We start from the raw sequence: 57,102 nt of genomic DNA on the forward strand, positions 1-57,102 counted from the left end.
GACGCACGACTTCCGACGTCTCGTCCGTGGATCCATTATCCACGAAGACGAGTTCAAGTCTCAGATAGTCTGCCTGGCGGGTGGCAACAGAAACGGCATCCAGGCAGTTCGTCAGTCCATAGGCTCGATTTCTCGACGAGATGATCAGGCTGATGTCCACGGGTCGAGGAGGCATTCAATTTCCCCTTCTGCGATCGATGTCGAAGCGAGGATAGGGCTGGGACCCCGCTTCGGCAAGGAGCATTTTGCGCTGCAGCAAAATAGAACAGATGGAGCAGTTCGCAGACGAATGTGGTAATTTCTTGCCGTCTGTAGAGAATAAGATAATCTAAATATAGATGTAAAAGATAAATCTTAAAATCTGTGGATATTGCAAGTCGCAATAATTCTCAAAAACTCATAATTGTATGAAAAATAATATACATAGGGTGAAAATAGAGTTTTGTTATGTAATTGAAGCGACGGTTATTGTATAAAATTCTTAGTTTGATTTAAAAAATACTTTTGCAATATGTGTCTGCAATAGATGATGCGAGCGGCTCTAGATCCCCGGAGAAACGAGCGTCAGATTTTTCCTGAATTAGAAATAACCGAAATGCGCCGGTGCGCCGGGATCACTGTTCAAACGCGGCACGAAGCAGAAGAGTGCAACCGCCGGGAACCAGAGATATTTGTTCGCTATCGTTCAGCGAGAATTGACGGAGGCTTGCTCGCGCTTTCTTTCAGTCGTTGCTTCCGGACAATGCGAGAGGGCGGAATTGCCGGCGGTTCCGCGCGCGACGTACCTGAGGAAAGGGCTCGCTGCGCCTGAGACGGCGTGCCGGCGCTGCGAGCCCGTCCATGTTAGTTGCTCTGCTGTGACAGCCATTTCTGGATGATCGGAATGTCTGCGTCGCCGAGGTCGTGTCCGCCGGAGATGACGTCCGAATCGACGGTCGCTCCCGATTGCTTCAGTCGCGCTTCGAGCTCGCTGGCATACTTGCCGTAAGCATCCGTCTTGCCGCTGATGACCAGAAGATCCGTACCCTTGAGATCGGCGTGTGGAAACGTCTTCAGGACCGGCATGGAGCGCAACAGAACCGCTTTGTGTACCAGATTCGGATGCAGATAGAGAAGCGAGTTGAGCAAGTTCGCACCATTGGAATAGCCGACATAGACGATCTTCTTCGGATCCAGGCCATATGATGACACGGCGCCCTCGATGAAGGTGGCGAAGGCTTCGGCTTCGCTCTTGATGTCGTCCTGGTCGAAGGAGAACGGCGTGATGCGCTTATACCAGCGCGGAATGCCCTCCTCGGTCGCCCGTCCGCGCACGCCAAGCAGTGTGGCTCGCGGGGCCGCCTCGTGCAGCAGGGGCATCAGTGTCGTCTCGTTGCCGCCCGAGCCGTGCAACAGGACGAAGACACTGCCGTCGGGGTCTGGCGGCGTATAGAAGCGGTGGACGAAGGGCAGATCGCGATAATTGATACGGGGCTCGCCGGGCATCGAAAACTGCGGAAGCACGACCTTCAGATCCTTGAGATCGGTGATCGGGTCCTTGGGAACGAAAAGCTTGGTGCCAAGCGTGGCCTGCGGCTCGTCAACCGTCATGCCGGGCTTGTCGGTCGCCAGTTCGATCAGCGTTCCGCCCGGCTCGCGGGCATAGAGCGATTCGAAGTATTTGCGATCGTGCAGGTTCGTCGCCGACGCGCCGCTCTCCTTCAACGCATCATGCACTTTGTGAAGTTGCTCTTCGCTGGTGGCACGGAACGCGACGTGGTCGGCAGTCCCAGGACCCGGAGCGCCGGACCAGAAGCCCTGCGCATTGCGGATGTCGACGATATCGCCCGATTCTGACACAAGCCGATCGATGTTGCCGCGGTTGGCCTGGAAACGGTAGCCGAAATGGCGCTCCACGAAGTCGCGGCTTTCGGCCGGCGTTTCCGTCAGCATGGTAACGCCGCGCACGCGCTGAACGGCGTGCTCCACCGGCACGCCCGCGCCATCCCAAACGGCCGAAGATTTCAGATCGCGGGCTCCTGCGAGCTTGACGATGATGTTGTCGGGATCCTTCAGGCGCAGGACCGGTTCACCAAACTCATCGGCCGGACCTTCCGAGCGAAGCCCGAAACTCATACAGCGGGTCAGCCAATAACCGATGCTGGCTGGGTCGATGGCAAGCGACAGTTCACCGATCTGGCTGTGGCCGACGCGCCCGGGTGATCCGTCTTCCCATACCAGGAAGGTCACCAGGGAACCGGGGCTGCCTTTGGCGTCTCCGTAAAAGAGATGAAGTTGTGTGGCGTCTTCGAAACCGGCTGTCTGCTTGACCAGCCGCATGCCGAGAAATCCCGCGTAGAAATCCACGTTTGCCTGGACCTTTCGGGTGATAAGGGTCACGTGATGAATGCCTGATACCATTGAGCACAGTCCGGATGGCTTGGAGGGCGATGTAAACGCCAGAATCAGTGCGATTATAAACGTCATGGCGTCATAATTGGAGTTTGCCTTGAAGGTTCCGCCTAAAGAATTAGGCTATCTCCACGCGGCTGCAAATCCAAACTGTCCAGTGCGTCCAGAACCTCGGGGAATCGCTGGAGGGTCGGCGGCTTGTTCATGTAGGCGCTTGCACCGAGACTCTTGGCGCGCTGAGGGCGCCGGCTTTGCAACCGGCGCCCTCATTTCGTTTCACTTCAGCACGGTATTTAGCCAACGGTCTTGCGCGGCTGGCCTTCTTCCGGGGGGATGATCTCCGCCGCGGTGTCTGTCGCAGCGACAGCCTTGCCGTGGCGACGGCGCCAGTCGCCGAGGAAAAGCAGGATCGGCGCTGCGATGAAGACCGACGAAGCACCGGCAACAAGAATGCCGAAGACCATCGGAACAGCGAAGCTTTCGACCGCGCTGCCGCCCCAGATCGCCATCGGCAGCAGGGCCAGGAACGCCGTCGCGTTGGTGTAGAGGCTTCGTGCCAGCGTCTCATTGATCGACCGGTCGATCAGCTCGCGCAGCGGCATCGACTTGTAGAGCCGCATGTTTTCGCGCATGCGGTCATAGACGACGACCTTGTCGTTCACCGAATAGCCAACCAGCGTCAGGATGGCGGCGATAGCGGTCAGGTTGAAGTCGAGGCCGGTCAGCGCAAAGAAGCCGATCGCCTTGGTCACGTCGAGGATCAGCGTGACGATGGCGCCCACAGCGAATGGCCACTCGAAGCGCCACCAGATGTAGAACAGCATCGCCAGGCTGGCGATGACGACCGACAGGATGCCGGCCCAGGCCAGCTCGCCGCTGACCTTCGGACCGATGACGTCTGTGCCGGTCACGGTTGCCGACGGGTCGATCTTGATGATCTCCGCCTTCAGCTTCTCGACGGCTGCTGTCTGGGCTTCTTCACCGCCATCCTGCCTCTGCGCGCGCACCGCCATGGTGTTGTTGTCGCCGTAGGATTGGAGCGAGACTTCGCCGAGGCCGAGGCTGTTCAAGCCCTCGCGGAAGCGACCGAGATCACTGGCCTCCTGCGTCTTCACAGACATCTGGATGCCGCCGCGGAAGTCGACGCCGTAGTTGAGGCCGGGATGGATGAAGAGAATGACCGAGGCAATCGACAGAAGCGCCGAGACCGTCACGCCGAAAAAGCGAGCCTTCATGAACTGGATGTGGCGGCCGTAAGGGTTGAACATCATCGGTATCAGGGGCCTGATGTTCAGAACCTTCAGCTTATGACGGCGCGTGATCTCGATCATCGTCACCCGAACGAACGCGACTGACGTGAACATCGAGATGATGAGGCCAAGCGCCATGGTCACGGCAAAGCCGCGGACCGGACCAGTGCCGAACCAGAACAGGATCGCCGCTGCGATCAGCGCCGTCATGTTGCCGTCGATAATAGTCGAATAGGCGCGGCGGAAGCCGGTGTCGATCGCGGCGAAGGCGCTCTTGCCCTTGCGCGTTTCTTCGCGGATGCGCTCGTTGATGAGAACGTTCGCGTCAACCGCAAGACCGATACCGAGGACGACACCGGCGATACCGGGCAGCGTCAACGTCGCTCCGACAAGCGTGAGCGCAGAGAAGGTTAAGATGGTGTGGATGAGCAGCGCGAAGTTCGCGAGGAAGCCCCAGGTGCCATACAGGATGAAGATGAAGGCTGCGACCAGCGCAAAGCCGACGATGCCGGAGTAGATACCCATGCGGATAGCGTCCGCACCAAGGTCGGCACCGACGGTGCGTTCCTCGATGACGGTGAGTTTGGCAGGCAGGGCACCGGCGCGAAGCATGGCGGCAAGCGTGGTTGCGCTGTCAGCCGAGAAGTTGCCGGAGATTTGACCGGAGCCGCCGGTGATCGGTTCACGGATGACAGGTGCGCTCAGAACCTTGTCGTCGAGAACGATGGCGAAGGGATTGCCGACGTTCTGGCGGGTGATGTCTGCGAAGCGGGTTGCGCCGGCGCTGTCGAAGCGGAAGCTGACGACCGGCTCATGCGTGTTTGGATCGAAGCTGACGCGGGCATCCGAGAGGCGGTCGCCGGAGATCTCGACGCGATCGAGAACTGGATAGCTGTTGCCCTCCTCGTCCTTCAGCATCGTCACGCCCGGTCCAGGCTGGTTGTTCGGGGCGAGCATGTGGAAGGACATCTTCGCCGTCGAGCCGAGAAGCTGGCGAAGACGGGACGGATCCTGTGCGCCAGGAAGCTGCACCAGCACGCGGTTTCCGCCGATACGCTGGATTGTCGGTTCTGCAACGCCCACTTGGTCGACGCGCTGCCGAATGACTTCAAGGCTCTGCTGGACCGCAGAATCGACGTTGCTGGCGATGCCGGCCGGCGAGAAGGCGACGATGATGTTACCGCCATTTGTTGTCACCGAGAGATCGGACTGGCCGGCGCTGAGGCCGGTGGCAATCGCGTTGCCGAGGGTCTTCAGCTGCGTGACGGCTTCGTCGCTCTGCGCCGGATCGGTCAACGTGACGACGATCTGGTTCTGGTTGCGAACGATCGACTTCGTCTGGATATTCTTCTCACGAAGCACGCGACGGGCGTCCTGCAGGAGCGATTGCAGACGCTCACGGGTCAGGTCCGCTTCGTCGACTTCGAGAACAAGGTGCGAGCCACCGCGAAGGTCGAGACCGAGCGAAACTCGGTTGTGTGGCAACCACGAAGGCAAGCGGTCGAGCGTCGACTGCGGCAGTGCGTTCGGCAAAGCGATGAGAATGCCGAGGAAAATGATCACCGAATAGGTGAACACCAGCCATGGTGAATTACGCATGTTGTTGTTTATCCTTGATAACGCTTGAGCCTGCGCTCCTCGCGCAGGTGGCGTGTCTTAAAAGCAATGGAAAGCGCCGGATTGGCGTGCATTTATGCCGCGGCCGCTGGCGGGCCGTGCGAATCGTAAGCCTTGCCGTCGGCAGCACGAAGCTGCGGGTGGAAGGCGACGGGATATGTGGGCTCCCCGGTTGAGAGGAGCGCGATTCCAGGCGCTGCGCTTACCGCCGCGTTGCCGGAGTCAAAAGGAATATATTTGGGGGCCGCCTTGCGCTCGGCGGTTAAGATGCCGCGAACAACGTCTCGCGCACTTACCTGTGGCGGCTGGCTGTCCTTGCTGGACGAAGAAACTGAATTCGGGCCGCGCGTCGAACCGATGACGAGGTTGCCGCCGAGCAGCAGACCGAGATAGGCGAAAATGGCAACGACAAGAGAAATTGCAACGCGGCTGCTTATGCGGCGCGCGTCGAGCCTCATCTCGTGATCGTTGGGATTTTCAACCTCGTACCGGCTCAACGGCGCAAAAGTCTCTCATTCTTTATCTGGAGAAGGCGCTTCCTCAGCTACAATTGTAGCAGTCTCGGCTTCGTCTTCATAGCGCACACTGTCATGATGCACTTGGGCGAGCCGGTCAACCATGCCCATGGCGATTTCCCGTTCGCCCATGATGACGGTGTCTGCACCATATTCCTTCAGCTCGTCGACCTCGGCGTCCGAATGCGCGCGTGCGACGATCAGGATGGAAGGGTTGATGGCGCGGCCCTGCTCGGCGATGCCGCAGGCTTCGAAGGCATTGGGGATGGCGATGACGAGACTGCGGGCGCCGGCGATATTGGCAAGGTCGAGCACCTCACGCGACACCGCATTGCCGCTGATTGCTTCCATTCCCTGGTCCCGCAGTTCACCGATGCGCTTGTCGGAGTCCTCGATCACGAGGAAAGGCGTCCCGGACGATTTCAGGTTTTGGCCAACGATACTGCCCACACGGCCATAGCCGACAAGGATCGCATGCCCCCGAAGCGCCGTCGGGTGCATCTCGTCCTCCTCTGCAGCGGTCTCGTCAGCCGGTTCTGGTAGCTTCTCTGCCGTCTGTTCGGCGACAGGCTCTTCGCGCCTTCGCTCCAGCATGGGACGCAGACGGTCGCAGCCGTAGAAGAGCAGTGGATTGAGGATGATCGAGATGATCGCGCCTGCGAGGATGAGGTCGCGTCCCTCCTCGGGCAGCAGGCCAAGGGAAACGCCCAGCGTTGCCAAGATGAAGGAGAATTCGCCGATCTGCCCGAGACTCGCCGAAATCGTCAGCGCCGTGCCGACGGGCTTGCGGAACAGCAGGACGATCAGGAAGGCGGCGATCGATTTGCCGATGACGATGATGAAGACGGTGGCAAGTAGCGGCAGCGGCTTCTCGATTAGGATGTTTGGATCGAACAACATACCGACCGAGACGAAGAAGAGAACCGCGAAGGCGTCGCGAAGTGGCAGGCTTTCCTGCGCGGCGCGATGGCTAAGCTCGCTTTCGGCCAGAACCATGCCTGCAAAAAAGGCGCCAAGAGCCAGCGATACGCCGAACATCTTGGAGGCGCCGAAGGCAACGCCAAGAGCGATCGCAAGGACGCCAAGGCGGAAGAGTTCACGGGATCCGGTGTGCGCGATGCGGTGCATCGTCCAGGGAATGACACGCCGTCCGAAAACCAGCATCAGCCCGACAAACAGCGCGACTTTGACCAGGGTCATGACAATGATGCCGCCGATGCCGAAATCGAGGCCGAAGAGCCGGCTGAGCGCGGCGGAAAGAGGCTCGACCGTCGCGTGCTCCCCGCCGCCGATACTGGCAGCCGCCGGAATAAGGACGAGCGCCAGAACCATTGCGAGGTCCTCGACGATCAGCCAACCGACCGCGATCTTACCGCGATCGGTCTCGACCAGCCGTCGCTCCTGCAGCGCCTTCAAGAGGACGACTGTCGAAGCGACGGAAAGCGCCAGCCCGAAGACGAGACTCCCTCCCGTCGGCCATCCCATAAGTGCGCCCAGTCCCCAGCCGAGCAGCGTGGCAAATCCAATCTGCACGATGGCGCCGGGAACCGCGATGCCGCGAACGGAGAGGAGATCCTTGAGGGAGAAGTGCAGCCCGACGCCGAACATGAGCAGGATGACGCCAATCTCGGCGAGTTCAGGCGCAAGGCTCTGATCGGCAACGTAACCGGGCGTATGCGGACCGACGAGCACGCCGGCGACGAGGTATCCGACCAAGGGGGGCATGCGGAGTCTGTTGGCAAGCGCGCCGAGGATGAACGCAAGCACGAGGCCTCCGACGATCGTCGAAATCAAAGGCGTATCGTGCAGCATCACTTTCTCCCGAACTGGAAATCCCGTCTAAAACATGACATATATGACCAATATCAACCAATATGGGTGGTTTGGCAGTATGGGTCAAGGCGCAAAGGAAACAATTCTGACCCCGGCATTGTGTCGGGCCGCTCGCGGATTGCTTGACTGGACGCAGCTCGACCTCGCGGAGCATGCGGCCGTGTCGCGCAGTACCATCCGTGACTATGAAGGAAAACACCACGAAATTCATCGTGCAACCGAGGCGCAGCTGCGTCTCGCGTTCGAAAAAGGCGGCGTCGTGTTTGTGGAGGTCGAGGGGATGGGAACCTGTCTTGGCCTGCTGTCCGCCCCGAGATGACGGTCTACTTGCCGGCGAGGCAGGTCGGCGAAATCCCGTAAGCGAAGATCGTTTTCCCGCGATAGTAGCCTTCCACCGGCAGCCAGCTCTGGATTAGTTCGGGCGTTTGCGCGCAGTCTACCGGATGCGTGGTCACGAAGAGGACGCCGTCCGCAACATCGCCCGGCAGGGCAAAGGCCTGCTCGTAATAGTTGTCGGGTGCGCCGGCAGGCGGCTTGGCGTAGATGCGAACGGGATCGTTTCGCAGCGTATGGAACATGTCTGCAAGGAGATCGCGGTTATCGCTGACGATGATTGGGATGGCTGACTGCCGCGCCAGCTCACCAGCCTCGCGGCTGATCGCGCTGCGACCGAGATAGCGCTTCATGATCTCGTTTCCGTTCGGCAGAACGAGCTGGTGTGCAAAGACCGCAGCCAGAGGAAACAGGAAGCTGGCCGCACCATTTATCGCAAGCGAAAGGCGTAAGCCTTTCGGCCAGAGGCGGTCAAGCAACCACACGGCAAGGATCGTTCCCGCGATGTAGGCTGTGACGCCCCAATTGGCATAGGCCTTGGCCACCAGCGCCTGAAGCGTGATCAGCAGAACGACGGGGATTGACAGCCAGATCAGCAGCGCTTCTCGCTCATTGTTCTTGCCCCTGAAGGCGCGCGCGACGGCCCAGAGCATCGCGAAGAAAACGATTGGCCCGACGACGCCGAATTGCGCCGCGAAGAATTCGAGGCCGCCGGCGACATCGATACCAAGCTTGCTCCAATGTGCGATGTTCGTGGTGTGACGGACGGTCGTGCCGTCGTGGGCAAGATTCCACCAGAGGTTCGGCGTAGCGACCGCAAGCGCAACGATGACGGACAAGAAAAAATCACGCCAGGCTATGCGCGCGCTTGGAAGCAGAATGAGCGCGATTAGCCCGCCGGGAACGACAAAGAGGATCGCATATTTCGATAGGAAGGCGCAGCCGAATGCAAATCCCATGAGAAGGGCGAGGCCTACGGAGCGCTTCTCGGTCAGGCCGAAATAGGCCCATAGCGCGGCGGTCAGGAAGAAGAGAAGCACAACATCGGTGGAAAAGAACACCGACGACAGCGCAACGCCCGGCAGAGTGATGAAGGTGGCGCCGGTCCAGCCTTCGATCTTAGGGCTGACAAAGCGCTTGGCTGTCTTCATCAGCATAATCGCGGTCGCCATATGGATCAGCGGTCCGCTCACCCTGATCCAATAGATCGCGGTCGATCCCACGAGCTCCGTCATCGCTCGAATGACCCAGGCGATCATCGGCGGCTTAGAATAGTAGCCGAAATCGAGATGCTGCGACCAGAACCAGTATTGCGCCTCATCGACGAACAGATCGGTTGTGTCGAAATGAAGGGTGATTACTCGCCAGAGCGTCACGCCAAGAATGATAAAGAGGCCAAGTCTGGCAGACATGAACGGAAGTTCCGCTGAACGCAAACACAATGGTAGAGGCGAAGTTTAGCGCGCCGGCGTGCCGGGCGCGTGACTGGTCTTTACTGGCTGGTTATGGAAATTCAAAGGACGCGCAGGGCAACCTGGCCGCGGCTCGCTTCGATCTGGTCAAGCAGCGCAACGGCTACGAGAACAGCAAGTGCGAGGAAGCACGACCCCAATCCGAGAACAATCATTGCCCAATCCTTCTGACGTCATGTCACGGTTATTTCTGGGCGTATAACACAAAGCTTGCGTCGAACTTGTAGCAGCGATGCAACGCAAGCCCAGTAATTCGTAGATGGTTATTAGGGCCTGCTGGAAAGTCGACATTCATAAAATACGCATTAACCTTCAGGCAAGGAATTAACCATAAACATTGCATGACACGTCGGAATGGGAAAACTCACTCGTTCCCACCAGGCATGACGCCGCACCGCCGTACCGGTCGATCCGGAATCCATCTCATCAAGCAGCTCCGAAGCAGAATCTACTGATCGGGAGGCTTCAGGCCGCCGGCAGCCCGCCGGAGGCAAGCCACCAATCAGCAGTGCTGCCGCCGGAGCGACAGATTAATGACGGGCTCGCGCCCGCCATGTGGTTGGGGACAGGCGTTGGGGCAGGAAATGCCATCAGATCAGGCTAGGGGCGCGCAGGCAGGCAGCTTGCGTGACCGACTGCGCTTTGCCGGTCTCGATGCCGAGCATTGCGATTTGGTTCGGCGCCATCGCGTCGATCTTCAGCAACACCTGACCGCCGGCCTGCGTGATCTTTTCCAGCGGTTTCAGTCCTTTCCCGACGCCGCACGCAATTTTGAAAGTGAGCGCCAGGTCGAGCGGCTCCACGACCTGCAGTCCTCGCATTGGGATGTTTTGACGGATGCACGCTTCGACAGTCTCTATGCCGAGCGCGTGAAGGTTCTGTCCGATTCCGAAAGCAAGATGGGCCTCGACCCGCGCTGGCATGTCGCAGGCCACGGCGTCGTTCTCGAGCACGTCATCGGTGGCCTTGCGACCGAGCTGGCCGGCCGTTCCTTCCTGCCGAGCAGCCGTCGCCGGGCCAAGGAAATTTCCGACCTTATGTCGGCAATCATTCGCCTCGTGATCGTAGACGTCGAGATTGCTGTATCCCTGCGCTTCAATGCCCTGCGGGCGAGCCAGCAACGCGCGCTCGCCGATCAGCGCAACAGTGACAAAGCCGAAATCACTCGCGTTTTCGCCGATGTGATCAATGGCCTTGCCGCCCGTGACCTCACGGTTCGAGCAACCGTCGAGGAAGACGGCACCCACCAGGACATCGCGCTGGCGCTCAACGGCGCGCTCGATGCCGTCCAGTCCGAGTTTCAGGCGATCGCCGAAAAGACCGCGGTTGCTGGAACATCCGTGCAGACGCTCGGCGATGCGTCGAAGCAATTCGCCGGCAATGCGTCGGCTCATGCCCAGCAATTGCTCTTCTCTGCCGCCGCGCTTGCCGATCTCTCGGAAAGCGTCCGCCACGGTGCCGCAGGCAGTCGCGCTGCCGAGCAGGCTTCGGCTTCGACACGCGCGGCAGCCGAGGAAAGCGGCCAAGTCGTCGGACGCGCAATTGCTGCGATGGCGGATATCGAACAGTCCGCCGAGAGAATCGGCCAGATTATCGGTGCAATCGACGAAATCGCCTTCCAGACCAATCTCCTGGCGCTCAATGCCGGCATTGAAGCTGCCCGTGCAGGCGACTCTGGGCGTGGCTTTGCTGTCGTGGCCCAAGAAGTGCGCGCGTTGGCGCAGCGTTCGGCGGACGCCGCGCGCGAGATCAAGACCCTTGTGAGCACAACCAAATCGCAGGTGGATGCCGGCGTCCAGATGGTCGGACGGACTCAAGATTCGATCGGTAGCATCGTTCGTCAGGTCAGTGAGATCAACACGGCGATTGCGGCGGTCGCAAATCAGGCAAGCGAGCACGCCGCTGGCCTCGATGTCGTGACGGATAACGTGAAGGGCCTTGGCGTGCAGATGACCGACAACGCGGCTTCCGCAACGCGTTCCGCTGAAGGTGCGGACTACCTGCACACCGTCATCGTCGAACTTGGCCAGACGATCCGCGAATTTCGCATTGCCCGGCAGAATGCCGAGCCCGCGCGCCCGGCACCGCTGTTATCCCCGGCCGTCGATGTCAGGCGCTCTGCCGATGTCGTGGCTGACGACGAGGACTTCGGATTTGTGCAGCCCGTCGCCTCGGTCGGAGGGCGGATTGTTTACTAACAGACCGGTATATGAGCCCTGCTCGCATTCGTTGAGCGGGAACCAGGAGACAAGGAAGAGCTGATGGCGGCAAGGAAAACTGGGAAGACGCTGAACCTGTCAGCGGTGCTTGATCTAAACGAAGCGACCTCGCTTCGTGACAAGCTTGCTTCGTTGCGCGGCAACGAGCTGGCCATCGATGCCTCTGCAGTCGAACGCGTCGGTGCATTGAGCGCGCAGGTCCTGATGGCCGCGGCAAAGACCTGGGACCAGGACAAGCTCGCCTTCACATTCAGCAAGGTTTCGGACGCATTTCAGAAAACCATGCAGCTGATTGGTGTCGATATCCACCATCTGCTCGCCAAGGAGATCCGGCAATGAAGAAAAAAGTGCTTACCGTGGATGATTCACGGACCATTCGGAACATGCTTCTCGTGACCCTCAACAATGCGGGCTTCGAGACGATCCAGGCCGAAGACGGCGTCGAGGGCCTCGAGGTCCTGGAAGAATCCAATCCTGATGTCATCGTCACCGACATCAACATGCCGCGCCTTGACGGTTTCGGCTTCATCGAGGGCGTACGCCGCAACGACAAGTATCGTGCGATCCCAATTCTGGTCCTGACGACCGAAAGCGATGCGGAAAAGAAGAACCGCGCGCGCCAGGCCGGTGCCACCGGCTGGATCGTCAAGCCTTTCGACCCTGCCAAGCTGATCGACGCCATTGAGCGCGTAACCGCTTAAACCCAGGATTTTCGCCTATGGATATGAACGAAATCAAAGAGATCTTTTTCCAGGAGTGCGAGGAACAGCTCGCCGAACTGGAATCCGGTCTTCTGAAAATGAATGATGGCGATCGCGATCCGGAAACCGTCAACGCGGTGTTCCGTGCTGTCCATTCGATCAAGGGCGGCGCTGGCGCCTTTGGTCTGGATGATCTCGTCGCCTTCGCGCATGTCTTCGAGACCACACTTGATTGCGTTCGTTCCAACAAGCTTGAGCCGACACAGGATGTCCTGAAGGTCATGCTGAAGTCGGCAGACGTCTTGGCCGATCTGACCAACGCTGCCCGCGACGGCGGCAGCGTCGATGAGAGCCGCAGCCGCGGCCTGGTGAAGGAACTGGAAGCGCTCGCCAACGGCGAGCTGCCGTCGCCGTCTGCTGCCGTGGAAGCCCCGGCTGCGAAGCTGGCGCCCGTCGCCGCACCTGTTGCCGCTGCCCCGGCGCCGAAGCCGACCGATGATAGCGGCTTCCAGCCGATTCCCTTCTCTTTCGATGATTTTGGCGGCGAGGAAGAAGCCGGCTCCCATCTGCCTGCCTACGAAATCACCTTCAAGCCGCGTTCGGACCTCTATTCCAAAGGCAATGACGCGACCTTGCTGCTGCGTGACCTCTCCCGTCTCGGCGAGATGAGCTGCTACTGCAACATGGATGCGCTGCCCGGTCTCGATGATCTCGATCCGGAAGCGGCCTATTTCTACTGGAACGTGACGCTCAAGACGGAAAAGGGCGAAGACGCGATCCGTACCGTCTTCGAATTCGCCGAGTGGGATTGCGATCTGCAGATCACACCTGTCGAGGCAAAGGCCGCCGCCGCCGAGGTCGAAGAATTGCCGATGATCCCGGTTCCCTTCGACCTCTCCATCCTCGATGACGGTGCTGCCGAAGTGCCGACCGCACAGCCGAAATCCGATACCGCCGCTGCCGTTGCTGCCGCCCAGACGGCTACCAACGTCACGCAGATGGCTGCCGCCGCTGCCCGTGTCGAGAAGAAGGAATCTGCTGCCGCCGCCGCTGCAAGCGCGGCTGCCGCCGCCCAGAACAACAATGCCGCTGCAGCAAGCGCCGGCCAGACGATCCGCGTCGATCTCGACCGCGTCGACCGCCTCATCAACCTCGTCGGCGAGCTCGTCATCAATCAGGCGATGCTCTCACAGAGCGTCATCGAAAACGATACGACCGGGACGTCCTCGATCAACATGGGCCTCGAAGAGCTGCAGCAGCTCACCCGCGAGATCCAGGACTCCGTCATGGCGATCCGCGCGCAACCGGTAAAGCCGGTCTTCCAGCGCATGTCGCGTATCGTCCGCGAAATCGCCGACATGACCGGCAAGACGATCCGCCTGATCACCGAAGGCGAGAACACCGAAGTTGACAAGACGGTCATCGACAAGCTGGCCGAGCCGCTGACGCACATGATCCGCAACGCCGTCGACCACGGCATTGAGACGCCGGAGAAGCGGGCCGCCAACGGCAAGAATGTCGAGGGTACGGTTCGCCTAACGGCAAAGCACCGCTCGGGTCGCATCCTTATCGAGCTTGCCGACGATGGCGCAGGCATCAATCGCGAGAAGGTGAAGCAGAAGGCGATCGCCAACGAGCTGATTCCGGCCGATGCCAACCTAACGGACGAGGAAATCGACAACCTTATCTTCCTGCCGGGCTTCTCCACGGCAGACAAGATCTCCGACATTTCCGGCCGCGGCGTCGGCATGGACGTCGTCAAGCGCTCGATCCAGGCGCTCGGCGGCCGCATCAACATCACCTCTAGGCCGGGGCAGGGCTCCGTCTTCACCATGAGCTTGCCGCTGACGCTCGCGGTTCTCGACGGCATGGTCGTCACCGTTGCTGGCCAGACGCTGGTCGTGCCGCTGACGGCGATCGTCGAAACGCTGCAGCCGGAAGCCTCCGCGATCCACTCCTTCGGCGCCAGCCACCGCCTGATCTCGATCCGCAACAGCTTCTGCCCACTGGTCGATGTCGGTCGCATTCTGAACTTCCGTGCTACCCAGGCCAATCCGGTGGAAGGCGTTGCGCTTCTCGTCGAATCCGAAGGCGGCGGTCAGCGCGCCCTCATGGTCGATGCCATCCAGGGCCAGCGCCAGGTCGTCATCAAGAGCCTCGAAGCGAACTACACGCACGTTCCGGGCATCGCTGCTGCAACCATCCTCGGTGACGGCCGTGTCGCGCTCATCCTGGACGTCGATGCCGTCGTGGGTGCATCCCGCGGCCAGGCATTGAAGCAAGAAGTATCGCTGGCAGCGGTGGGATAAGGTTATGTCGTACGCCGTGAAAAATCTGCACGAGGGGGACCGCGAATTGATCGCGTTCCGCGTCGGGGATCAGGAGTTTTGCGTGAATATCATGTCGGTTCGCGAGATTCGCGGTTGGACGCCGGCAACGGCGATGCCGCACTCGCCATCCTACATGAGGGGCGTGATCAACCTGCGCGGTGCGGTGTTGCCGATCATCGACCTATCCGCCCGTCTCGGCATGAAGCCGGCGGTGCCCACGCAACGCCACGTCATCATCGTTGCGCAGGTTCACCGGAAGGTCGTCGGCCTGCTGGTCGATGCTGTGTCCGACATTCTGACCGTTACCGAAGACAACGTGCAGCCGACACCGGAGATCGCATCGGAACTGCAGCGCCAGTTCGCCCGCGGCGTCCTGGCGATCGACAAGCGCATGATCTGCCTGCTCGAACTAGAAGCCATTTTCCCCGAGACGGAAAGCGAAGCTGCATGAATGTCCTGAGTGCAAGAGACACGCGGCAGGGAAGCCCCGACGAGGTGCTGGCGAGCGGCGAATACCCGCTGACCCGCCGCGACCTCATGGAAATTGCCGCGATGATCTACTCGGATGCAGGGATCTACCTGAACGAGACGAAGGCATCGCTCGTCTACTCGCGTCTATCGAAGCACATTCGCAATCTCGGCCTGTCGGGCTTTCGCGAATATTGCGCGCTCGTTTCGTCGCCGGCAGGTGCTGCCCCTCGCCGTGAAATGCTGTCGCATCTGACGACGAACTTCACACGCTTCTTCCGCGAGAACCATCACTTCGAGCACCTGCGCGATCATGTTCTGCCGGACCTGCTGCATCGTGCAAAGATGGGCGGCCGGGTCCGCATCTGGTCGGCAGCCTCCTCGGATGGTCAGGAGCCCTATTCGATCGCGCTGACCGTTCTGTCGATGATGCCGAACGTTGCCGACTACGACTTCAAGATTCTGGCGACCGATATCGATCCGAAGATTCTGGCGATCGCCCGTGCCGGCGCGTATGACGAAAATGCCCTCGAAACCGTCTCGCCTGCCATGCGCAAGCAGTGGTTCAGCGAGGTCGAGGTCCAGGGACGGCGCAAGTTCCAGGTCGATGACCGCGTCAAGCGTCTGATCACCTACAATGAGTTGAACCTGATGGCGCAGTGGCCGTTCAAGGGCAAGTTCGATGTCATCTTCTGTCGGAATGTGGTGATCTACTTCGATGAACCGACGCAGATGAAGATCTGGTCACGCTTTGCCGAATTGCTGCCGGAAGGCGGTCATCTCTATATCGGCCATTCCGAGCGCGTTTCCGGCGACGCCAAGCATGTCTTCGACAACATCGGCATCACCACCTACCGCTACACGACCAAGGGCGTGGGGAGGAAGGCATGAGCGCACCAGCTAAAGTTCTCGTCGTCGACGACTCTGCCACGATGCGCGGCCTGATCACTGCCGTGCTGAGCGCCGATCCGGAGGTTAGCGTCATTGGCCAGGCAGGCGACGCGCTCGAGGCGCGCGAGGCGATCAAGAAGCTCAATCCCGACGTTGTGACGCTCGACATCGAGATGCCGAACATGAACGGCCTCGACTTTCTCGAGAAGATCATGCGGCTGCGTCCGATGCCGGTCATCATGGTCTCGACGCTGACCCATCGCGGCGCCGATGCCTCGCTGGCGGCACTTGAGATCGGCGCGTTCGACTGTGTCGGCAAGCCGCTTCCGGGCGACGTACGCCCTTTCGGCGACCTTGCCGAAAAGGTGAAGGCGGCCGCTCGTTCGCAGCGGCGCCAATACACCCAGCCGGCACCGGCTGCACCGCCGCCTGCTGTTGCCGACTTCCGCGTTGGCCGCAAGATCGTTGCGATCGGATCGTCGACCGGTGGCGTCGAGGCGTTGATTGCGGTGCTTCAGAAATTCCCGGCGAACTGCCCTCCGACGGTGATCACGCAGCATATGCCGCCAACCTTCACCAAGAGCTTTGCCGAACGCCTCAACCGGCTCTGTGCGCCGGTCGTGCAGGAAGCGACCGACGGCGCGCGTCTGGAGATAGGCAGAATCTACCTCGCACCCGGTGGCGAACGCCACCTGCAGGTTGCCAACGCCCATGCGCCTTGTTGCCGCCTCATCGAACGTGATCCCGTGAACGGCCACAGGCCGTCCGTTGATGTGCTATTCGATTCGGTTGCCGAACTGGCTGGCCGCAATGCTGTCGGCGTGATTCTGACCGGCATGGGACGTGACGGTGCCGCCGGTCTATTGAAGATGCGCCATGCCGGCGCGCGCACGCTCGGTCAGAACGAAAAGACAAGCGTGGTCTACGGCATGCCGAGGGTTGCTTACGAACTCGGTGCCGTCGAACAACAGTTGCCGCTGAATGGCATCGGCGAAGAAATCTTGAAAATGACAGCCGCCCGAAAGGAAGGAACAGACTAATGTCAATCGCAGAGAAAATCAAAGTTCTGATCGTCGACGATCAGGTCACCAGTCGACTGCTGCTCAGCGACGCGCTGACCCAGCTCGGCTTCAAGCAGATCACCGCTGCCGGCGATGGCGAGCAGGGCTTGAAGATCATGACCCAGCAGCCGCATCATCTTGTCATCTCCGACTTCAATATGCCGAAGATGGATGGCCTCGGCTTCCTGCAGGCTGTTCGCGCCAACCCGGCGACGAAGAAGGCGGCCTTCATCATCCTGACGGCGCAGGGCGATCGTGCGCTGGTCACGAAGGCGGCGCAGCTCGGCGCCAACAACGTTCTCGCCAAGCCCTTCACGATCGAGAAGATGAAGGCGGCGATCGAAGCCGTATTTGGAGCATTGAAATGAATCTCGACGTAGCAGCCCGCCGCGTTAATATCATCCAGGGCGAATGGAAGGTCCTGAATGATCCGAATGCGGTACTGACGACCATCCTTGGATCGTGTGTGGCTGCATGCCTGCGAGATCCCGTGGCAGGCATTGGAGGAATGAATCATTTCCTCCTGCCGGGGACAGGAAACACGCCGATGACGGGCGGAGACGCCACGCGTTACGGTGTCCATCTGATGGAATTGCTGATCAACGGCCTCCTGAAGCAGGGCGCGCGCCGCGACCGCCTGGAGGCCAAGATCTTCGGTGGAGCGAAGACGATCTCGACATTCTCGAATGTCGGCGAACAGAACGCCGCCTTTGCTGTGCAGTTCCTGAAGGATGAAGGCATTCCCGTCATCAGCTCCAGCACTGGTGGTGAGCACGGGCGCAAGCTCGAATACTGGCCGGTCTCCGGGCGGGCTCGACAGTATCCGCTCACCGGTGCGGAAACGCAGAGAACTGTTGCGCTTGAGCAGCGTCCGGCCGCTCCGCAGAAACCTGTCGAAACCAGCATCGAATTCTTCTGAGGGCGAGGACCTATTAATGACTGTGAATGCAATGACAGAGCAGCCGTCGCCCGCTGAAGCCCTGCCTGATGTCCTGATGCGTATCGTCTCGGAATTGCATGACGTCGCCTATCTGATCGAGCGGATCGAGCCGCAGCTCCTCGAAGTCGGGGGCGGTGCCGAACTGCTGAACTCGCCGGAGAGTATGAAGGTCATGCAGGGAATCGATCTTGCCGTGCAGAAGACGCGCGGTCTTGCAGAGTTCATCGACACCATCACCGGCGAAATCCCGCAGGACTGGGCGGTCGATGTCGCGACGGCATTGAGCCTGGTGAAACTCAGCGAAATGCAGCGGGCGCTAGGCGGCTCCATGTATCATGGCAACGTTCAGCCTCTGGCGAAGGCAGCCGGAGACTTCGACTTCTTCTAATCCGGGTTCTACTCCGCACCTCCCCACGAAACGCTCGCACAAGTTTCGGCATCTATCGTCGAGATGAGGCAATAAGCCCGCTTTGTCTGTGACGGTCGTGCGAGAACAGAATGAATCTGTTAAATCAATTAGTTCAAATCTTTAAGAACTTCAGTTCGCTAGGGCGGAATCGCCTGCTGGCGCTGGCCGGCGTGGGCGTCGTTTCAGTCGCGCTGATCCTGGCGGCAGCCTTTTTGGTCAACAAACCCGCCCAGGAAACGCTTTATGTCGGGCTTGATACCCCTGATCTGAACCAGATCAGCATAGCACTCGCCGAAGCGAATATTGGGTTCCAGGTCGGAACCGACGGCTCCAGCATTACGGTTCCCGCCGGCACGACCGGCAAGGCGCGTCTCCTGCTCGCCGAGCGGGGTCTCCCGAACAGCGCCAATGCAGGCTACGAACTCTTCGACAATGTCGGCTCGCTCGGCCTGACCTCATTCATGCAGGAAGTCACGCGGGTTCGCGCGCTCGAAGGTGAAATTGGTCGCACGATCCAGTCGATCTCCGGCATCACCGCTGCTCGTGTTCACATCGTCATGCCCGAGGTCGGCAACTTCCGCAAAGCCGAACAGAAGCCGACAGCGTCCGTCATGATCCGCGCAAGCGCCGCCGCCGGCCGGAATGCAGCGACGTCGATCCGCCACCTTGTTGCGTCAGCCGTTCCCGGCCTCGATGTCGGTGATGTCACGATCCTCGATTCGGCCGGGCAACTGCTCGCTTCCGGTGACGAAGCCAGCAACAGTTCGCTGAACCGTTCGCTGAACATCGTTCAGAACGTCCAGGGCGAAGTTGAAACCAATATCGACAAGGCGCTCGCACCTTTCCTGGGTATGGATAACTTCCGCTCCAGCGTTACGGCCGAACTGAACACCGACAGCCAGCAGATCCAGGAAACGACCTACGATCCGGAATCGAAGGTCGAGCGCTCCATCCGGACGACGAAGGAAGCCTCTCAGTCGCAGCAGAAGCAGTCCGACAACGCGACCACCGTCGAGCAGAACATTCCGCAGGCAGCGCCCGACTCCGGCGGCGCCACCGGTCCGGAATCGCAAGACAAGTCCGACAAGAAAGAAGAACAGACCAACTACGAAATCAACAGCAAGACGACTGCTACGACGCGTAATAGCTACAAGATCGAAAAACTCTCTATCGCCGTCGTCGTCAACAAGGGCCGTATTGCCCAGATGGTCGGTGAGCCCGCGGATCAGGCGAAGGTCGACGCCTATCTCGCAGAGATGCAGAAGATCGTGGCATCGGCCGCCGGCATCAGCGCCAACCGTGGCGATGTCGTGACCGTCACGGCTATGGACTTCCTGGAGAACCAGCTTCTCGAGGAGACCGGCAGCGGCGTCCGGGTCATGGATATGCTGAGCCGCAACCTTGCGGGCATCATCAACTCTCTCGCCTTCGTCGCAGTCGCTTTCCTGGTGATCTGGATGGGCGTCCGCCCGATGATCCGCAGCGTAACGGGCAATGGTACGGCGGTCATCGGCGACACCTCGCCGGAAAGCGCGGGTCTCGAACTTCCGGATTTCGCTCCGGCAGGAGGCGTGGGCACCGGTGGTGCGCTCATGGATGGCTTCGGTTCGGACTTCGGTTTCGACAGCACCGAGGACCTGCTCAGCCTCGGCGACGACGACGGCAACTTCAATCGTCGCGTCAAGGAAGGCCCGGAACGCAAATTGGCGCGTATGGTCGAGATCAACGAGGAACGCGCCGCGAAAATCCTTAGAAAATGGGCGGTCGACAACGCCGCCGCATAAAGAAAGGCCGGGCAACCGGCCTTTTTCTTTTGCCCATGCGCTGCACAGCTATCCAGTCATATTTTACCATCGCTCGAATGCGGGCATGAAGATTTCTGAGGATAGAACTTGACAGAGGGCTGATATGACCACGCGTTTTACGCGAATCGTATTGTCAGAGTTCCCCGAATCACTTTAATTTAATAATTCCTTAACAAGCGGAATTTGTGCGCGAATCAGGGCACGAAATGCAGAAAATGTAAATCCCAAGAACTCGGAGATGGTGAATTGTGCCACCTATCGTAATCTTGGATGATTCGCGGAGAGGTCGTAATTTGTTCAGGAGCATGCGGATCAAGCTTCTGTCGTAGGTGGTTTACAGCCGCGGGGTTTTGCCAATGGACATGCATATATTGCAGGCTCTCAAGAGCGACACGCGCAAGGCAAACTTCGTTGGTATAGCAGCGACAAACCTCTCTTCACGCGACGAACTGATCGCACAACTCTGCGAGATCTCGAACACGGGACGGTTGCAACCCGGGCTGCGCGCACTGACGGACTATGTTGGCGCGTCGCACTATCTTTTGGCGCGAGCAGACCTGGTGCAGGAGGCTGGCCTCGACTTCGTCGTCTCCTCGGACTGGCCGTTCGATCTCGTCACCAACCTGGCGCATGCCTTCGTCGGCGGCTTCGCCCGCGCGACGGAACTCGAAAAATGCATGCTGCTCTTCCAGCCGCACTTCGCCCTCCTGCCGGATACGGCGGACGCTCCTGATGGCGCCAGCCGCCAATACTGTTCGCTGATGTTCAACATCGGCCGTTCGCGCCTGGTGCTGATGTTCCTGTTTGATGATGGGTTCATTCTGTCGCAGGAGCGGTTGCGGGATGTGGGGCTTTTGACGGCGTATTTTGCAAGCTTCCTGCAATGCGGCGCCACCAAGGCTGACCGGGACTTCGAATTGACCGATCGGGAACTGGAGTGCCTTTTCTGGATCGCCGAAGGCAAGACGAGCGACGAGATCGCGATGATCCTCGGCATCTCCCGCAATACCATCAACAACTACATCACCAGTGTCATGCGAAAAACGGCGACGAAGACTCGTTCAGAGGCCATCGCATTCGCGGTCAGGAACAATCTCGTCTAAGGGGACGGCGTTATGGGGCAGCCATCCGGTCGGTCGATGGGAAATTCGGAAATGATGCGCGGCGTGCGGGTCAATAAGGTTGCGAGTCGGTCTGATCTGTTCCCGCGCCTGATCGGCATGCAGAAGCTTGCCGATGCCCAGAACTTCGCCGTCTACCGTGTCAGTGGGGCAGGCGTTCCGGCGAAGCAACGTCTGGTTTGCGAGCTGGAGAACTGGGGCTCTTCGAACAGTGGCTTCAGCCGGGCATTCATCGACGCCCATGGCGAAGCGCTGCTTGATCATATCGAGAAGTCGCTCCTTCCGGTCGTGTGGGCCGGCGGGCTCGATCGCGCCGCTCCCCGGCCCGCAAGCATTGCTCCCTTCATGACGCGACTGAAGGACGGCCTTCTTCCGTTTTCCGGCATGGCCTTTCCGGTGCGCCTTGGCGCCGTGGGCAATGGCTTCGTTGTCTTCACGGGCGATGATCTCGAGCCGGCGAGCGACATGATTGTCGAATTGCATGCGAGGTCCTGCCAAGTCATGATCGATCTGCTCTCGCTCGACGAGCGCCGTGTGGCGGCGGCCGAAGCTCTCAGCGAACGCGAGATTGCCTGCCTGCAGCTTGCCGGCGACGGGCGCATCAGCGAAGAGATTGCGGAGAAGCTCGGCCTCTCCGTGCATACCGTCAACGCCTATCTTGGCTCGGCAACGATCAAGCTGGATTCGGTCAACCGAATCCAGGCGATCGCAAAAGCGATTCGCCTTGGATACATAAGCTGACAGGAAGGTGCCTAGCGTGCTTTAGCCCGCCAATGCCCGCAATGGCTCGACGTTATAGCGTGCGTCGCGCAGGCTCTGCTCGAGGAAAGCGGTGTTTTCGTCAGGATCCGTCGAGGGATTCTGGAAGGCGATATGGTTGATCTCAATGCCGGCGTGCGCCTCGGCAAGCGTCAGCTGCGCATAGATCGTGACGTCGCGCGGCTTGATTTCGAGGTCGATCACCACTTCCGGCTTGCCGCCCCACTCCAACGTATAGCTGCCGCCATGGCCGAAATTGACCGTGCCGGGATGGAAGAAAAGCTCGGCGGCTGACGATACCAGATCGGAAAGATTGCCGTAGTACTCGAAGCGCAGAAGAGAGATGAGGTCCGAAGCGTCCAGAAGCCGCAATTCCGTGGCCACCGGGCTGATTGCTTCAGCCAGGATTTTTTCACGCTGGGTAGAGTAGGGGCATTTTTTCATTCGGCTATCTTACCCGTTTGTTCTTGGCTTGCGTCGCGTAAACCCGATGGATGAGTTCCGCGACTGCCTTATAGAATACAGACGGTATGACACTATCGACCGAGACTTGCGCAAACATGGAGCGCGCGAGAGGCGGGTCTTCGAAAACGGGAATGCCGTTCCTTTCCGCGATCTCTCTGATTTTCAACGCAATTAGATCCTGACCCTTGGCGACGACGACAGGCGCATCGTTCTCCTCTCGCACGTAGCGTAGGGCGACGGCAAAGTGCGTCGGGTTGGCGATCACGAGCGTCGCGCGATCGACATTGGCGATCATGCGGCGGCGGGCGCGGTCGCGCATCACCGAGCGCTGGCGGCTTTTGACGAAAGGATCGCCCTGCGACTGCTTGTTTTCTTCCTTGACTTCGTGCCGCGTCATCTTCAGTTCGGTGAACCAGTGATAGCGCGTCCAAAAGAAGTCGGCGATCGCCACGACAGCGGTAGCGATCAGGACAACGATCGTAATCTTCTGCATCGACGTCATCATGCGCGTGAAGATCGTCTGCGGATCGGAGAACATCGCGTCGATTGCGTTGAAGTATTCGCTCTTCAGCACGAAGAACATGACGACGCCGACGATGACGATCTTCGTCAGCGATTTGCCGAACTCGACGAGGCCAGGCAGGCTGAACAGCCGCGACCATCCCTTGGCGAGCGAAATACGCGAGTACTGCGGCCGGATACGTTCGAGCACCGGCGTCGGAAGGTTTTGCGAGATGGACGCGGCGACGCCGAATACCATGAACAGGATGAAGGCCGGCGCAAGCAATGCTGCCGAGACCCAGCCCAAGTGAACGAACAGGGAAAGCGCGTCAGGTCCGGTTTCGAGCTTCCATTGGTCAGGCTGTTCGAAAATGTCCTTCAGCGCCTCGCCGACCTTGCTGAGTCCCTCCGGCAGGAAGAAGATGATGTAGACGAACGTGGCAAGCACGGTGGCAAAAAGCGGCACCTCGCGCGAAAACGGCACATTGCCTTTCTCGGCAGCGTCGCTTTTCTTTTTCGCTGTCGGGTCTTCTGTTTTGCTGTCCTTGTCGTCGTCGGCCAAGGCCGAGGCCCTCCATCAAAAGAAACGGCCGCGCCAGGGCGCGGCCTTTCTGGAAGGGTATCTCCCTTTTGCCGCCGCGATCAACCACGGCGGTAGGGAGAGGGCGCTTCGTACACAACAACAGCGGCTCAGGCCGCAGCCGAACCTTCGCCCTCGGTTTCCTTGAGCTGGATCTGACCGGAATTTGCCAGGCGAATCGCTTCCTGGGCAATGGCGCGCCGCGCGATCGCGATTTCGCGCGGATTGATGCCGACTGTTCCGCTCTGCAGATCCGATTCGATCATGCGGCGCTGGCGCGGGCTGATCGAGGCGAGCACCGCCTCGCGCATTTCGGCCGCCGAGCCGCGCAATGCCATCGTGAGGATGTCGGACGAGATATCGTTCAGCAGCATCACGCGGCTGCGCTGCGGCATGAGCATGAGGTCGTCGAAGAGGAAGATCTTCGGCCGGACCTTGTTGACCGATTCGCGGCTGATCGATTCGAGCGAGGTGAGCAGGGTATCGACCTGCGGCTTGTCCATCTCGTTCATCAACTCTGCAACCTTCGTCGAGCCGATCGAATTCTTCTCGGCGTCGATCTCGGCCAACAGGGTCATAACCTGCTTCTCGATGATCTGTGCGGCCTTGGGGCTGACGGATTTGAGGTTGACGGTACGGTTCATGATGTCCGCGCGGCGCCCGTCCGGAATCTGCATCAGGACCTTGGCGCCGAACGAGGAGGGCATCATGGAGAGAATGTAGGCAACTGTCTGCGGATGCTCGCGCAGGAGGAACTTGCCGATGAAGGCCGGGTCGCCTTCGCCGAGGCGGTCCCAGATCGACGTCTCGTAGGCCTGGAAGGTCGTGCGACGGCCGAGGAGGCTGTCGACTTCGTCAGGCGTCAGGCCCTCTTCAAGGATGCTTTCGATCGCCTTGGCGTTGTCCATAAGACCGGCGCCTTCGGTGAACAGATCCTCGAATTCGGCGACAAGTCCGAGCAGTTCATCCGGCGGAATGGCGCGCAGCGTTTGCGCCGAGCCGATGATCGTCTGCAGCTCGGCCTGCGTGAAATACTTCAGCAGCCTGCCGGCGACCCCTTTCCCCATAGCGAGGAGAACGGCCGCCGCCTTTTCAGCCTGGGTCAACGGTTTCTCGGCAAGAGCGCCGCCGAAATCGTCAAAGTCCATCATGGTCTAACCTCTCCGTCCCTGCACCGGGATCAGGCTTTTTTCGTACTCAAAACTTCTATCAGCTTCACGCCGAAACGCGTGTCGTCGTTTTCCAGAACGGTGATCTCACCGCGCGCGATCTTGCGGCCGTTCACCATGATTTCGACCGGCTCGCCGATCTTCTTGTCGAGCGCGATGGTCGCGCCTTCGTTCAGGTTCATCAGGCCGGCGACCTGCATGCGGCTGCTGCCGAGCATGATCTGAACGTCGATCGGGATGTCCATGATCAGGTCAAGGTTCGACTGCATGGCGCTGCCAAGCGGCGCCGGTTCGGAAGCGACCGCACCGAAGGAGGTGTCGCCGAAATCGGCAGAGCCGCCAAAGTCGGACGTTGCACCGAAATCGCTGCCACCGAACGCAGGCTCCTCGGCCGCGTCTTCGAAATCGCCGCCAAAGGTGGACAGGTCAGTGCTGCCGCTGAAGGCGTCGCTCTCGTCGGCGAAGTCGGGCAGGCCGCCTTCCGCGTCAGTCTTCAGGACGCCGCGCAGGTCATCGATGGCCTGATCGAGCTCGGCCTCGTTGCCCGGGAGCTCCATTGAAAGGTCGCTGGTCTTGGGTGTCTTCTTCGTCGCCATGAAATCACTATTCCAGTTGAAACTTGCCTCAAGCTGCCGTGCGGCAGCCCGGTTGGAAAATGGGCTAATTCATCAAGTGGCGGATGAGCTCGTCATCCGAGTTAATCGTATCCTTTACCCGGACGGTATAATTCTCGCCCGAGCGTCCAAACTCGCAGACGTACAATTCCTTGCTGTTGGCACTGACTTCGACACGGACGTCGCCGCGATCGTAGAAGGGAATGACGTCACCAGCCGCAAGCTTCGAAATGGTCCTGAGCGTCAGGTCCTGCAGACGGATCTTGGCGTTAAGCGTTACCTGCGAACGGCGCACCTGCTCGCTGAGCTGATCGGTCCATTCGGACGACTTGGCAGGCTGCCCCTTGGCTTTTGGAGCCGTCACGCTCGTTTTCAGCAGAGCAGCCTGGGGAACGATCAGCGAGAAATCCGAGGTAATGCCGGAAAGCGTGATCGACATGTTGATCGCGGCCGCAAACTCGTCGGGCTTGTCTTCGGCCGGCTTGGCACGCGTTTCGAACGCATAGGGAAGCTCTAGGGCCGGCTCGAAGCCGCCAGGCGCGTTCACCGCCGAGCGAAGAACATTGGCGATCTTGTCGAAAACCATGACCGCAAGCTCGAGTTCGATCACGGACAGCAGGCGGTCGGCCGGCCGCTCGACGGTCTCGGCTGCCGCACCCAGCAGGTGCTCCATCAGCGTGATGACGAAGCTGTTGCCGCAGGCCAGCGTAATATTCTGCGACCAGTTGCGGAGTGTTGCGTTAACGAGCGTCACGTTGCCGCCGAGATCGGCGACGAGGTCGTTCTTATGTCCGCTGTCGCAGCCGAGATAGGCGACCTCGACATCGAGATTGGTCTCGCTTTTGATGATGTCGGGCAGGAAGACCGTGTAGACGTCGCCGAAGGCGCCGCAGATCTTCTCGATGGTGGCCTTGTCGCCGAGCCTGCCGGTCAGCTTGGCAAGCAGGGCTTCGTCCATAAGGGGGGTCTTGAGGGTAGCGTTCATGATCGTTTACGCCGCCTTGTTCTCGCCGCCGGGGTTCATCATTTCCTGCTCGACCGCGTCGATCGAAGGACGCTCATAGGCCGAGATCGTCTTGCGACCATACTCGAGAGCAACCTGCGGCACGGAGCCGTTCATGTAGGCAAGCAGCGTCTGCTTGACGATGACGTAAAGGCGATGCTGCTTGTTGCGGACGATCTTGATCTGGGAAACGATCGGCGAACATACGCAATAGGACAAGAGAATGCCGAGGAAGGTGCCGACGAGCGCCGAGCCGATCAGGTGGCCGAGAACCTCAGGCGAATCGTTGATGTGTGCCATCGCCTTGATGACGCCGAGAACGGCGGCGACGATACCGATGGCCGGGAAGGCGTCGCCCATCGTCTGGATGGCGTGATAGGGCTTCATCTTGTCGTGAAGGATCGTGTTGATCTCTTCGTCCATCAAAGCCTCGATTTCATGCGAGCGGGCATTGCCGATGATGATCAGGCGAACGTAGTCACAGATGAATGCCGTCAGTTCCTTGTTCTTGAGGATCGTCGGAGCGGACTGGAAGATCGAGGATTCGGCCGGATTGTCGATATGCGCCTCGATCTCGTTGCGGGACTTCGTACGAAGGTCGCGCATCAAGGAATATAGAACACCAAGCGTATCGAGATAATTCCGTTCCTTCGGGACGGTGTGCTTGAACGCTTCACCAAGCGCCTTGCCGGAATCCTTCACCACCTTCATCGGGTTGCCCATGACGAAGCTGCCCAGGCCGGCGCCGCCGATGATGACGAGCTCGAAAGGCTGCCAAAGCGCCTCCACATGGCCGCCCATCGCCATGAAGCTGCCGATGATGCAGCCGCAGGTAATCACAAATCCGATAATGATATTCATCGTCAGTCCAAACCTGATCGTTATTTTCAACCCAAGGGATAGGGCTGCTGGCTTGCGTGAGGCTGATGATTGGCCCTGCAAACCCGAGCTTTCCATGCCAGCTTCGCGCAAGCATTTGCTGTCAGCTTATTGGTGACGAATGGGCATCCGTGCCTGTTTCTGAGATGCCGCCTCAGCGAGATCCGTGGTCCAACCGACTGCAAACACCCGGATTTCGTACCGTTCATCGCCAATGCAGGAGCCTATCGGGATGCAATCCGGTCTTTATGTTTCGTTGTCGTCGCAGATCGCACTCGAACGTCGCCTCACCACCATCGCCGACAACATGGCGAACGTGAACACGACAGGCTTCCGCGCGACGGAGGTGAAGTTCGACGAGATGCTCGGTGAGACCGGCAACAAGATCAACGCCAAGATTGCCTATGTTTCACAGGGCAACGACTATCTCTCGGGTGACAGCGGTGAGCTCCAGCACACCGGAAACATGCTCGACTTCGCGATCAAGGGCGATGCCTGGTTCTCTGTGGAAACGCCGGCCGGCAAGGTTCTGACCAAGGATGGCCGCTTCACGATGAAGGAAAACGGCGAGCTGATTTCGGTCCGCGGTTATCCGGTTCTCGATGCCGGTGGTGCGCCGATCACGCTCAACACGGCCGCTGGCGAACCGAAAGTCGGTGCTGACGGATTGATCTATCAGGACGGCAGACAGGTCGGCTCGCTGGGTCTCTTCGAGGCCGATATCAGCAAGGGCTATCTGCGCTACGAGAACAGCGGCATCATGACGACCGAGCAGCCGCGTGCCGTCACCGATCGCTTCAATGTCGGTGTTCAGCAGGGCTACCTGGAAAATTCCAACGTCAACGCCATGCGCGAAATCACGCAGCTGATCGAAGTCAATCGCGCCTTCGAGAGCATGACGTCGCTCTCGAAGGACAGCGAGGCCTCGTTCAGCGAAGCGATCAAGACGCTCGGCGGCAGCCGCTAGCCGAGGTCTGACGCATGAGCCAAACGCCGCTCACTGAAGCCGATCTCTCGCCGAAGCTCGTGCACCTCGCCGGGCTCGTCTCGCGCTATTCGAATCCCGAATTCTTGGTCGCGCCCGGCGGCCATGTCCAAACAATAGCCGCCGGCCACTACACGGTCACGGGGCTGTCGCGTCAGGTGCGCCTGGGCGAATTCGTGGCGCACAAATCGTTGACCGGCATCCACCTCGGTGAGGTCGTCCGCGTCGAGCCTGAACTGACCTACGTCTGCCCAATTGAGCCGGGCGAGCCGATCGGCATCCACGACACGGTGATCCGCAAGGGTGCGTTCCGCATCTCGCCATCCGAAAGCTGGTGCGGCCGCACGATCAACTCGCTGTGCGAGCCGATCGATGGGCTGGGTCCGATCGTCGAAGGGCTCGGCCGCCGCTCCATTTCGAACACCGCTCCACCATCCATGACGCGAAAGCGCGTGGAGAAAGGCTTCAAAACAGGCGTTCGCGCCATCGACATTTTCTCGCCGCTCTGCCTTGGGCAGCGCCTCGGCATTTTCGCCGGCTCGGGCGTCGGCAAGTCGACACTGCTCTCCATGCTGGCGCGCGCCGATGCCTTCGACAAGGTCGTGATCGCGCTGGTCGGCGAACGTGGCCGCGAAGTGCGCGAGTTCATCGAGGATACGCTTGGCGCCAACATGAGGAAGGCGATCGCCGTCGTCGCGACGAGCGACGAGAGCCCGATGCTGCGCAAGATGGCACCGCTGACGGCCGTCACCGTCGCCGAGCATTTCCGCGACCAGGGCGACAACGTGCTGCTGATCGTTGACAGCGTCACACGGTTTGCCCATGCCATACGAGAAGTCGCGACCGCATCCGGCGAGCCGCCGATCGCGCGCGGCTATCCAGCTTCGGTTTTTACCGAGCTGCCGCGCCTGCTGGAGCGCGCAGGTCCCGGCCCCCAAGGCACGGGGACCATCACGGCGATCATTTCGATCCTGGTTGATGGCGACAATCACAACGACCCGATCGCGGATTCGACGCGCGGCATCTTGGACGGCCACATCGTCTTGCAGCGCAGCCTCGCGGAGGAGGGGCGCTATCCACCGATCGATCCGCTTGCCTCGATCTCGCGTTTGGCGCGCAAGGCCTGGACTCCGGATCAGGAGAAGCTCGTGTCTCGCCTGAAAACGCTCATCCACCGCTTCGAGGAGACACGCGACCTTCGCCTGATCGGCGGCTATCGTCCAGGCGCCGACCCTGATCTCGACATGGCGGTCAAGCAGGTACCGATTATTTACGATGTTTTGAAACAGTCGCCTGGCGACGTCGATTCGCAGGATGCCTTTGCCGATTTGGCCGGCGCCCTGAAGGCGGCGGCCGGCATCGGCGGCCAGCCGAATATCCGCAGATAGAAAGGCGCGACGTGAACGATTTCGATGACGATGAGAAGATCGCCCCGCTGAAGCCTCTCCGGCGCAAAACCATCTTTCTCGACCGTGCCCTGACAATTGCCGGCCTCGTCTTGGCAGGAGCGTCCGCGTTCTTTCCGTGGTACGTCTTCTTCAACGAGGACAAGTTCGGCATCAATGTCGCGCAGGGCGACCGGACGCGCGACCTTCCGGACTGGCCGGCGCGGAACGTCTTCAGTGTCTCGCCGCTGGCGATGGCCAACAAGAACCAACACGAAAAGAAGCCCGAGATTCCAGTCGATCCGCTGACGACGGCGACGGTCTCCACCATCGGCAAGGAAGACGACAACGGGCCGCCGGCCGAAGAGCAGCCGTTTCCTGGCAAATCGGGTTTTCGCCTCCTCCATGTGGCAAACGGTCGTGCCCTGATCGAAGACACATCAGGGATGTACGTCGTGCGTGTCGGATCCATTCTACCGGACGAAAGTCGGCTGGCGACACTGGAGGAACGCGATGGCAAATGGGTCATCATCACCTCCAAGGGCGATGTCTACCAGCACAATTGAGTGCCTGCCGCCACGCAGCGAATCAGCCGAAGGCTCCACCGGATACGGTCGGAGCCTTCTTCGCATTCTGGAGGCAGTGGCCAACAAGGTCCGGATTTTCGCACCGCATTCTCCGTAAGTCTGACGCAAGATTACCGCCGTAAGTTCGCCTCAGTAAAAACGGAGAGTTCCCATGCAACCGATTCAACTTTTCGACTTGGCCTCGCGGCAGGCCGAATGGCTGACGATCCGTCAGGAGGTTGTTGCCGGCAACATCGCGAACGCGAACACGCCGAAATATCGCGCCAAGGATATCACGCCCTTCCAGGCTGCCCTCGATAGGTCGGATATCACGATGGCGCGCACCAATGCTGCGCACCTGACCGGCAACGATCTGGGTACGAAGAGTGACATCGACGTCAAGGATGCGGCTCTCGATCAGGAGATCGGCGTCCAGGAATCCGGCAACACGGTCGGCCTCGCCGAGGAGCTTTCCAAGTCCGGTGAAATCAAGCGTCAATACGATTTGAACACCTCGCTGGTGAGCTCGTTCAATCGGATGATGCTGATGACGGTGAAGAGCTAAGGTCATGGATCCTTTATCAGCAGCACTCAAAATCGCAGGATCGGGACTGGAGGCGCAATCGACGCGCCTGCGTATCGTGTCCGAAAACATTGCCAACGCCCGCTCGACCGGCGACACGCCCGGCGCCGATCCCTATCGCCGCAAGACGATTACCTTCGGGGAAGCCGTGGATCGCGCCAATGGCGTCACCACGGTCAACGTCAAGAAGCTCGGGGAAGATGAATCGACGTTCATTACCGAATACGACCCCAGCAATCCGGCTGCGGACGAAAAGGGCGTCGTCAAGCTACCGAACGTCAACGTGCTGGTCGAGATGGCCGACATGCGGGAAGCGAACCGCTCCTACGACGCCAACTTGCAGACCATCAAGCAATCCCGCGATCTGATCTCGGCAACGATCGATCTACTGAAGAGCCAATAATGATCAACAACGTCAATAGTGTCAGCTCCCTGTCGATGACCCGCGGCCTTGCTGCCATCGACCAAGACAACTCCACGGCCTCCTCCGCTGCAGAAAGCGCGGCAAACGACGGCGGTTTCGGCGCGGTTCTCAGCAATGTTGCGACCGGAGCAGTGAGCACCCTGAAGAACGCGGAAAGTATGTCTTTCGCCGGCATCAAGGGCACCGCCACGACACGTGAAGTCGTCGATGCCGTCATGCAGGCGCAGCAGACCCTTCAGACCGCGATCGCCATTCGCGACAAGGTTGTTTCGGCCTTTCTCGACGTCACCCGGATGCAGATGTAATTGATTTAAGGACGAAGCCATGAGAGCGCTTGCCATTGCTGCAACGGGTATGGATGCCCAGCAGACCAATCTTGAAGTCATCGCCAACAACATCGCGAACATCAACACGACCGGTTTCAAGCGCGCTCGCGCTGAATTCACCGACTTGCTGTATCAGACCGAGCGCGCTAAAGGCGTTTCCAACCGCGCGAACCAGTCGATCGTACCGGAAGGTGCAAACATCGGTCTCGGCGTCCAGACGTCTGCCGTCCGCAACCTGCACATCCAGGGCGAACTTTCGCAGACCGGCAACGACCTCGATGTGGCCCTGATCGGCCGCGGCTTCTTCCAGATCCAGGCGCCGGATGGCACCACGCTCTACACCCGCGCCGGCGCATTCAACAAGAACGAGACCGGCCAGATCGTCACCGTGGACGGCTATCTCGTGGCGCCGAACATCACGATCCCGCAGGGCTCGACGCAGGTAACGATCAGCCGCTCGGGCGAAGTTTCTGCGAAGCTGCCGGGCAACACCGATCCGACCGTGCTCGGCCAGCTGCAGATCGCCGACTTCGTCAACGAGGCCGGTCTTCAGCCGCTCGGCGACAACCTGTTTCAGCAGACGCCGGCCTCCGGCGATCCAGTTGTCGGTACGCCCGACGAAGAGGGATTCGGCTACATGAAGCAGGGCTACCTCGAATCGTCGAACGTCGATCCGGTGAAGGAAATCACCGAGCTGATATCGGCGCAGCGCGCCTATGAAATGAATTCCAAGGTCATCACCACCGCCGACGAAATGGCCTCCATCGTCAGCAAGAACCTGAAGTAATCGGGAAGGGCCGAAACATGATGTTTTGCCGGGTCAAAGGTATCCTCGGATGGGTGGCAGCTGCCGCCGTTGCGATCACCGCATTTGCCGCGCCACAGGCAGCAGCCGCTGCCGGCATGGGCTATGCGGTTGTTCCGACAACAACCATTTACCCCGGCGAAACCGTTTCCGGCACCCAGCTCCAGGAAGTGGAAGTGACCAATCCCAACCTAAAGGGCGATTATGCAAAGTCGATCCGCCAGGTCGAAGGGATGATCTCGAAGCGCACGCTCCTGCCGGGACGCACGATCTCGGTCTCGGCCCTGCGAGAGCCCTATACCGTGACGCGCGGCGCGTCGATCCGGCTGATCTTCACGCTCGGCTCGATGACGATCTCGGCAGCCGGGTCGCCGCTTGAAGACGGCATGACGGGCCAGCTCATCCGCGTTCGCAACATGGATTCCGGTGTGATTGTCAGCGGCACCGTGCTCGCCGACGGCACCATACACGTGGCCGCAAAATGAAGATGTTTTTCCGCCTATTCGTAGCCCTCGCGTTTCTGTCCCCGAATGTCTTGGCCGTCGCGCCTGCTGCGGCCATGAACTCGCGCATCAAGGACATTGCCTCCCTGCAGGCGGGACGTGACAACCAGCTGATCGGCTACGGTCTTATCGTAGGCCTTCAGGGAACCGGCGACGGCTTCCGCGCCTCGCCGTTCACCGAGCAGTCGATGCGCGCGATGCTGCAGAACCTAGGCATCTCCACGCAGAGCAGTCAGTCCAACGCAAAGAATACGGCGGCCGTCATGGTCACGGCCAATCTGCCGCCCTTTGCCAGCCCCGGAAGCCGTATCGACGTGAACGTCAGTTCGCTCGGCGACGCGACATCGCTGCGGGGCGGCACACTGATCATGACATCGTTGTCGGGTGCCGACGGCCAGATCTACGCGGTCGCGCAGGGCTCCGTCGTGGTCTCGGGTTTCACCGCGCAAGGCCAGGCCGCAACGGTCACCGAGGGTGTGACGACCGCCGGGCGAGTGCCGGGCGGCGCCATCATCGAGCGCGAGCTGCCCTCACGCTTCAAGGATTCCGTTAATCTCGTTCTGCAGCTACGAAACCCCGATTTCTCAACGGCCATCCGCATCGCCGATGTCGTTAACGGTTATGCTTCCGCTCGCTTCGGCGGCCCGGTGGCAGAGGCGAAGGACGCGCAGGAAGTCATAGTCCAGAAGCCGAGAACGGCAGACCTCACGCGCCTGATGGCCGATCTTGAGAACCTTGTCGTCGAGACGGATACGCCGGCGAAGGTGGTGGTGAACGAGCGAACCGGCACGATCGTTATCGGTGCCGATGTGCGCGTGTCGCCTGTTGCCGTCAGCTATGGTACTTTGACTGTCCAGGTGACCGAGACACCGCAGATCATTCAGCCCGAGCCATTCTCGCGCGGCGTGACCGCGGTTCAGCCGCAGACCGACATCGCTGCGCAGAAGACCGGCGGCAAGGTGGCGCTGCTGAATGGACCTGACCTCAGGACACTCGTGGCCGGTCTCAACAATATCGGCGTTAAGCCGGATGGCATCATCGCTATTCTCCAGGGCATCAAATCAGCCGGCGCGCTGCAAGCGGAGCTCGTCCTGCAATGATGAAGACCATGGCTTTGTCAGACTTGCTCCAGCGGCTTGCACTGCCTGCAATTGCCGTCGTGGCGCTGTCCATTCCCGGCGCCTTCGCGCAGGAGCAGCCGGCGCCGAAGGGTGAAATGACCTCTCAGGAGGAGATCAAGCAATTCTGCACGAACATTGCCGATCCTGCTCGCGACCAGCGTTACCTGCTGCAGAAGCAGGAGCTCGAGAAGCTCCGCGCCGACGTCGATTCGCGCATCGCTGAGATGAACAAGCGCAAGGAGGAATATCAGGACTGGCTGAAGCGCCGCGACGATTTCCTCAAGCAGGCCGAAGCGGGCCTTACCGATATCTATAAGAAAATGAAGCCGGACGCGGCCGCATCGCAGCTGCAAGAGGTCAAGATCGAAGTGGCGGCGGCCGTCATCATGCGGCTGAACCCCACGCAATCGAGCCTGATCCTCAACGAGATGGATCCGCAGAAGGCCGCGGTCATCGCCAACATCATCGCCAGCGCGTCCGATCCCAATACGTCGAAGGACCCCTCATGAACAAGCGTTTCCCGGTCGCGATCGCCGCCGTCGCCCTCCTTGCAGGCTGCGCATCTCCGCAGGCTGTCAATGAGGTCGGTCGTGCGCCGGCCATGAGCCCTATCGGCAGCGGTCTCGCTTACGGCCAGACGCCGCAGATGGCGCTTTATCCGAAGCAGCCGCGCCAGGTCGCGCAGGGCTATTCTCTCTGGAGCGATTCTCAGGCCGCCCTCTTCAAGGATGCCCGCGCTCTCAACGTCGGCGATATCCTGACCGTCGATATCCAGATCAACGATAAGGCGAAGTTCGAGAATGACACCAGCCGCAGCCGCACGAATTCGAGCGGCCTGAATTGGGACGTCGACGCGAACGTCATGGGCTGGAATCCGACATCCAAGACCGATGTGACCTATGGTTCCGACACGAGCACCGACGGCAAGGGCAAGATCGACCGTTCCGAAACGCTGAAGCTTATGGTCGCCGCCGTGGTCACCGGCATCCTCGAGAACGGCAACCTCGTGATCAGCGGCTCCCAGGAAGTCCGCGTCAACCAGGAGATCCGCATTCTCAACGTCGCCGGCATCGCTCGTCCTCAGGATGTCAACGCAGACAATCAGATTTCCTACGAGAAGATTGCTGAAGCGCGCATCTCCTATGGCGGTCGTGGCCGCCTGATGGAAGTGCAGCAGCCGCCGCGCGGCCAGCAGCTCGTCGATCTCTTCTCGCCGCTCTGAGGCAGGACACACCATGGCAGACACAGAAGCCGCAGAAGGCCAGCCGAAAAAGAAGTCGGCCGCAATAATGACCATAGCCGGGCTCGCGATCCTGACGCTGCTCGGCGCCGGCGGCGGCTGGGTGGTCGGCGGCATGGTCGCACCCAATATCAAGGGCGCCGAGGAGGCGGAGCAGGCCAAGGCGGACGAGGCGGCGCAGAAGAAGGAGGGTGAGGCAGGCCTGCCTCACATTTCGACCGAGGCCAACAATGTCGTTCAACTCGAGCCAATCACGTCCAACCTCGCCTATCCGTCGGAAAACTGGGTTCGTCTGGAAGTAGCCCTGCTGTTTAACGGCCCGCCCGACGTGAAAATCGCAGAGGATATCCATCAGGATATTCTCGCCTATGTCCGCACTGTTTCGCTGCAGCAGATCGAAGGGCCACGGGGCTTCGAATATCTTAAGGATGACATCCAGGAGCGTGTTGACCTTCGCGCGCAAGGCCGCGTATCGAAGGTCATGTTCAGGACCTTCGTCGTCGAATGATTCGATTCCTATTGCTGTTCGCTGCCATGATGGCGGCACCGGAGCTGGCGCATGCGCAGCAGCTCCCGACAAACCTGTTGAACTTGCCGGTCGACGGTTCGGTCGCGGCATGGATCATCAGAACATTCGGCCTGTTGACCGTTCTTTCGGTCGCGCCAGGCATCCTGATCATGGTGACGAGCTTCCCGCGCTTCATCATCGCATTCTCGATCCTGCGGTCGGGAATGGGCCTGTCTTCCACGCCCTCGAATATGATCCTCCTGTCGCTCGCGCTGTTCATGACCTTCTACGTCATGCAGCCGACCTTCGATCAGGCATGGCAGACCGGCGTTCAGCCGCTCCTGTCGAACCAGATCGACGAGCAGCAGGCGGTGGCGCGCATCGCCGAGCCCTTCCGGACGTTCATGGCGGCCAATACGCGTGACAAGGACCTGGCGCTTTTCGTGGACCTAGCGAGGGAGCGCGGCCAGAGCGTCGAGACCGAAGAAAAGATCGATTACCGTGTCCTGATTCCCGCTTTCATGATCTCGGAGATCCGGCGCGGCTTCGAGATCGGTTTTCTGGTTGTTCTTCCGTTTTTGGTCATCGACCTGATCGTTGCCACCATCACTATGGCGATGGGCATGATGATGCTGCCGCCGACATCGATTTCCTTGCCGTTCAAGATTCTCTTCTTCGTGCTGATCGACGGCTGGAACCTGCTGGTCGGAAGTCTTGTCCGCTCCTTCCATTGAGCAGTACCTCCATTTAGCGCAACGCACCATGGCGTAAAAAAACCGCCGGTGAAAGCCGGCGGGTTCTAAATGCCTCGGAGTGCTCCCTAGTCAAAACTGAAGAACGGTTCGGTACGGGGCGGCAGCGCCGGAACGTCGATATGGTCCGGTTCCTGCCCGAGTTTCGCGCGCTCTACCATCATTTCGTAAGCCCTTTCGAGATGCAGGGTGAACCGTTCAGCGTCAAACAGTGGCATGATGCCGGCATTGTCCCTGATGCGCCGCTTGTATTCAGCGATGCGGTCGGGGGCGTTCGCGAGCTCGACAGCCTTGTCTTCATAGGCCTTGATGTCGCTGGCTACCAGTTCCGGCAGGCCTATCGCGTTGAGCAAGCTTTCGCTGACGCGAGAGGCAAAATTGGTACCCTTGACGGTCAAAACCGGCAGGCCACCCCAGAGCTGCTCGGAGGTGGTCGTGTGACCGTTGACCGGGAAGGTGTCGACGCCAAGATCGGCCACTTGTTGGCGATCGATGTGCTCTTCGTAGGACACGCGCGGGCAGAAGATCACTCGATCCGATTCCAGCCCTCTTTTGTTCATGTAATTGAGCAGGTTGGTCTGGGTGCGTGGCGACGAGAGCATTAGCCAAAGCACACTGTTTGGCGCGCGCTTCAGGATGTTGCACCAGACGTCGAGTATCGCCGTGTTGATCTTGCGGTTTGCGTTGAACGAGGCAAAGACAAATGCTCCCTCCGGCAAACCCACTTTGGCACGTGTCGTTGGCCTTGGTTTCGGACGATTGGCGGGGTCGTTGGGCTGATAGCAATCCGGCATGCGCACCAGCTTCTCGTAATAGTTCGCTTCGCTGGTTTTCGGCAGCACGAACCGATCGCCGATGGCATAATCAAGGTCGACGTCAGTCACGCTGCCCGGGAAACCAAGCCATGTTGCCTGCAGCGGAGCGCCGCCATAGTTCAGTATTCGGGATCGACCGCCAAATGTGTGTCCCTTGAGGTCGACCAGAATGTCGATTTGCCGCTCCCGGATAGCCTTGGCGGCTTCCTCGTCCGTCATGTCTCGCACGATGCACACGTCACCCCATTGTGAGCGATCGACCGTGCCGGCCTCATGTTCCAGGTACTTCTCCTCGGTATGGCAGAAGAGCGTTATTTCAAATTTGTCCCGGTCGTGCAGCTCCAGAATACGGCGCAGTAGCTTCATGGTTGCGTGTCCGGCCCAGAAGTCAGACGAAAGATATCCGATGCGGATCTTCTCGCTCCAGGCGTGGGGAACGGCTCTTCGTCGCGCTGCCGCTTCTCTCAATGGAAGGGACGGATTGTGAGAAGCGAGGGCATTGAGCGCTTCGTCACTGCACCAGTGAAGATTGTAGAAGGGATTGTCTCGTTCCAAGGCGCTGTAGTCGCCCCCATCGAGCATTTTCTGCACCGGCAGGAATTCCTTGGCGACGAGCTCGAAGTCGCAGACCTCGCGGGCGAAGACGAGCTTGAGCAGCCGGAGCGGCATGATGTCGGGAAACTTCTTGAACAGATTATAGACGAGCGTCTCGTTCGTCGCGTCCAGAATGTCGTCGCTGAGGAGTCGCACTGCGAGGCGGGCATGGTCGGCATTGCTGCTCTCGGAGATCACCTTGCGGTAGGGGCTCACGAGGTCCTTTCGGCCTTGCTTGAGGTGGATAGAGGCAAGAACGCAGGCGAGATCGGCGTCTGAGCGGGCAAGCGTCATGACGCGCAAGGCCTGGAGCAAGGCTTGCTCTTCGTTGCCGCACGCAAAATACAGAAGCGCGGCTTCGCGGGTATAGGGCGATTCCTTGTTGCTATCGAGTTCGCCGGCAAGCGCATATGCGCTTGCCGCTTCCGATTTGAAGCCCAACTTGAGAAGGTTTTTGGCTAGGAGAACGTAGGTTTTGACGTCCTGCTGCGTGTTGATGAGTTTGTTCAGGACTTCAAGCGACTTGAGATATTGTCCCTTCTGATAGTCCTTCGACGCCGCCGCAAACGAAATATTCGTATTCAAGAGCCCACTCCATCCGGAACTTCTTCAACGAGCGTCGTGGCCAATCGTGCGCTGGCCTACATCACACCCCAGTTTGCACCATCTAGGCACGCCAAGCTTGCTTGAAGCCGGTGTGCAGTCCTGCTGCAAGGTGTTCGAAGATGTTTGGAGACTGTTAACCACCGGCTCCATGCGACGACGTTTCGCCAGCCGTTTTAATGAGTTGGCAATGAATGGGTGCAAGATTGCCTCTCGACATGACGGGTTTGGTTGCTCAAGAAAAACGGCACCGAGTGGCATGAAGCTGGACCGTCATCGCCGGTATTGAAGTCCGGTATGTCCTCCTTTGGTATTTTGTTTTTGGGGACAGACTTATGACAAGCATTAACACCAATAATTCCGCAATGGCGGCACTCCAGACGCTGCGTAACGTCAACAAGGGCTTGAGTGACACGCAGAACGCCGTTTCGTCTGGCCTGCGCGTCGGCAAGGCTTCCGACAACGCCGCCTACTGGTCGATTGCCACCACGATGAAGTCCGACAACAAGGCGCTTTCGGCTGTTTCCGACGCGCTCGGCATGGGTGCCGCCAAGCTTGACACGGCCTACACCGCTGTCGACAGTGCCATCGACCTCGTCGGCGAAATCAAGGCAAAGCTCGTTGCAGCCAGCGAAGCCGGCGTCGACAAGACCAAGCTTCAGGACGAAATCACGCAGCTGCAGGCCCAGCTTTACAGCGTCGCTCAGTCTGCTTCGTTCAACGGCGAAAACTGGGTCAACAACGCCGGCGGCACAGTCAGCGTCGTTTCGTCCTTCGTTCGCGGCACGGGCGGCTCGGTCTCCATCAAGACCACCGACTACACGCTCGGCGCCACCAACACGCTGTTCAACGGCACGACGACGGGTGGTATCCTCGGCGCGAACGGCGCCAGCTCGGGCAGCTCCATCTACGGCTTCACGATCGGCGCCAGCACGACCCAGGGCAACATCGACAACCTGCTGACGGACGTCGAAACCGCTCTGAAGGGCATGACGACCCTTGGTTCGCAGCTCGGTTCGCTCCAGACCCGCGTCGACATCCAGACCGACTTCGTGTCCTCGCTCAGCGACTCGATCGACTCCGGTATCGGCCGCCTGGTCGACGCCGACATGGAAGAAGAGTCCTCCAAGCTCAGCGCCTTGCAGACCCAGCAGCAGCTGGCTGTACAGTCGCTGTCGATCGCGAACTCCTCTTCGCAGAACATCCTCTCGCTGTTCCGCAGCTAATAGCAGGAGCGCCTCCGGGCGCTCGGATAGAAGATCGCCAATCGAAAGCCGCGCTCCCCGAGCGCGGCTTTTTTAATGTTTGTTAACTCCGCGTTAACCAAACTGATGTTTTCTGCCGTCAACGAAACGGTATGTTAACCAAGCTTAAGAAGCGGTTAGCGGGCATGAAGCTGATTGCCGTTCCCGGTGGCGGACCGGAATGTCCCTTTTCAATTTTTGCCAGCAAGGGGCGATAATTTCATGACCAGCATTTTGACGAACGTCGCGGCAATGTCCGCTCTCCAGACACTCCGCAGCATCAATGGCAATCTGGAGGACACGCAGAACCGTGTTTCGTCAGGTTACCGTGTCGCAGAGGCCAAGGACAACGCCGCTTACTGGTCGATTGCAACGACCATGCGTTCGGACAACAAGGCTCTCTCCGCTGTGTCCGATGCGCTCGGACTCGGCGCCGCGAAGGTCGATACCGCCTATTCGGCCATGGACAGCGCTATCGACATCGTCAGTGAGATCAAGGCGAAGATCGTGGCTGCTACAGAAAAGGGCGTCGACAAGACCAAGATTCAGGACGAGATCGGACAACTTCAGCAGCAGTTGTTGAGTGTCGCTCAGTCCGCTTCCTTCTCCGGTGAGAACTGGGTGGCAGGCAATACCACGAAAAGCGTTGTCTCCTCGTTCGTCCGCAATGCCAATGGTCAGGTTTCCGTGCAGACGACTCAGTACGTTCTTGATGACACCTCCACCGGCAACGTGCTTTTCGGCATGACGACGTCAGGATCGATCGACACGACGACTGGTATCATCGGCACATCGAGCGGCAGCGTCGGCTCAATCTACGGCATGGACATCACGAGCTTCAGCCAGAGCGATATCGACCTGGCTCTGACGACCGTCGAATCGGGCCTCAGCGCGCTGACAAAGGCCGCCTCGCAGCTCGGCTCGATCTCGACCCGCATCGATCTGCAGGAGAGCTTCGTTTCCAATCTCAGCGACTCGATCGACTCCGGTGTCGGACGCCTTGTTGACGCTGACATGGAAGAGGAATCGAGCAAACTGACCGCGCTGCAAACGCAGCAACAGCTGGCGATCCAGTCGCTGTCGATCGCCAATTCGAGCGCGCAGAACGTTCTCACGCTGTTCAAGAACTAAGCCGCCCAGCAACATCCGAAGAAGATGGAAAGTCGCGTCCATGATGCGGCTTTCTCTTTGTTTTTGAAGCGATAATCAAGATTGCGCGAGGCTTGCGACACTGAAGTTGCGGGACTTGCGCCCGTCGAAGGCCTTGGTTAACTTCGCTTAACAGTTGATTTGTTTTTAGCGACAAACCGGGCCTGGGGGACCAGCCGGGGGCATGACGCCAGGTCAGTCGCTGCCGGTCGCCGGCCTGTCCCGTTTCCCTATTCAGAGCCAGAAAATGACATACAAGATTACCAGCTCGGCACAGGTAAACGCCCTCGCGGCGCTGCGCATCATCAACAAGGACGTCGCAACGGTTCAGCAGCAGGTTTCGTCGGGCTATCGCGTCGAAACGGCTGCGGATGATGCAACCTACTGGTCCTATGCAAGCGTCATGCGCTCGGACAGCAGCTCGCTGCAGAACATTCATGACGCACTCGGTGTCGGCGCATCGAAGGTCGATACCGCCTATACGTCCATGGACAGCCTGATCGACCAGCTGGGCGAAATCCGCAAGACTTTGGTGACGGCGCAGGAAGCCGGCGTCGACAAGACAAAGCTCAATACAACGCTGACCGAGCTGAAAGGGCAGCTGCAGACGACCGTTCAGACGACCAACTTTGCGGGCGAAAACTGGCTGCTCAACCGCGATACCACGCTTCCGACCTCGCGCTCGGTGATCGGCGGCTTCGTGCGCGGCACGAACGGTGAGTACCAGGCGCAGACGATCAGCTACCCGGCCGACCAGACCGTCATGATCGACACGACGGACGCCAATCGCGGTCTGCTGACGAAGACGGTTGATGCAAACACGCTCAATCCCGACGGCACCGCGACGGCACGCAACTACTATCTGTTGGACGCCGGTTCGACGACGCCGGCGAGCGGAACGGAAATAAAGCTCGATAGCAACACGACGTCCGCGCAGTTGAAGGACATGCTGGCAGTGGTCGATTCCATCCTGTCGAAACTGACAACGACAGCGGCCGGCCTTGGCACGATGAGCGCGCGTATCAGTGATCGCGTCGCCTACACCGCAGACATGTCTGACTTGATCGACAAGGGCGTCGGTGCGCTCGTCGATACCGACATGGACGAAGCATCGACCATTCAGAAGGCGTTGCTGACGCAACAGCAGATGGGTGTCCAGGCGATTTCGATCCTGAATACGGCTGCCAGCAAAGTGCTGATCCTGCTGCAATAGTGGCGGAGGTGGAGTCGAGCTTGTTCGGCTTCCCCCTTCATCCTCGCGCAAGTTTGACTCCCTAGTTTCGATACAAAGGCGCAGTGCGGAAACCGTGCCTGATGAGTTGTCAGTTCATGATGGGGCGCGGCATGTCGCAGTTCTCTGCAGCGAGAGGGTGGATTCGGTGAGCGCGCTGCTTTCTCGGTACCTGAAGGATTTTGGCGAGCCGGCCGTGGTCGCTCCCGTCGCGGAAGCCGACGATCTCGCGAATGATTTCGGCGGCTTTGCGGATATCGCATCCGAACCGGTGGTGGATCTCGAAGCCGAGCGCCGCAGCGCACATGCGGAAGGCTATGCCGAAGCAACCGCAGCGCTGACGGAGAAGTATGAACTCGAGGCGCAAACGGTCGCGCTCGTTCATCAGCGCGAGGTCGAAGAGCTCCGTGACCGATACGAGGTTGAGACGGCGGCACTGATCTCCTCCCGACTTGAGGCCATGGCGCATGAGGTTGCCGAGCTTGTCAGCGCGACGGTCGCACGGGCGCTTGCACCTGTTATGACCGATGTTCTGTCGCAGAAGGCTGCCGTCGATGTTGCCGGCATCCTTCGCGATGCGGTGCTGGAAGGCGATATCGGTACCGTGACGGTCAGGGGGCCGACGCGGCTTTTCGATGTGCTGAAGAGCACACTTGGCGAAAAGGCTGGTCTTCTGCGCCATCATGAAACCGGCGATGTCGACCTGACCGTCGAATTTGGCGACGCTGTCCTCGTCACGCGGATGTCGGCCTGGGCGACGAGCTTGAAGAAAGTTCTGGAATGAGTGAGAGCGAAAACCACCACCACGGCAAGAACGAGATCATCATCGTCAAGCGGCATGGCGGCGGGGATCACGACGGTGCGCATGGTGGCGCCTGGAAGATTGCCTATGCCGATTTTATGACGGCGATGATGGCGTTCTTTCTCGTCATGTGGCTGGTCAACGCTGCGAACGAGGAAACCAAGGCCTCAGTTGCGACCTATTTCAATCCGATCAAGCTCGCCGACGAGAAGCCCACGCAAAAAGGCTTGAAGAAGCCCGTCGACCAGGCGGACGGCGATCAGAAGCAGGACAAGTCGAAGGAAAAAGAGGACGAGCCCACCAAGGGCGCATCGGCAGCAAACGGCGACGACCAGACCTCGACGTCAGGCGACCAGACCAACTACTCCGAAGCCGACTTTTTCGAGAATCCCTATTCGGTCCTGGCGGAGATTGCGCAGGAAGTCGGCCAGCAGGCAAATGTCAGCGCCAAGGGCGAGGGCGGTGCCAGCGATTCCGGTCCGGCAACCGGCGCGGACGGCGGTCAGGCCTACCGCGACCCCTTCGATCCGGATTTCTGGACGAAGCAGGTCGAAGTGACGCACGCCGACAAGACGCAGCCGGCATCGAGCGACGCGCCCGCCGATGCTACCGAAGTTGCCAAGGCGGAATCCGAGAATCCGCCGGATCTGACAACGGCTGCGGCTCACGACGAGCAGGCACAGGAAACGGCAGAGAGCAAGCCGCAACACGGTGCAGCATCCGCGCAAACGGCTGCCAAAAATGCCGAGGGCAAGGAAAAGCCGCAGACTGAGGCACAAAAGGCCACCGAGCAGAAACAGGCCGAAGACCTGCAAAAGGAAATCGCCCAGCAGATCAGTGGCGTGGCTGGCAAGCTCGCTGAAGGTCTCACGGTAACACCGTCGGAGGGTGGCCTTCTGGTCAGCATTTCCGACCAGAGCGATGATTCCATGTTCAACATCGGGTCGGCCGTTCCGCGCAAGGAAATGGTGCTCGCGATGGAAAAGATCGGTGAGATCCTAAAGGGCAAGCCAGGCGCTGTTGTCATTCGCGGCCACACTGACGGCCGTCAGTATAAGGGCGAGAACGAGAACTGGCGCTTGTCCATGGATCGCGCCCAGGCTGCCTACTACATGATCGTTCGAGGCGGACTCGACGAAAAGCGGGTCTCGCAAGTCTCTGGCTTTGCTGACCGCAAGTTGAAGGATCAGGCGGATCCCTTCAACGCGACCAACAGGCGCATCGAAATCTTGTTGCAAGCGGATCAGGGATAATCCATGGTCCGTCTCCACCAACGTCTTCTGCTTCTGCTTCTCGGCCTTGCGGGGAGTCCTGCTGCCGTCGCGTATGCGGAAGATCAGGAGGACATTGCACCCTACAAGATGCTGCGGTCGCTGCAGTTCGTGCAGGATTCCGTCGTGCTTGGCGATCACTCTGCCGCCGAGATGCAGCGCTTCATGCTAGGCACGATCGATCAGCGCCTGCGCACCATCGATCCGTCGGTTCTCGACGATGACCGCAACGTCGACGCGGCGCTGATCTATGCCATGAGTGGCGGCAATCCCGAGACGCTCGAATACCTTGTTGCCCGCGATGTAAATGGTCACTTCGACAATCGCATCAGCGACGTGTTGCGCAAATATCTAAGCGGCAAGGGATTGCTCGTCGCCAAGAGCCTTGTCGAGACTGCGAACGAATACAGGGACAAGAAAATCGGCCCCTATCTTGCGCTGGTTGGCGGCAATGTCACCATCGCCAAGAGCCCAATGGAGGCGCTGAAGCTGTATGACCAGGCGCGCCTCAATGCGCCGGGGACGATCGTCGAAGAGGCGGCGCTGCGCCGCTCCGTGTCGATCTGCGTCGAAGCCGGGATGGTGGACAAGGGGCTCAATTATTCGCAGCGCTATGTGCGCCGTTTCCTGCATTCGCCCTATGCGAGCCAGTTCGCGGACCTTTTCGTCAAGCTGCTGGTCAATCATGATCACAAGGTGAAGCCGGACGATGTTGTTGGCATTCTCTCCTTCATGGATGAGGCCAGGCAGCGTGAAGTCTATCTCCGCATCGCTCGCGCGGCTGCGATCGCCGGCAAGGGTGATCTTGCACGGATGGCCGCAGCGCGTGCGCAGACGCTTGCCGGCGATTCCGACAACGCCTTTGGAGCGCTGGCGGATTTCTACGGCGGCATGGCGGCGATCCCGACGGACAAGATTAATACGGCCGCGAAGAACATTTCATCCATCCCGGATCAGGAGCTGTCTTCGCGCGATCAGGCGCTTAGGGCCGCAGCAAAAGCCATTGCAGAACAAGTGCTTCGTCCGCCGGACCCGGCAAGCCTGACGCAAGCGAAGACCCCTAAATCTTATAGCCAAGAAATTACTTCTAAACAGGCAGCGGCCTCACCGGAGGCGGAGCAGGGAGAGATACCCAACCCGGCCCCAGGTCCTGTTGTGGGAGAAGCGGCAGGGACGCCGCCATCCAATGTTGGGGGACAGCAGGACGCCGACCCGTCATTCAGCGCATTCGTGACGTCAAGTCGATCGCAACTGGATGAGATCGATGGCATCTTGAACAAAGAAAGCAATTGAGATGATGGACATCAGCGTTTCGGGGGGTGCGTCAGGAGCAGGGGCTGCCTCTGCCGCGGGCATTGGCCGTCAGACCGGCAACGGTGGTGATGCGGATGCAGGCGGGTTCTCTGACGTCCTGAACAAGGCAAGCGGCGGAAAACATGAGTCAACCGAGCAGCCCGCGGTGGACCAGCACGCCGGCGACGGCACCGATGGTAGCGTATCCGCTGCGCCGCGCCACACGAGCCCGAAGGCATTGATCGATCTCGGCAGCGCCTCCCTAGCGGCGCAGGTGCAGACGAAAGAACAGACGGCGGGCTCGACGGATAAAGAGACGAAGAAAACGGAGCGTGACCCGAAGGCCAAGGGCAAGCACGCCGATGACGCCAACTCGCAGGATCTGTCCGACACGCTGGGCGATGACGTGGCGAGCCATCCAGCTAAGGGTACCAAGCAGACGGAGACTGACGGCACCGAGGTAAAGAAGGGCGCCGAGGACAATAGCGTGCTCTCCGATGTCCTGAGCTTACTGAAGCAGGTGCCGACTGACGGAACTGCAGCAGCAGCGTTCGCCGCACTGGCTGCGGTGAACCAAAAGGCGGATGTCAAGGTATCGACCGATCCGAGAGAAAAGCCCGTTGCCGGTATCAAGTCCAAGGATGAGACATCTGCCGAAGCTGATCTGGCCAGCGTCGATATGACCGTGGACGCTCAGCTGCCCGGCACAGAGGTTGCCGGCGATACCGACGCGACGAAATTCCGGCTGAGCCGTGCCGTTGGCCGCGGTCAGTCGATGGATATGCATATTGGCATCGACAAGGATGCCACCGCCGAGGCCGGCGGCAAGGCTAACATCGAGAGCGTCTCCGTTCTGGACTCGCGCCGCTACATTGGTTTGGCGCAGAACACCAATTCTGCCGCAGTGACGGCGGCGATATCCGGTGATCCGGAATGGGCGCATGCCATGCAGGCGAGCTCCGCCCTGTCGAATGCCGCCGAGTGGACGAGCACCGGTAAGGTGGTGAATACGCTCAAGATCCAGATGAACCCGATCGACCTCGGTCTCGTTACCGCGACGATGCGGCTGCAGGGCGACGCGCTCAACGTCGACCTCAAGGTCGAGAGCGGCGCGGCCTATCGGCAACTCAAGGAAGACCACGGCAAGATCATCGAGGCATTGCGCAGCCAGGGCTACGCGATCGACAACATCACGATCAGCATGGCGCCGGTCGACCGTTCGGACGCTAGTAATCAGGCGAACGCACAGGGCCAGCAGCAGGGTCAGGCCTTTGCCCAGCAAGGTCAGGGCGGCGAGGCGCGTGAACGTCAAAATCAATCAGGACAGCGAACTGGCGGAGGCTTCAATGGCTCGGGCGAAAGCGGTGTTGAAAGCACTTCTCCTGGCGCCGCTGGCAGCGGTCGCACTGGCGACGTCTATCTCTAGCGCACGGGCGTCGAACAGCGCCTGTGAGCAGGAGATTCAGGCGGCCGCGCTAAAGTACGGCATCCCTGAAGGCATTCTCTACTCCGTTGGTCTGACCGAGACCGGACGCAAGGGATCGCTCTACCCCTACGCGCTGAACATCGAAGGCAAGGCCTTCTTTCCACCCTCCGAGCAGGACGCTCTGAGGCAGGTTGTCGTCGCGCGCAGGTCAGGCGCGAAGCTCATCGACATCGGCTGCATGCAGATCAACCAGTACTACCATGGTGAGAATTTCCGGTCTGCGGAGGAGATGTTCGACCCGCGTCGCAATGTGGAATACGCGGCAAGGTTCCTGCGCAATCTCCACGACCGGCACGAAACATGGACGATGGCGGTGGCCCGCTATCACGCCGGCCCCAACAATGACCCTGCCCAGAAGCAGTATGTCTGCCGGGTCATCGCCAATCTGGTCGCCACCGGCTATGGCAAATGGACTCCCAATGCGAGCAACTTCTGCCAGAATTGATTCAATCAAAACGGGTAGAAAACGGAACAAAGCGGAAATGTGTCATATTGTGGCGAGAATCTGTCTCAATATGGCAAGGCAAGTCACATTTTAGGCGTCGTTAACTTTTCCACGAAATTTTTGTGTGCATGATTTCGACTTCCTACTACATCTAGATCAAATCGCGCCTCAATTCTTAATCAACTATTAATTCCCGTCGATTAGTTCCTACAGCTTGTCCCAGAATCGCGCGATTCGTACCCATAGAGCATCGAGGTACCACAAGTGATTCGGAGGCGGACGAATGATCGTAGTGGTTGATGAGCGTGAGCTCGTGAAAGATGGTTACACTTCACTTTTCGGGCGGGAAGGCATTCCTTCCACGGGGTTTGATCCAAATGAATTCGGTGAATGGGTTCAGACGGCGGCGGATTCTGATATCGCAGCTGTCGAGGCCTTCCTGATCGGGCAGGGGCAGCAGAATTTCGAGCTGCCGCGTGCGATCCGCGACCGGACCATGGCGCCGGTTATCGCGGTCAGCGACCAGCCCTCGCTGGAAAACACCCTTGCACTTTTTGATTGTGGCGTCGACGACGTCGTGCGCAAGCCGGTGCATCCGCGCGAAATCCTGGCTCGAGCCGCCGCCATCCGGCGCCGACTGAAAGCGATTTCCAGCCACACCGACATCGGCGCGATCCGCGTCTTCTCGGATGGTCGCGATCCGGAAATTCATGGCGAAGTCTTTGCGCTTCCCCGCCGCGAGCGTCGCATCCTGGAGTATTTGATCGCAAACCGCGGTCGCCGCGTCACCAAGACGCAGATCTTCAACGCGATCTACGGGATATTCGACGACGAAGTCGAAGAAAACGTCGTTGAAAGCCACATTTCCAAGCTGCGCAAGAAGCTCCGGAAGAAGCTCGGCTTCGATCCGGTCGATTCGAAGCGCTTCCTTGGCTACTGCATTGACTGGAACTGATTTTTTCAGAACGGGCAGTGTTGCCTGGCCATAGTCGCTGCATTCTCGTCGATGATGGTTCAGCCTCAGACAGCTTCACGCAAGGCCCACCAAATACTCTCAAGCCTACTAAGGGAATCGAGGTTTTCAGATGAGCATTTTTGGCAGCATGAAGACGGCCGTGTCCGGCATGAACGCCCAGGCAAACCGCCTCAGCACCGTCGCCGATAACATCGCGAACGCAAACACGACGGGCTACAAGGCCGTGTCGAGCGCCTTCTCGTCGCTGGTCCTGCCGTCGACCTCGGGTAACTACAATTCAGGCGGCGTCCAGACGTCCGTTCGTCAGTCCGTTTCCGAGCAGGGCGATATCTCCTACACGACGTCGAGCTACGATCTGGCGATCTCGGGCGACGGCTTCTTCATCGTGCAGAGCCCGGACGGCGTTCCGGTTCTGACCCGCGCCGGCGATTTCACCAAGGACGACGAGGGCAACCTGGTCAACTCCGCCGGCTTCAAGCTGATGGGCTATTCCTACGACGCCGGCGCGCCGGCTGTCGTCGTTAACGGCTTCTCCGGTCTCGTTCCGGTCAACGTCAACCAGTCCGGTCTGACGGCGATCGCCTCGACGACCGGCACGTTCTCGGGCAACCTGAATTCGAACGCGAATGTCACGACAACCGGCCTGCCGAGCTCCAACACGGCGCCGATCACCAGTGACACCAAGCAGATGTCGATGGTCGGCTACGACAAGCTCGGCAACACCGTTCAGTATGACTTCTACTTCACCAAGACATCGGCCACGACGCCGCCCCCGGCGACGGGTGCCGCAAGCACCTGGGAGGTAGCGGTCTTCCGTCATGACGATGCAGCCACCGGCGGCACGTCCTCCTTCCCTTACAGCTTTGCGGCTCCGGCAACATCTGCGGTCGTCGGAAGCACGACGTTGAGCTTCGACGCCAACGGCAAGATGGTCGGTGCCGGCGCGCTCGCGATCACCGATACGGTAACGGGTGGATCGATCGCCATGGATCTCAGCGGCTTTACGCAGCTCGCCTCCGATTTCGCCGGCAGCGGCACGCCGAACGGCCAGGCCGCAAGCCCGGTCAAGGACGTGACGATCGACAAGGACGGGACCGTCTACGCCAAGTACTCCGATGGCACCTCCAAGCCGATCTACCGCATTCCGCTGGCGACTGTCGCGAGCCCGGACAACATGACGCTGATGAGCGGCAACGTTTATAGCGCCAACGGCCAGTCCGGCGTTACCGTCACCGGCTTCCCGCAGACCAACGGTTTCGGCACCATCCAGGCCGGCGCGCTCGAAAGCTCAAACGTCGACCTCGCCGGCGAACTGACCGAAATGATCGAATCGCAGCGCAGCTACACCGCCAATTCCAAGGTGTTCCAGACGGGGTCCGACATCATGGACGTCCTCGTCAACCTCAAGAGATAAGTAGGGTTCGGATAAGCCATGTCGCTCACTTCCGCACTAAACACTGCGCAGAGCATATTCAGCAATACCGGCACTCAAAGCAGTGTGGTATCGAACAATATCTCGAACTCGAGCAACAGCGATTACGTGCGCCGGCAGGCGATGATCACCACGTCGCTGAATGGCGCGCAAGTCGTGAAGATCAGCCGCGCGCAGGAAGACGCACTGCTGCGTCAGTGGCTGAAGGCGAGCGCGCAGGACAGTGGCCAGCAAACCCTGCTCAGTGGCCTCACCGACCTGAAATCGATCATGGGCGGCAACGATTACGAAACGTCACCGGCGAACTACCTGGCGACGTTTCGTGAAAAGCTGCAGGCTTTTCGCACGTCGCCGAGCAGCACGATTGCGGCGCAGAGTGCGGTCACGGCCGCACAGGACGTCGCCAATTCACTGAACGACGCAACGAAATCCGTGCAGGCCGTCCGCCAGGGCGCCGACAAGGAAATCGCGACCCAGGTCTCGACGCTTAACACGCTGCTTGCGCAGTTCAAGACGGCGAACGATGCCGTCAAGAGCGCAACCGCAACCGGCGGCAATCCAGCCGATGCACTGGATGAGCGCGACAAACTGCTGAAGCAGATTTCCTCGATCGTTGGGGTCAACGCGGTCGATCGCGACAACGGGGACATGGCGCTCTACACCACCGACGGCACGGTCGTTTTCGACACGATACCGCGCACAATTACGTTTGTTGCCCAGAACACCTATACCGCGCAGACGAAAGGCAATGGCGTCTATATCGATGGCGTGCTGCTCGGGGCCGGCAAAGGGTCTACGAGCACGGCACAGGGAAGTCTGCAGGCGCTGTTGCAAGTGCGCGACGAAGTTGCGACGACATTCCAGTCGCAGCTCGACGAGATCGCGAAGTCGCTCGTCACCATGTTTTCGGAAACCGGCGGGACGCCCGCCACGACGCAGCCAGGCCTCTTCGTCTGGAAGACCGCGGCTGGAACGTCAGGCGGCACGCCGACGACGACGGGCGTGATCGACGGCATCGCCGGAACCATCACGGTCAATGCCGCCGTCATCACCAGCCAGGGCGGCGACCCGATGAAGTTGCGCGATGGGTCGATCTCCGGCCTCACCAACCTCAACACAACGAACAGCAGCGGCTTCTCCGACAATCTCGATGCGCTCTACACGGCGATGGGCACCGCACAGACCTTCTCGGCCGCCGCTGGCCTCTCGTCCAACGTCAACATCATGGACTACGCCTCGAGCTCGGTTGGGTGGCTTGAGCAGTATCGAAGCGATGCAACGACAGCGTCCGAGAATACGTCCGCGGCACTCTCGCGTTCGACGGAAGCTTATTCCAACGAGACCGGCGTCAATCTCGACGAAGAACTGACACTGCTTCTCGACATCGAGCAGTCCTACAAGGCGGCCACGAAGATCCTCAACGCTGTCGACGAAATGTTGAAGTCATTGCTGGATATAGCGAGTTAAGCCATGAAAAGTTCATTTATTTCTAGCTCAGCCATTCAGAACGCAATGCGATTGACGATCCGCCAGTCGCAGAAGCAATTGGTCAGCGCTTCTCTCGAAGCAACGACGGGCGTTTACGCCGATATTGGCGCCTCCCTCGGATCCGGCGCGGCCAAGAGCGTGAACTTCACGTCCGAAGTCAGCCGCATCAAGGCTCTCAAGGGCAGCAATTCAGTCGTTTCGGCGCGCCTTGAAGCGTCCCAGCTCGGCCTCGACAGCATGAAGACTGCTGGTGACGCGCTCGTTTCGAAACTGACCGCGCTTCAGGGTAGCCAGGATACGACCAGCATTACGGTGGCCATGCAGTCTGCCGGCGACGCGCTGTCGCAGCTGATGGATACGGGTAATTCGATGCTCAACGGCGAATACCTGTTCTCGGGTATCAACACCGATGTGCAGCCGTTGAAGGACCAGTCGGCCACGGTGACAGCTAATATTACCGCGGCGCTCGGCACCTATGCGACCGGACTCGGCAAGACGGTTGGCGAGCTCACTGGTTCCGAGATGGAAACCTTCATCACCGGCACGGTCGAGCCGATGTTCTCGGAGACGAGCTGGACCGATCCGACGACCGGTTGGTCGAGCGCTTCCAATCAGAACATGACCAGCCGCATCAGCAACTCGGAAGTCGTGACCTCCTCGACAAATGCGAACTCGGAAGGCATGCGCTACTTCGCACTGGCTTCGATCACTGTTTCGGCGCTGGCCGGCCAGGGCCTAAGTGCTGATGCCTTGGGCACGGTCACCTCCAAGGCGATCGGCTATGCCGCCCAGGCGACCACGGGCATCGTCACGCAGGCAAGCCAGCTCGGCCTTTCGCAGGAGCGCGTCGAGAAGGCCAACGACGCCCTCGATGCACAATCGAGCATCATCCAGAACAAGCTCGTCGATCTCCAGGGCGTGGATACCTCGGAAGCATCGACACTCGTCAACACCCTCCAGACGCAGCTGGAGACCGCCTACACCATCGTATCGAAAATCCAGCAGTTGAGTCTCGTGAATTACCTTTGATGATCAAGGGTATGAAAGACAAAGAAGGATGCATGAATGTATCAGTTCTCTTACTCCGAGATCATGGAGGACTCGGTGGCCGATGCGAAGGAGCGGGAACGTCAAGTTCTCGACCGGTCCATCGAGCTGCTGTCGATTGCGCGGGACAAAGAGAAGTACAGCCGGGAAGCCATTGACGCATTGTTCTACACCCGGCGTGTCTGGGTGAGTTTCATCGAGGATCTCAAGCATCCGGATAACCAGCTTGAGATTCAGTTGCGGGCCAACCTCATCTCCATCGCGATCTGGATCTTGAAGGAGTGCGATCGGATCAGGCGCCGGCAATCGACGAACTACCAAGGCATTATCGACGTTACCACCATCATCAGGGATGGACTAAAATGAAAAGCACACTTCGTATCTCGCTAAAAGCCGGGGAAAAGATCTTCATTAACGGTGCGGTCTTGCGCGTCGATCGCAAGGTCGCGCTGGAATTCCTGAATGATGTAACGTTCCTTCTCGAAAACCACGTCCTCCAGCCGGAAGACGCGACCACGCCACTGCGCCAGCTCTATTTCATCGCGCAGATGATCCTCATCAATCCTGAGGGCAAGGAGCAGTCGACGGCGATGTTCCGCAAGTCGATCACCATGCTGCTGACCTGCTTCAAGAACGAGGAAGTCCTCGCCGAGCTGAAGCGCATCGATGGTCTGGTCTCGACCGGACGAGCCTTCGACGCGCTCAAGGCGATCCGCGGTCTCTACCCGATCGAAGACAGCATCCTCAACAATCACGAAATGCCGCCGACGATGGTCGAGCAGATTCGTAAGGAGATTGCACCATGGCGGTAAGTGGCGTTTCGAGCACGTCGAGCACCTCGTCGTCGTCGAGCACATCAAGCGCGCAGCAGAAGGCGACGCTGAACTACGACAACTTCCTTCAGCTGCTCATCGCACAGATGAAGAACCAGGATCCGACGGATCCGGTCGATGCCAGCGAGCAGATGTCGCAGCTAGCGAGCTTCTCGCAGGTCGAACAGACGATCCAGACGAACAGCAAGCTGGACACGCTGCTTGCCAGCTCCAGCCTGACGCAGGCCGGCAGCTATATCGGCAAGTACATGACCAGCGCTGACGGTTCCGTCAAAGGCACGGTTGCCTCGGTCAAGGTCTATTCCGACGGAATTGTCGCGACGACGACCGACGGCAAGAGTATCCTTGTGCAGGCGGGAATCACCCTGGCCGACAAGGCGCCGACGACGTCGAGCTAAGTGCAATTATGAGGCGGTTCGGCCATATCGGGCGAACCACAAGGCGATATGAGGTTGCCTGACGATGAATGAAGCTGATGCACTTGACCTCTTTCAGGCTGCGATCTGGACGGTCCTAGTTTCCGCGGGCCCGGCGGTTGCGGCGGCCATGGTGGTCGGTCTGGTCATCGCGCTGTTCCAGGCGCTGACGCAGGTTCAGGAAGCAACGCTCACCTTCGTTCCGAAGATCGTGGCCGTCCTCGTCACCATCGGCATCTCGGCGCCATTCGTCGGATCGCAGATTTCGATTTTCACCAATCTGGTGTTTTCGCGCATTCAGTCAGGTTTCTGAGCCACCTTCGCGCAAGCTTCGCCATTTAATTCTCGATCCGAATTGGTGGGCATCATGCCCGCACCTCTCATGAAGAGACGGAATCGAAATGGCGCAACCTCCTGCACTCCCCCTTCCGAAAGCCGGACTTAGCGTACGTGATATCGGTTTTGCCATGGGCATCATCCTTATCATCTGCGTGCTTTTCCTGCCGATCCCGCCGTTTTTGATCGACATGGGACTGGCCTTCTCGATCGCCTTCTCGGTATTGATCCTGATGGTGGCGCTGTGGATCCAGAAGCCGCTCGATTTCTCGTCCTTCCCGACCATCCTTCTGATCGCGACCATGACGCGCTTGGCGCTGAACATCGCGACCACACGTGTCATCCTTTCGCACGGCAACGAGGGTCACGATGCCGCCGGCGGCGTCATCGCCGGCTTTGCAAGCCTCGTCATGTCGGGCGACTTCGTGATCGGTCTGATCGTCTTCCTGATCCTGATCACCATCAACTTCATCGTCATCACCAAGGGTGCGACGCGTATCGCGGAAGTCGGCGCGCGCTTCACCCTTGATGCCATCCCCGGCAAGCAGATGTCGATCGACGCAGACCTTTCTGCCGGCATCATTGACGAGAAGGAAGCCCAGCGCCGACGCAAGGAGCTGGAAGAGGAAAGCTCCTTCTTCGGTGCGATGGACGGTGCGTCGAAGTTCGTTCGTGGCGATGCGATTGCCGGTTTGCTGATCACTTGCATCAACGTTTTCGGCGGCATCATCATCGGCTATTTCCGCCACGGTATGCCGATCGGCGAAGCCGCCGACGTCTTCGTCAAGCTGTCCGTAGGCGACGGCCTCGTCTCGCAGATGCCGGCCCTTATCGTTTCGCTCGCAGCCGGCCTTCTCGTGTCGCGCGGCGGCACGGTCGGTTCCACCGAACAGGCGGTCGTCAACCAGCTGAGCGGCTATCCGCGCGCGCTTTCGGTGTCCGCGGTTCTGATGGCGATCCTCGGCCTCATGCCGGGTCTGCCGTTTGTCCCCTTCATGTTCCTTTCCGGTCTTCTTGCCTTCGGTGCCTGGTTCATTCCTCGCCAGGTCGAGGCCGAGAATAGGGCTCGGCGCGAACAGGAAGAGAAGAAGGTCGTCCAGAACAAGGAGCTCGAAAAGGACTCCGTCAAGTCGGTACTGCGTACCTCGGAAATCGAACTCGCGCTCGGCAAGATGGTGTCGACGCGCCTGCTCGGCGCTCACCAGGAGCTCGCTTTCCGCGTCGGCAAGATGCGCAAGAAGTTTGCGACGCAGTACGGTTTCGTGGTTCCGGAAATCAAGGTCACCGACGATATCGGCATTGCCGAGAAGTCCTATCAGATCCGAATCCACGGCACGACGGTTGCCTCCAACATGCTGCGCGTGGGCGAAGTTCTTGTTGTCACCGGCTCCGGCCGCAAGCCGAGCATTCCGGGCGACGAGATTCGCGAACCGGCCTTCGGCATGCCCGCGGTTTCCATTCTTGAAGCCTTTGCAGAAGACTTGAAGCGCGAGGGTTTCCAGCCGATCGACAATGTCTCGGTCGTGCTGACGCATATGAGCGAAGTCATTCGCAACAATCTGCCGGCGCTTCTGTCGTACAAGGACGTGAAGGTGCTGATCGACAGGCTCGATCCGGAATACAAGAAGCTGGCAGACGAGATCTGCTCGTCGCACATGTCCTATTCCGGCCTGCAGGCCGTGCTGAAGCTGCTCCTTGCCGAGCGCGTGTCGATCCGCAACCTGCACCTCATCTTGGAAGCCGTCGCCGAACTCGCGCCGCATGTCCGCAAGACCGAGCAGATTGTCGAGCACGTCCGCGTTCGCATGGCGCAGCAGCTATGCGGCGACCTCGCCGACAACGGCGTACTTCGCGTGTTGCGACTCGGCAGCAAGTGGGACCTTGCCTTCCATCAGGCGCTGAAGCGTGACAACAAGGGCGAAATCATCGAATTTGACATCGATCCGCGCATGCTGGAGGAGTTCAGCGAGCAGGCGACGAAGGTTATCCGTGAATTCATGGATCGCGGCCTGCCATTCGCCCTTGTCACCTCGCCGGAAACGCGCTCCTATGTGCGCATGATCATCGAACGATTGTTCGCAACGCTCCCGGTTCTGTCGCATGTCGAGCTGGCCAAGGGCATCGAGATAAAGATTCTGGGCTCGATTTCATGATAACTGACCCGCAAGGGACCGTCCTGGCGCTGTTCCTGATCTTCTGTAGGATCGGTGGCTGCGTCCTGGCGATGCCCGGCTTTTCGTCGGCCCGCGTGCCGGCGCAATTGCGGGTTTTCATTGCCGCTGCACTGTCTCTCGCGATTCTGCCCGTGCTTTGGGATACGGTCTATCCGATCGTCCACACATCGAACGCCACCTATATCGGTTATATTTTCAGCGAATCGCTGATCGGCGTCATGTACGGCATGCTTGCCCGGCTCTATACGCTCGGCCTGCAGTTTGCGGCCAGCGTCATCGCAATGATGATCGGATACACGCAACCGAGCGCGGGCGATATCTTCGAAGATACGCCCGAAACCAGCCTTTCTGGCTTCATCACCTTTGCCGGCATGATGATCCTGTTCATGATGGACTTTCATCACATCGTGTTCCGGGCGTTGGTCGATTCCTACACGTCGATGCCCTTCGGCGGCATCATGCAGATGCGCAGTACGCTCGTCTCGTTCACGGACACGCTGTCATCGACGTTCATGATCATGCTGCGGCTCTCGAGCCCCTTCCTGATCTACGGCCTGATGTTCAACATCGCTATCGGCTTCATCAACAAGCTGGCGCCGCAGATTCCGGTGTACTTCATATCGACGCCCTACCTGCTTCTCGGCGGCCTCTTCCTTTTCTACTTCTCCGTGGCAGCGCTGGTCAGCCAGTTCGGCCAATCCTTCGCCAGCGTCTTCATCGGCAGGTAGCGGCATGGCGGACAAGACACGCTCCCAGAAACTGAAACGCCTCGTGGCGGTTCAACGTCATCTGGAGCAGATGGCCGAATTCGATCTTGCCGAAACGAGCCGCCAGCGCGCGGAGGTCAACGATCAGATGGACAGCGTCATTCTGGCGCTTGGCTCCATGGACCCCGTCCACCATGCTTTTTCGCAGGGCTATGCGGATCGCTTCAACCGGCTCG

Annotated in this window: 59 protein-coding genes (2 of these 59 running past the window's edge); 46 read left to right on the top strand and 13 right to left on the bottom strand. The window is 59.6% G+C overall.

Translation table 11 applies throughout. The features are described from left to right. From PMI09_RS16670 to ybaL, 5 genes are all read right to left on the bottom strand, one after another. Positions 1–175: the beginning of a glycosyltransferase family 2 protein gene (locus PMI09_RS16670; RefSeq protein ID WP_007796505.1), read on the bottom strand. It extends 743 nt beyond the left edge of the window; the window shows 175 of its 918 coding nt (coding positions 1–175); its start codon is at positions 173–175; its stop codon lies beyond the left edge, outside the window. 668 nt (positions 176–843) lie between these two features. Next, on the bottom strand, positions 844–2,466 hold the full coding sequence (locus tag PMI09_RS16675; protein WP_193385404.1) for a VOC family protein: 1,623 nt from the start codon (positions 2,464–2,466) through the stop codon (positions 844–846). 218 nt (positions 2,467–2,684) lie between these two features. Further along, positions 2,685–5,240, bottom strand: coding sequence for a protein translocase subunit SecD (secD, locus tag PMI09_RS16680; protein ID WP_007796509.1), 2,556 nt, complete (start codon positions 5,238–5,240; stop codon positions 2,685–2,687). Between the two features lie 92 nt (positions 5,241–5,332). Continuing rightward, positions 5,333–5,716, bottom strand: a complete 384-nt coding sequence (locus tag PMI09_RS16685; protein WP_037083325.1) for a hypothetical protein — start codon at positions 5,714–5,716, stop codon at positions 5,333–5,335. Between the two features lie 54 nt (positions 5,717–5,770). Continuing rightward, entirely contained in the window at positions 5,771–7,585 is a 1,815-nt protein-coding gene (gene ybaL / locus PMI09_RS16690) for a YbaL family putative K(+) efflux transporter (RefSeq protein WP_007796514.1), read from the bottom strand. A 34-nt stretch (positions 7,586–7,619) separates the two neighbouring features. Between ybaL and PMI09_RS16695 the strand changes: the two genes are divergently transcribed. Further along, on the top strand, positions 7,620–7,925 hold the full coding sequence (locus PMI09_RS16695; RefSeq protein WP_037083327.1) for a helix-turn-helix domain-containing protein: 306 nt from the start codon (positions 7,620–7,622) through the stop codon (positions 7,923–7,925). Positions 7,926–7,929: 4 nt separating this feature from the next. Here PMI09_RS16695 and PMI09_RS16700 read toward each other — a convergent pair whose 3' ends face one another. Continuing rightward, complete coding sequence (locus tag PMI09_RS16700; protein WP_007796519.1) at positions 7,930–9,351, bottom strand: glycosyltransferase family 39 protein; 1,422 nt, start codon at positions 9,349–9,351, stop codon at positions 7,930–7,932. A gap of 644 nt (positions 9,352–9,995) precedes the next feature. Between PMI09_RS16700 and PMI09_RS16705 the strand changes: the two genes are divergently transcribed. The 13 genes from PMI09_RS16705 to visR all read left to right on the top strand — a co-directional run bounded on the left by PMI09_RS16705 (position 9,996) and on the right by visR (position 22,097). Beyond that, complete coding sequence (locus tag PMI09_RS16705; protein ID WP_037083329.1) at positions 9,996–11,609, top strand: globin-coupled sensor protein; 1,614 nt, start codon at positions 9,996–9,998, stop codon at positions 11,607–11,609. Positions 11,610–11,672: 63 nt separating this feature from the next. Continuing rightward, positions 11,673–11,969, top strand: a complete 297-nt coding sequence (locus PMI09_RS16710; RefSeq protein WP_007796526.1) for an STAS domain-containing protein — start codon at positions 11,673–11,675, stop codon at positions 11,967–11,969. Next, positions 11,966–12,331, top strand: coding sequence for a chemotaxis response regulator CheY1 (gene cheY1, locus PMI09_RS16715; protein ID WP_007530053.1), 366 nt, complete (start codon positions 11,966–11,968; stop codon positions 12,329–12,331). Before PMI09_RS16710 ends, cheY1 begins: the two co-directional genes overlap by 4 nt. 17 nt (positions 12,332–12,348) lie before the next feature. Then, positions 12,349–14,640 (top strand): chemotaxis protein CheA, encoded by a 2,292-nt coding sequence (locus tag PMI09_RS16720; protein ID WP_007796529.1) that lies wholly within the window; start codon positions 12,349–12,351, stop codon positions 14,638–14,640. 4 nt (positions 14,641–14,644) lie between these two features. Continuing rightward, positions 14,645–15,112 (top strand): chemotaxis protein CheW, encoded by a 468-nt coding sequence (locus PMI09_RS16725; RefSeq protein WP_007796532.1) that lies wholly within the window; start codon positions 14,645–14,647, stop codon positions 15,110–15,112. Continuing rightward, the gene (cheR, locus tag PMI09_RS16730; RefSeq protein WP_007796536.1) at positions 15,109–16,020 is read left to right on the top strand and encodes a protein-glutamate O-methyltransferase CheR; all 912 of its coding nucleotides are present in this window, start codon (positions 15,109–15,111) and stop codon (positions 16,018–16,020) included. Before PMI09_RS16725 ends, cheR begins: the two co-directional genes overlap by 4 nt. Continuing rightward, positions 16,017–17,060, top strand: coding sequence for a protein-glutamate O-methylesterase CheB (cheB, locus tag PMI09_RS16735; protein WP_007796538.1), 1,044 nt, complete (start codon positions 16,017–16,019; stop codon positions 17,058–17,060). The genes cheR and cheB overlap by 4 nt, the downstream gene beginning before the upstream one ends. After that, the gene (locus tag PMI09_RS16740) at positions 17,060–17,449 is read left to right on the top strand and encodes a response regulator (RefSeq protein ID WP_007530058.1); all 390 of its coding nucleotides are present in this window, start codon (positions 17,060–17,062) and stop codon (positions 17,447–17,449) included. Before cheB ends, PMI09_RS16740 begins: the two co-directional genes overlap by 1 nt. Beyond that, positions 17,446–18,000, top strand: coding sequence for a chemoreceptor glutamine deamidase CheD (cheD, locus tag PMI09_RS16745; RefSeq protein ID WP_007796542.1), 555 nt, complete (start codon positions 17,446–17,448; stop codon positions 17,998–18,000). The genes PMI09_RS16740 and cheD overlap by 4 nt, the downstream gene beginning before the upstream one ends. A 16-nt stretch (positions 18,001–18,016) precedes the next feature. Continuing rightward, positions 18,017–18,409, top strand: coding sequence for a chemotaxis protein CheT (gene cheT / locus PMI09_RS16750; protein ID WP_007796543.1), 393 nt, complete (start codon positions 18,017–18,019; stop codon positions 18,407–18,409). Positions 18,410–18,519: 110 nt separating this feature from the next. Next, positions 18,520–20,214: a flagellar basal-body MS-ring/collar protein FliF gene (gene fliF / locus PMI09_RS16755; RefSeq protein ID WP_007796545.1), complete on the top strand. Its 1,695-nt coding sequence runs from the start codon at positions 18,520–18,522 to the stop codon at positions 20,212–20,214. A gap of 377 nt (positions 20,215–20,591) precedes the next feature. After that, a complete protein-coding gene (visN, locus tag PMI09_RS16760; RefSeq protein WP_007796548.1) occupies positions 20,592–21,338 on the top strand; it encodes a transcriptional regulator VisN in 747 nt (248 codons plus the stop codon). A gap of 12 nt (positions 21,339–21,350) precedes the next feature. Then, positions 21,351–22,097 carry a transcriptional regulator VisR gene (visR, locus tag PMI09_RS16765; RefSeq protein WP_007796551.1) on the top strand — a complete coding sequence of 249 codons (747 nt, stop codon included), beginning with the start codon at positions 21,351–21,353 and terminating at the stop codon, positions 22,095–22,097. Positions 22,098–22,118: 21 nt separating this feature from the next. Here visR and PMI09_RS16770 read toward each other — a convergent pair whose 3' ends face one another. The 6 genes from PMI09_RS16770 to motA form a co-directional block, all read right to left on the bottom strand. Next, positions 22,119–22,559: a hypothetical protein gene (locus PMI09_RS16770; RefSeq protein WP_007796554.1), complete on the bottom strand. Its 441-nt coding sequence runs from the start codon at positions 22,557–22,559 to the stop codon at positions 22,119–22,121. A gap of 4 nt (positions 22,560–22,563) precedes the next feature. Further along, positions 22,564–23,643 carry a flagellar biosynthesis protein FlhB gene (flhB, locus tag PMI09_RS16775; protein WP_007796557.1) on the bottom strand — a complete coding sequence of 360 codons (1,080 nt, stop codon included), beginning with the start codon at positions 23,641–23,643 and terminating at the stop codon, positions 22,564–22,566. A 128-nt stretch (positions 23,644–23,771) separates the two neighbouring features. Then, positions 23,772–24,812: a flagellar motor switch protein FliG gene (gene fliG / locus PMI09_RS16780; RefSeq protein ID WP_007796561.1), complete on the bottom strand. Its 1,041-nt coding sequence runs from the start codon at positions 24,810–24,812 to the stop codon at positions 23,772–23,774. 29 nt (positions 24,813–24,841) lie between these two features. Continuing rightward, entirely contained in the window at positions 24,842–25,426 is a 585-nt protein-coding gene (fliN, locus tag PMI09_RS16785) for a flagellar motor switch protein FliN (protein WP_007796565.1), read from the bottom strand. A 64-nt stretch (positions 25,427–25,490) separates the two neighbouring features. Beyond that, the gene (locus tag PMI09_RS16790) at positions 25,491–26,429 is read right to left on the bottom strand and encodes a FliM/FliN family flagellar motor switch protein (protein ID WP_007796567.1); all 939 of its coding nucleotides are present in this window, start codon (positions 26,427–26,429) and stop codon (positions 25,491–25,493) included. A gap of 6 nt (positions 26,430–26,435) precedes the next feature. Further along, positions 26,436–27,308, bottom strand: coding sequence for a flagellar motor stator protein MotA (gene motA, locus PMI09_RS16795; protein WP_007796569.1), 873 nt, complete (start codon positions 27,306–27,308; stop codon positions 26,436–26,438). 250 nt (positions 27,309–27,558) lie between these two features. On the opposite strand from motA, the gene flgF reads away from it, so the two are divergent. From flgF to fliP, 13 genes are all read left to right on the top strand, one after another. Next, the gene (gene flgF / locus PMI09_RS16800) at positions 27,559–28,293 is read left to right on the top strand and encodes a flagellar basal-body rod protein FlgF (RefSeq protein ID WP_007796572.1); all 735 of its coding nucleotides are present in this window, start codon (positions 27,559–27,561) and stop codon (positions 28,291–28,293) included. Between the two features lie 14 nt (positions 28,294–28,307). Further along, the gene (gene fliI, locus PMI09_RS16805) at positions 28,308–29,699 is read left to right on the top strand and encodes a flagellar protein export ATPase FliI (RefSeq protein ID WP_007796575.1); all 1,392 of its coding nucleotides are present in this window, start codon (positions 28,308–28,310) and stop codon (positions 29,697–29,699) included. An 11-nt stretch (positions 29,700–29,710) separates the two neighbouring features. Then, the gene (locus PMI09_RS16810; protein ID WP_007796578.1) at positions 29,711–30,262 is read left to right on the top strand and encodes a hypothetical protein; all 552 of its coding nucleotides are present in this window, start codon (positions 29,711–29,713) and stop codon (positions 30,260–30,262) included. Between the two features lie 172 nt (positions 30,263–30,434). Next, a complete protein-coding gene (flgB, locus tag PMI09_RS16815; RefSeq protein ID WP_007796582.1) occupies positions 30,435–30,827 on the top strand; it encodes a flagellar basal body rod protein FlgB in 393 nt (130 codons plus the stop codon). A 4-nt stretch (positions 30,828–30,831) separates the two neighbouring features. Next, positions 30,832–31,248, top strand: coding sequence for a flagellar basal body rod protein FlgC (flgC, locus tag PMI09_RS16820; RefSeq protein WP_007796587.1), 417 nt, complete (start codon positions 30,832–30,834; stop codon positions 31,246–31,248). Beyond that, on the top strand, positions 31,248–31,574 hold the full coding sequence (locus tag PMI09_RS16825; protein WP_007796590.1) for a flagellar hook-basal body complex protein FliE: 327 nt from the start codon (positions 31,248–31,250) through the stop codon (positions 31,572–31,574). Before flgC ends, PMI09_RS16825 begins: the two co-directional genes overlap by 1 nt. Before the next feature lie 19 nt (positions 31,575–31,593). Beyond that, positions 31,594–32,382, top strand: coding sequence for a flagellar basal-body rod protein FlgG (gene flgG / locus PMI09_RS16830; RefSeq protein ID WP_007796592.1), 789 nt, complete (start codon positions 31,594–31,596; stop codon positions 32,380–32,382). 17 nt (positions 32,383–32,399) lie between these two features. Continuing rightward, positions 32,400–32,885 (top strand): flagellar basal body P-ring formation chaperone FlgA, encoded by a 486-nt coding sequence (flgA, locus tag PMI09_RS16835; RefSeq protein ID WP_007796596.1) that lies wholly within the window; start codon positions 32,400–32,402, stop codon positions 32,883–32,885. Continuing rightward, positions 32,882–34,003: a flagellar basal body P-ring protein FlgI gene (locus PMI09_RS16840; RefSeq protein WP_007796598.1), complete on the top strand. Its 1,122-nt coding sequence runs from the start codon at positions 32,882–32,884 to the stop codon at positions 34,001–34,003. Before flgA ends, PMI09_RS16840 begins: the two co-directional genes overlap by 4 nt. Beyond that, on the top strand, positions 34,000–34,533 hold the full coding sequence (locus PMI09_RS16845; RefSeq protein WP_007796601.1) for a MotE family protein: 534 nt from the start codon (positions 34,000–34,002) through the stop codon (positions 34,531–34,533). The genes PMI09_RS16840 and PMI09_RS16845 overlap by 4 nt, the downstream gene beginning before the upstream one ends. Beyond that, entirely contained in the window at positions 34,530–35,246 is a 717-nt protein-coding gene (flgH, locus tag PMI09_RS16850; RefSeq protein WP_007796603.1) for a flagellar basal body L-ring protein FlgH, read from the top strand. The genes PMI09_RS16845 and flgH overlap by 4 nt, the downstream gene beginning before the upstream one ends. 13 nt (positions 35,247–35,259) lie before the next feature. Continuing rightward, positions 35,260–35,772 (top strand): flagellar basal body-associated FliL family protein, encoded by a 513-nt coding sequence (locus PMI09_RS16855; RefSeq protein WP_007796605.1) that lies wholly within the window; start codon positions 35,260–35,262, stop codon positions 35,770–35,772. Further along, positions 35,769–36,506, top strand: a complete 738-nt coding sequence (gene fliP, locus PMI09_RS16860) for a flagellar type III secretion system pore protein FliP (protein WP_007796609.1) — start codon at positions 35,769–35,771, stop codon at positions 36,504–36,506. The genes PMI09_RS16855 and fliP overlap by 4 nt, the downstream gene beginning before the upstream one ends. 86 nt (positions 36,507–36,592) lie before the next feature. On the opposite strand, the gene PMI09_RS16865 is transcribed toward fliP, so the two are convergent. Further along, positions 36,593–38,518: an O-linked N-acetylglucosamine transferase, SPINDLY family protein gene (locus PMI09_RS16865; RefSeq protein WP_007796611.1), complete on the bottom strand. Its 1,926-nt coding sequence runs from the start codon at positions 38,516–38,518 to the stop codon at positions 36,593–36,595. A gap of 353 nt (positions 38,519–38,871) precedes the next feature. Between PMI09_RS16865 and PMI09_RS16870 the strand changes: the two genes are divergently transcribed. From PMI09_RS16870 to PMI09_RS16960, 19 genes are all read left to right on the top strand, one after another. Continuing rightward, the gene (locus PMI09_RS16870; RefSeq protein ID WP_007796613.1) at positions 38,872–39,762 is read left to right on the top strand and encodes a flagellin N-terminal helical domain-containing protein; all 891 of its coding nucleotides are present in this window, start codon (positions 38,872–38,874) and stop codon (positions 39,760–39,762) included. Positions 39,763–40,002: 240 nt separating this feature from the next. Continuing rightward, positions 40,003–40,911 (top strand): flagellin N-terminal helical domain-containing protein, encoded by a 909-nt coding sequence (locus tag PMI09_RS16875; protein WP_007796616.1) that lies wholly within the window; start codon positions 40,003–40,005, stop codon positions 40,909–40,911. A 265-nt stretch (positions 40,912–41,176) separates the two neighbouring features. Further along, positions 41,177–42,142 carry a flagellin N-terminal helical domain-containing protein gene (locus PMI09_RS16880; protein WP_037083371.1) on the top strand — a complete coding sequence of 322 codons (966 nt, stop codon included), beginning with the start codon at positions 41,177–41,179 and terminating at the stop codon, positions 42,140–42,142. A gap of 166 nt (positions 42,143–42,308) precedes the next feature. After that, positions 42,309–42,944, top strand: coding sequence for a hypothetical protein (locus PMI09_RS16885; RefSeq protein WP_007796621.1), 636 nt, complete (start codon positions 42,309–42,311; stop codon positions 42,942–42,944). Further along, positions 42,941–44,215, top strand: a complete 1,275-nt coding sequence (locus PMI09_RS16890; RefSeq protein ID WP_007796626.1) for a MotB family protein — start codon at positions 42,941–42,943, stop codon at positions 44,213–44,215. Before PMI09_RS16885 ends, PMI09_RS16890 begins: the two co-directional genes overlap by 4 nt. Positions 44,216–44,218: 3 nt before the next feature. Next, positions 44,219–45,526 carry a chemotaxis protein MotC gene (gene motC, locus PMI09_RS16895; protein ID WP_007796629.1) on the top strand — a complete coding sequence of 436 codons (1,308 nt, stop codon included), beginning with the start codon at positions 44,219–44,221 and terminating at the stop codon, positions 45,524–45,526. A 1-nt stretch (position 45,527) separates the two neighbouring features. Then, positions 45,528–46,952 (top strand): flagellar hook-length control protein FliK, encoded by a 1,425-nt coding sequence (gene fliK, locus PMI09_RS16900; protein WP_007796632.1) that lies wholly within the window; start codon positions 45,528–45,530, stop codon positions 46,950–46,952. After that, positions 46,894–47,457: a transglycosylase SLT domain-containing protein gene (locus tag PMI09_RS16905; RefSeq protein WP_037083332.1), complete on the top strand. Its 564-nt coding sequence runs from the start codon at positions 46,894–46,896 to the stop codon at positions 47,455–47,457. Before fliK ends, PMI09_RS16905 begins: the two co-directional genes overlap by 59 nt. Before the next feature lie 283 nt (positions 47,458–47,740). Then, a complete protein-coding gene (gene rem, locus PMI09_RS16910) occupies positions 47,741–48,412 on the top strand; it encodes a transcriptional activator Rem (RefSeq protein WP_007796638.1) in 672 nt (223 codons plus the stop codon). 130 nt (positions 48,413–48,542) lie between these two features. Continuing rightward, a complete protein-coding gene (locus tag PMI09_RS16915; RefSeq protein ID WP_007796641.1) occupies positions 48,543–49,847 on the top strand; it encodes a flagellar hook protein FlgE in 1,305 nt (434 codons plus the stop codon). Positions 49,848–49,865: 18 nt separating this feature from the next. Then, positions 49,866–51,332, top strand: coding sequence for a flagellar hook-associated protein FlgK (gene flgK, locus PMI09_RS16920; RefSeq protein WP_007796644.1), 1,467 nt, complete (start codon positions 49,866–49,868; stop codon positions 51,330–51,332). A gap of 3 nt (positions 51,333–51,335) precedes the next feature. Then, on the top strand, positions 51,336–52,382 hold the full coding sequence (locus tag PMI09_RS16925; RefSeq protein ID WP_007796648.1) for a flagellar hook-associated family protein: 1,047 nt from the start codon (positions 51,336–51,338) through the stop codon (positions 52,380–52,382). Positions 52,383–52,418: 36 nt separating this feature from the next. Next, complete coding sequence (flaF, locus tag PMI09_RS16930; protein WP_007530128.1) at positions 52,419–52,766, top strand: flagellar biosynthesis regulator FlaF; 348 nt, start codon at positions 52,419–52,421, stop codon at positions 52,764–52,766. Further along, positions 52,763–53,212: a flagellar biosynthesis repressor FlbT gene (flbT, locus tag PMI09_RS16935; RefSeq protein ID WP_007796651.1), complete on the top strand. Its 450-nt coding sequence runs from the start codon at positions 52,763–52,765 to the stop codon at positions 53,210–53,212. The genes flaF and flbT overlap by 4 nt, the downstream gene beginning before the upstream one ends. Next, a complete protein-coding gene (flgD, locus tag PMI09_RS16940) occupies positions 53,203–53,631 on the top strand; it encodes a flagellar hook assembly protein FlgD (RefSeq protein ID WP_007796653.1) in 429 nt (142 codons plus the stop codon). Before flbT ends, flgD begins: the two co-directional genes overlap by 10 nt. 64 nt (positions 53,632–53,695) lie before the next feature. Beyond that, on the top strand, positions 53,696–53,962 hold the full coding sequence (fliQ, locus tag PMI09_RS16945; protein ID WP_007796656.1) for a flagellar biosynthesis protein FliQ: 267 nt from the start codon (positions 53,696–53,698) through the stop codon (positions 53,960–53,962). A gap of 88 nt (positions 53,963–54,050) precedes the next feature. Continuing rightward, entirely contained in the window at positions 54,051–56,138 is a 2,088-nt protein-coding gene (gene flhA / locus PMI09_RS16950; RefSeq protein ID WP_007796660.1) for a flagellar biosynthesis protein FlhA, read from the top strand. Then, entirely contained in the window at positions 56,135–56,887 is a 753-nt protein-coding gene (fliR, locus tag PMI09_RS16955) for a flagellar biosynthetic protein FliR (protein ID WP_007796663.1), read from the top strand. Before flhA ends, fliR begins: the two co-directional genes overlap by 4 nt. A 4-nt stretch (positions 56,888–56,891) precedes the next feature. Next, positions 56,892–57,102: the 5' portion of a hypothetical protein gene (locus PMI09_RS16960; protein WP_007796668.1), read on the top strand. Its footprint extends 203 nt past the window's final position; the window shows 211 of its 414 coding nt (coding positions 1–211); the start codon lies at positions 56,892–56,894; its stop codon lies beyond the right edge, outside the window.

Source organism: Rhizobium sp. CF122, assembly GCF_000282035.1.
GTDB lineage: Bacteria > Pseudomonadota > Alphaproteobacteria > Rhizobiales > Rhizobiaceae > Rhizobium.

Coding starts and splice junctions, on each gene's coding strand:
- visN (WP_007796548.1), top strand. CDS start 20,592: ATGGACATGCATATATTGCAGGCTCTCAAGAGCGACACGCGCAAGGCA.
- secD (WP_007796509.1), bottom strand. CDS start 5,240: ATGCGTAATTCACCATGGCTGGTGTTCACCTATTCGGTGATCATTTTC.
- flgH (WP_007796603.1), top strand. CDS start 34,530: ATGAACAAGCGTTTCCCGGTCGCGATCGCCGCCGTCGCCCTCCTTGCA.
- PMI09_RS16825 (WP_007796590.1), top strand. CDS start 31,248: ATGATCAACAACGTCAATAGTGTCAGCTCCCTGTCGATGACCCGCGGC.
- flgG (WP_007796592.1), top strand. CDS start 31,594: ATGAGAGCGCTTGCCATTGCTGCAACGGGTATGGATGCCCAGCAGACC.
- flgA (WP_007796596.1), top strand. CDS start 32,400: ATGATGTTTTGCCGGGTCAAAGGTATCCTCGGATGGGTGGCAGCTGCC.
- flhA (WP_007796660.1), top strand. CDS start 54,051: ATGGCGCAACCTCCTGCACTCCCCCTTCCGAAAGCCGGACTTAGCGTA.
- flgD (WP_007796653.1), top strand. CDS start 53,203: ATGGCGGTAAGTGGCGTTTCGAGCACGTCGAGCACCTCGTCGTCGTCG.
- visR (WP_007796551.1), top strand. CDS start 21,351: ATGGGGCAGCCATCCGGTCGGTCGATGGGAAATTCGGAAATGATGCGC.
- PMI09_RS16700 (WP_007796519.1), bottom strand. CDS start 9,351: ATGTCTGCCAGACTTGGCCTCTTTATCATTCTTGGCGTGACGCTCTGG.
- cheB (WP_007796538.1), top strand. CDS start 16,017: ATGAGCGCACCAGCTAAAGTTCTCGTCGTCGACGACTCTGCCACGATG.
- PMI09_RS16870 (WP_007796613.1), top strand. CDS start 38,872: ATGACAAGCATTAACACCAATAATTCCGCAATGGCGGCACTCCAGACG.
- fliF (WP_007796545.1), top strand. CDS start 18,520: ATGAATCTGTTAAATCAATTAGTTCAAATCTTTAAGAACTTCAGTTCG.
- flaF (WP_007530128.1), top strand. CDS start 52,419: ATGTATCAGTTCTCTTACTCCGAGATCATGGAGGACTCGGTGGCCGAT.
- motC (WP_007796629.1), top strand. CDS start 44,219: ATGGTCCGTCTCCACCAACGTCTTCTGCTTCTGCTTCTCGGCCTTGCG.
- cheD (WP_007796542.1), top strand. CDS start 17,446: ATGAATCTCGACGTAGCAGCCCGCCGCGTTAATATCATCCAGGGCGAA.
- fliP (WP_007796609.1), top strand. CDS start 35,769: ATGATTCGATTCCTATTGCTGTTCGCTGCCATGATGGCGGCACCGGAG.
- PMI09_RS16675 (WP_193385404.1), bottom strand. CDS start 2,466: ATGACGTTTATAATCGCACTGATTCTGGCGTTTACATCGCCCTCCAAG.
- fliN (WP_007796565.1), bottom strand. CDS start 25,426: ATGGCGACGAAGAAGACACCCAAGACCAGCGACCTTTCAATGGAGCTC.
- PMI09_RS16725 (WP_007796532.1), top strand. CDS start 14,645: ATGTCGTACGCCGTGAAAAATCTGCACGAGGGGGACCGCGAATTGATC.
- cheY1 (WP_007530053.1), top strand. CDS start 11,966: ATGAAGAAAAAAGTGCTTACCGTGGATGATTCACGGACCATTCGGAAC.
- rem (WP_007796638.1), top strand. CDS start 47,741: ATGATCGTAGTGGTTGATGAGCGTGAGCTCGTGAAAGATGGTTACACT.
- PMI09_RS16845 (WP_007796601.1), top strand. CDS start 34,000: ATGATGAAGACCATGGCTTTGTCAGACTTGCTCCAGCGGCTTGCACTG.
- PMI09_RS16770 (WP_007796554.1), bottom strand. CDS start 22,559: ATGAAAAAATGCCCCTACTCTACCCAGCGTGAAAAAATCCTGGCTGAA.
- cheT (WP_007796543.1), top strand. CDS start 18,017: ATGACTGTGAATGCAATGACAGAGCAGCCGTCGCCCGCTGAAGCCCTG.
- fliQ (WP_007796656.1), top strand. CDS start 53,696: ATGAATGAAGCTGATGCACTTGACCTCTTTCAGGCTGCGATCTGGACG.
- flgK (WP_007796644.1), top strand. CDS start 49,866: ATGTCGCTCACTTCCGCACTAAACACTGCGCAGAGCATATTCAGCAAT.
- flgF (WP_007796572.1), top strand. CDS start 27,559: ATGCAATCCGGTCTTTATGTTTCGTTGTCGTCGCAGATCGCACTCGAA.
- fliI (WP_007796575.1), top strand. CDS start 28,308: ATGAGCCAAACGCCGCTCACTGAAGCCGATCTCTCGCCGAAGCTCGTG.
- PMI09_RS16890 (WP_007796626.1), top strand. CDS start 42,941: ATGAGTGAGAGCGAAAACCACCACCACGGCAAGAACGAGATCATCATC.
- PMI09_RS16705 (WP_037083329.1), top strand. CDS start 9,996: ATGCCATCAGATCAGGCTAGGGGCGCGCAGGCAGGCAGCTTGCGTGAC.
- PMI09_RS16695 (WP_037083327.1), top strand. CDS start 7,620: ATGACATATATGACCAATATCAACCAATATGGGTGGTTTGGCAGTATG.
- fliK (WP_007796632.1), top strand. CDS start 45,528: ATGATGGACATCAGCGTTTCGGGGGGTGCGTCAGGAGCAGGGGCTGCC.
- flbT (WP_007796651.1), top strand. CDS start 52,763: ATGAAAAGCACACTTCGTATCTCGCTAAAAGCCGGGGAAAAGATCTTC.
- PMI09_RS16925 (WP_007796648.1), top strand. CDS start 51,336: ATGAAAAGTTCATTTATTTCTAGCTCAGCCATTCAGAACGCAATGCGA.
- cheR (WP_007796536.1), top strand. CDS start 15,109: ATGAATGTCCTGAGTGCAAGAGACACGCGGCAGGGAAGCCCCGACGAG.
- PMI09_RS16880 (WP_037083371.1), top strand. CDS start 41,177: ATGACATACAAGATTACCAGCTCGGCACAGGTAAACGCCCTCGCGGCG.
- flgB (WP_007796582.1), top strand. CDS start 30,435: ATGCAACCGATTCAACTTTTCGACTTGGCCTCGCGGCAGGCCGAATGG.
- PMI09_RS16720 (WP_007796529.1), top strand. CDS start 12,349: ATGGATATGAACGAAATCAAAGAGATCTTTTTCCAGGAGTGCGAGGAA.
- fliR (WP_007796663.1), top strand. CDS start 56,135: ATGATAACTGACCCGCAAGGGACCGTCCTGGCGCTGTTCCTGATCTTC.
- PMI09_RS16855 (WP_007796605.1), top strand. CDS start 35,260: ATGGCAGACACAGAAGCCGCAGAAGGCCAGCCGAAAAAGAAGTCGGCC.
- PMI09_RS16875 (WP_007796616.1), top strand. CDS start 40,003: ATGACCAGCATTTTGACGAACGTCGCGGCAATGTCCGCTCTCCAGACA.
- motA (WP_007796569.1), bottom strand. CDS start 27,308: ATGAATATCATTATCGGATTTGTGATTACCTGCGGCTGCATCATCGGC.
- PMI09_RS16740 (WP_007530058.1), top strand. CDS start 17,060: ATGTCAATCGCAGAGAAAATCAAAGTTCTGATCGTCGACGATCAGGTC.
- PMI09_RS16840 (WP_007796598.1), top strand. CDS start 32,882: ATGAAGATGTTTTTCCGCCTATTCGTAGCCCTCGCGTTTCTGTCCCCG.
- PMI09_RS16915 (WP_007796641.1), top strand. CDS start 48,543: ATGAGCATTTTTGGCAGCATGAAGACGGCCGTGTCCGGCATGAACGCC.
- ybaL (WP_007796514.1), bottom strand. CDS start 7,585: ATGCTGCACGATACGCCTTTGATTTCGACGATCGTCGGAGGCCTCGTG.
- PMI09_RS16685 (WP_037083325.1), bottom strand. CDS start 5,716: ATGAGGCTCGACGCGCGCCGCATAAGCAGCCGCGTTGCAATTTCTCTT.
- fliG (WP_007796561.1), bottom strand. CDS start 24,812: ATGATGGACTTTGACGATTTCGGCGGCGCTCTTGCCGAGAAACCGTTG.
- flgC (WP_007796587.1), top strand. CDS start 30,832: ATGGATCCTTTATCAGCAGCACTCAAAATCGCAGGATCGGGACTGGAG.
- PMI09_RS16710 (WP_007796526.1), top strand. CDS start 11,673: ATGGCGGCAAGGAAAACTGGGAAGACGCTGAACCTGTCAGCGGTGCTT.
- PMI09_RS16790 (WP_007796567.1), bottom strand. CDS start 26,429: ATGAACGCTACCCTCAAGACCCCCCTTATGGACGAAGCCCTGCTTGCC.